This is a genomic window from Variovorax sp. MSC1_012, from assembly GCF_023667525.1.
Classification (GTDB): domain Bacteria; phylum Pseudomonadota; class Gammaproteobacteria; order Burkholderiales; family Burkholderiaceae_C; genus Variovorax; species Variovorax beijingensis_B.
In genome coordinates this window covers 2416041-2472233 of sequence record NZ_CM174443.1, presented here as the reverse complement: position 1 = coordinate 2472233, position 56193 = coordinate 2416041, and the positions used below count along the sequence as shown (strand labels likewise).

Sequence of the window (56193 nt, the reverse complement as noted above, 5' to 3'; positions counted from 1 at the left end):
GTGCGTGCATTCGAGCGCCTGGCGCATCACCTTGGTGTTGCCGATGCACTCGAAGCTGTAGTCGGCGCCGCCGTCGGTCAGCTGCACGATCGCATCGACGATGTTCTCGTGCTCCTTCGGGTTGAGGAAGTGCGTCATGCCGAACTTGCGCGCCATCGCCTCGCGCTCGGGGTTCAGGTCGACGCCGATGATCTTGTCGGCGCCCACCATCTTCGCGCCCTGGATCACGTTCAGGCCGATGCCGCCGAGGCCGAACACCACCACGTTGGCGCCGGCTTCCACCTTGGCCGTGAAGATCACCGCGCCGATGCCGGTGGTCACGCCGCAGCCGATGTAGCAGACCTTGTCGAAGGGCGCGTCCTCGCGGATCTTGGCCAGCGAGATCTCGGGGGCGACGGTGTAGTTGCTGAAGGTGCTCGTGCCCATGTAGTGGAAGATGGGCTTGCCGTCGAGGCTGAAGCGCGAGGTGGCATCGGGCATCAGGCCCTTGCCCTGCGTGCCGCGGATCAGCTGGCAGAGGTTGGTCTTGCGCGACAGGCAGAACTTGCACTGGCGGCATTCGGGCGTGTAGAGCGGAATGACGTGGTCGCCCTTCTTCAGCGTGGTGACGCCGGGGCCCACGTCGACCACGATGCCCGCGCCTTCATGGCCGAGGATGGCCGGGAAGATGCCTTCGGGGTCGGCGCCCGAGAGGGTGTAGTAGTCGGTGTGGCAGATGCCGGTGGCCTTGATCTCGACCAGCACCTCGCCGAATTTTGGCCCTTCGAGGTCCACGGTTTCGATGGTGAGCGGGGCTCCGGATTTCCAGGCGACGGCAGCTTTGGTTTTCATGGCGCTTCAGGGCAAAGGGACAAGGATAGCGAGGCCGGCGTTCAGGCCGCCCCGGCGGCAAAGATACCCGACATTCCGATGAAGCCGGGCAGGTGGCGGAAGTTCCAGATCCAGTGTCGCAGGGCGGGGTATTCGTCCAGCGAAATGCCGCCTTCGCCGGCCAGCGCCGCATAGGGAAAGCAGGCCAGGTCGGCCACGGTCGCATGCGGGCCGGCCAGCCACTGCCGGCCTTCGCTGGCGCGCTCGGCCAGGTGGTCGTCCAGCAGGCGGAAGGCTGCGTGCGCACCGCGACGGCAGGCCTCGACGTCGATGTCCTCGTAGCCGAAGGCATCGTGCAGCCGCGCGGCCGAGGCGGTGCGGGTGAGTTCGTCGGCAATGGCAAGCCACATTGCGACTTGGCCGCGCAGCTGCGGATCGGCGGGGTACCAGCGGCCCTCGGCGTCATGCTTGCTCGCGAGATAGACGAGGATGGCCTGCGCGTCGCGCAGCAGGAAGCCGTCGTCATCGATCACCGGGAGCTGGCCCAGCGGATTGACCTCTGCCAGGAACGCGGCCGACTTGTGCTCGCGGCCCGGATGAAAGTCGACCGGCACGCGCTGGTAGTCGAGGCCTAGCCAGGCGAGCATCTGCCGCACCTTGAAGCAGTTGCCCGACAGCGCGTAGTCGTAGAGCCGGATCATGCCGCCTGCCTCACGCCAAAGCGCATGCCGCGCTCGCGCAGCCAGCGCCGGTAGGTGACGGAGGAGGTGTCGCCCCGCGTCGGCGTTTCGGCGCGGCCTTCGAGCGGCATGCGCTTGAAGGCGTGGTTCTCCAGGATCGGCTTGTCCTGCCCGAAGATCGTCTGCTGGAACGCGATGAGCTCGGCATCGGTAGAGGTGTCGTCGTAGCAGGCCAGCAGCGTATGGGCGATCACGTGCTCGTCGTCCAGCGGCTGCAGGAACAGGCCGATGGCGTCGAGCTCGCCGGCGCGCGAGCTCGACTTGTAGAGCATGGCCGAGAGCGGCTGCATCACCCGGTACTTGTAGAGCACTTCGCTGCCGCTGCCGTGGGCGGCCGAGGCGCGGGGCTGCCAGAAGCGGCAATCGGTGGCCCAGATCTCCTGCGTGGCGGGATCGACCTGCACCTGGTACCTGGCCACCTCGGTGTGCGGCACCTGGCCCAGGAAGCCGGCGTGCACGAACGGGAAGTGCGCCATGTCGAGGAAGTTCTCGATCACGCGCAGCCCCGATACCGCCACGCCAACGCCGCCGCAATCGACGATGCGGCGACCCGGTTCACCGTATTCGGGAAAGTCGAACAGCGGACGTGCGGGCCGGCCGCTCGGGCAGACCCAGACATAGCCGTGGCGCGCCTGGACCGAGAGCGCCTGCGCGCCGAGCCGGCATTGCGGCATGCCGGCGGCATCGGTCCACAACTGCAGCGTTTCTCCGAGCAGGCGAACCGAGCGGGGCTGTGTTTCGGAGGTGCCGGCGAGCGCGGCCGCGGGCCCGGCGACCAGCCAGTCGTCGAGCATGTTGGGGTCATCGGTGATGAAGGGCATGGGGTTCTTCCGGTCAGGCCGCCTGCTGCCGCGCTTCGATTTCGCCGCGCAGTGCGCGCGCGGCGATGTGCAGGGTCTTCATGGCGGCGCTGCCGGGTGCGGCAGGGGTCCAGAGGTGAATGAAGGCCAGCCGTGGCTGGGCATCGAGCACCAGCGCGGTGGCGGCGACGTGGTCGAGCGCGCCGCGCATGGCGAGCGCCGGCGCCTCTGTCGCGAACCCGCGCGCCGCGAGCGCATCGCGCACGCGGGCCGCATCGGCACGCACGCAGAGCGTGCGGCAGAACGACCAGCCGGCAGGCACGGCGTCGTCCGGGGGCGGAGAGGGCGGCGCCGCGGGCGCGAGGTTCACCCACAGCATGCCGGAAGCCTCGGCTGCGGGAAAAACCTTCGCGCACACGTTGCGCGGCGCCGGCATGCCCGGGTGGGCGGGAATGCTCGCGCACTGGCCGCTTCCGGCGTCGTACTGCCAGCCGTGGTACGCGCATGAAAGCCGGTCCTGCACCACCTGCCCCAGCGTGAAGCGCACGCTGCGGTGCGGGCAGCGGTTTTCCCAGGCCTGCGCAGCGCCGGCGGCCGAACGCCAGAGCGCCAGCTCCTGGCCCTCGGCAAAACCCGCGACGATGTTGGCGCCGGGGCGCAGTTCGGCCGAGGGGGCCACCGGGTGCCAGGTTGGAATGCTGTCTGTGCTCATGATGCGCGCCACCTTAGCGCAACCATAATGGCGGCATCGCACGCAGCCATTCACCATGAAGAAAATACTCGTCCTCAACGGCCCCAATCTCAACCTGCTCGGCACCCGCGAGCCCGAGCAATACGGACGCGACACGCTGGCCGACGTCGAGCGCCTGTGCCAGGAGGCCGGCGCGAAGCATGGCGTGGAGATCGAATGCCGCCAGTCGAACCACGAGGGCGTGCTGATCGACTGGATCCACGAGGCCGGCCGCGAGGTGGCCGCGGGCCACATGCTGGGCGTGGTGATGAACCCGGGCGCCTACACCCACACCTCGATCGCGCTGCACGACGCCATCAAGGGCGCGAGCGTCCCGCTGATCGAACTGCACATCTCGAACGTGCACGCGCGCGAGGAGTTTCGCCATCGCTCCTACATTTCGCCCGCGGCGCGCGGCATCATCGTGGGTCTTGGCGTGAAGGGCTACGCGCTGGCCATTGCGGCCCTGGTGCCCTGACGAGCCTGGCGGCGCGCTGCCGGTCAGTCGGTTTGCCGCGGCGCGACGGCCTTCCAGCTGCGGCTGATGTGGCCTTGGGCGTCGACGCTTTCCAGGTGCACGTCGAAGCCCCACAGACGCGCGACGTGCTTCAGCACTTCTTCGGCATCGTCGTGCAGCGGCAGGTTGTTGCGCTGCGTGTGGCGCAGCGTCAGCGCGCGGTCGCCGCGCATGTTGACGTTCCACACCTGGATGTCGGGCTCCCTGCTGCTGATGTCGTACTGGCGTGACAGCGATTCGCGCAGCGCGTGGTAGCCGCTGTCGTCGTGGATGGCGGACACCTCGAGTTCGGGCTCGCTCTGGTGGTCGCGGATCGCGAACAGCCTGAAATCGCGCATCGTCTTGGGGCTCAGGAACTGGCCGACAAAGCTCTCGTCCTTGAAGTTGCGCATGGCGTAGTCGAGCGTCTTGACCCAGTCGGTGCCCGCAAAGTCGGGGAACCAGCGGCGGTCTTCCTCGGTGGGCTTTTCGCAGATGCGCCGCAGCTCGGTGAACATCGAGAAACCCAGTGCATAGGGGTTGATGCCGCTGTAGGCGCGATGCCCGACGGGCGGCTGGAAGATCACGCCGGTGTGCGAGCTGAGCCACTCCATCATGAAGCCGTCGGCGAGCTGGCCGCGGTCGTACATGGTGTTCAGCAGGGTGTAGTGCCAGAACGTCGCCCAGCCCTCGTTCATGACCTGGGTCTGGCGCTGCGGATAGAAATATTGCGCGATCTTGCGCACGATGCGCACCACCTCGCGCTGCCAGGGCTCGAGCAGCGCGGCGTTCTTCTCGATGAAATAGAGCAGGTTCTCCTGCGGCTCCGAGGGGAAGCGGCGCGACGAGTCGGACTCGGTGGTGTGCTCGCTCTTGCGCGGCAGGGTGCGCCAGAGGTCGTTGACCTGCTGCTGCATGTGGCGCTCGCGTTCGGCGCGCTGCGTACTCTCCTGCGCCAGCGAGCGCTTCTGCGGACGGCGATAGCGGTCGACGCCGTAGTTCATCAGCGCGTGGCAGGAGTCGAGCAGTTGCTCCACCGCATCGAGGCCGTGCCGTTCCTCGCACTCGGCGATGTAGTGCCGCGCGTAGACAAGGTAGTCGATGATCGAGGACGCATCGGTCCACATCCGGAACAGGTAGTTGCCCTTGAAGAAGCTGTTGTGGCCATAGGCCGCATGCGCGATCACCAGGGCCTGCATGGCCATGGTGTTTTCTTCCATCAGGTAGGCAATGCACGGGTCCGAGTTGATGACGATCTCGTAGGCCAGCCCCATGTGGCCGCGGCGGTAGTTCTTCTCGGTGGCGATGAACTGCTTGCCGTAGGACCAGTGGCGATAGATCATGGGCATGCCGACGCTGGCATAGGCATCCATCATCTGCTCGGCGGTGATCACCTCGAGCTGGTTCGGGTAAACGTCCAGGCCGAAGCTCCTGGCCGTCTTCGCGATCTCGGTGTGATAGGTCTCGATGAGATCGAAGGTCCAGTCCGACGGGCTGGGCAGGCGCTCCAGGCGCTCGGTGCCGCGCTCGAGGGGAGGGTGGTCGGAGGTCATGCGGGCACTCCCTCCTTCTTGAAGAGGTCGCGGAAGACGGGATAGATGTCCCGCGCGTCCGATACCTTGCGCATCGCAAAATTGGTCTCGATGCCTTCGAGCTGCGCGTATTCCTGCCACAGGTTCTGCTCGGTTTCGGCCACCTGCACATAGGCGTAGTAGCGCACCACCGGCAGGATGTGGTCGACCAGCAGCTCGCGGCAGCGCCCGCTGTCCTGGTGCCAGTTGTCGCCGTCGCTCGCCTGCGCACCGTAGACGTTCCATTCGCCGCTCGGGTAGCGCGCCTTGATGATCTCGTCCATCAGCACCAGCGCGCTCGACACCACGGTGCCGCCTGTTTCGGTGGCGTGGAAGAACTCTTCCTCGGTGACTTCCTGCGCCTGCGTGTGATGGCGCAGGAACACGAGGTCGATGGTCTCGTAATGGCGCGTGAGGAACATGTAGAGCAGCATGAAGAAGCGCTTGGCCATGTCCTTGCGTGCCTCGTCCATCGATCCCGACACGTCCATGAGGCAGAACATCACGGCCTTGGCGCTGGGCACGGGCGTCTTCACGCGATTGCGGTAGCGCAGGTCGATCGGATCGATGTAGGGCACGTGGCGCGAAGTTCGGCGCAGTTCGGCGATCCGCTCCTCGGTCTCGAGGATTTCCTTCTGGATCAAGGGCTGCTCGGCCTGCGGATGCTGCCGCAGGTGCAGCAGGTGCGTCTCCAGGCGGCGCAGCTCTTTGCGCGGCTCGCCGCCCAGCGCAATGCGCCGCGCCAGGGCGCCGCGCATCGAGCGCACCACGTGCAGGTTGTTGGGCGAGCCGTCGCTCGTGAAGCCGGCCCGGTGGCTCTTCCATTCGGGCACCTCGGCGATCTGGGTGCGAATGAGGTGCGGCAACGCCAAGTCGTCGAAGAACACGCGCATGAACTCCTCGCGCGTGAGGCGGAAGACGAAGTCGTCCTCGCCCTCTCCGCCATCTCCGGCCTCGCCGCTTCCCGAGCCGCCGCCGGCCTGCCCTTCCGGACGCGCAATGCGGTCGCCCTTCAGGTATTCCTGGTTGCCCGGATGCACGTACTCGCGGTCGCCGCCGCGCGCATGGCCGAAGACGGGTTCGGACACATCGTGGCGCGGCAGGGTGACATCTTCGCCTTGCTCCAGTTCGCGGATGTTGCGCCCGCTGACCGCGCGCCGCACAGCCTCCTGGATCTGCCCTCGGTAGCGCCTGAGGAAGCGCTCGCGGTTGCCAATGGACTTGTTCTTGCCCGAAAGCCGGCGGTCGATGATCTGCTGCAGGATGGCCACGATGTTGTCAAAGCTCCTTGCAAAAAGGGGGCGAAGCCCTTGGGGCCCCGCCGCTGTGAACTGCCGCTATGAACTCTTGCGCACGCGCAGGTACCACTCGCAGAGCAGGCGAACCTGCTTGGCCGTATAGCCTTTCTCGACCATGCGAGTCACGAAGTCCTCGTGCTTCTTCTGCTCGTCGGCGCTGCTCTTGGTGTTGAAGCTGATCACCGGCAGGAGTTCCTCGGTGTTGGAGAACATCTTCTTCTCGATCACCGCGCGCAGCTTCTCGTAGCTGGTCCATGCCGGATTGCGACCGGCGTTGCCGGCGCGCGCGCGCAGCACGAAGTTGACGATCTCGTTGCGGAAGTCCTTCGGATTGCCGATGCCCGCGGGCCGCTCGATCTTCTCGAGCTCGGCGTTGAGCGAGGCGCGATCGAACACTTCGCCGGTGTCCACGTCGCGGAACTCCTGGTCCTGGATCCAGTAGTCGGCATAGGTGACGTAGCGGTCGAAGATGTTCTGGCCGTACTCGCTGTAGCTCTCCAGGTAGGCGGTCTGGATTTCCTTGCCGATGAACTCGGCATAGCGCGGCGCCAGCAGCTCCTTGATGTAGCTGATGTACTTCTGCTCGGTTTCCGGCGGAAACTGCTCGCGCTCGATCTGCTGCTCGAGCACGTACATCAGGTGCACCGGGTTGGCCGCCACCTCGGAACTGTCGAAGTTGAACACCTTCGAGATGATCTTGAACGCGAAGCGCGTCGAGACGCCGCTCATGCCTTCGTCGACGCCGGCGTAGTCGCGGTATTCCTGGATCGACTTCGCCTTGGGATCGGTGTCCTTGAGGTTCTCGCCGTCGTAGACCTGCATCTTGCTGTAGATGCTGGAGTTCTCGGGTTCCTTCAGCCGCGTGAGCACCGAGAGCTGGGCCATCATGCGCAGCGTGCCCGGGGCGCAGGGCGCCTTGGCGAGCGACGAGTTGCGCACCAGCTTCTCGTAGATCTTGATTTCTTCGGAGGCGCGCAAACAGTAGGGCACCTTTACGATGTAGATGCGGTCGAGGAAAGCCTCGTTGTTCTTGTTGTTGCGGAAGGCCTTCCATTCGCTCTCGTTGCTGTGCGCCAGCACGATGCCGTCGAACGGAATGGCGCCGAAGCCCTCGGTGCCCTTGAAGTTGCTTTCCTGGGTGGCCGTGAGCAGCGGGTGCAGCACCTTGATGGGCGCCTTGAACATTTCCACGAACTCCAGCAGACCCTGGTTGGCCAGGCACAGGCCGCCCGAATACGCGTAGGCGTCGGGGTCGTCCTGGGCATAGGTCTCGAGCTTGCGGATGTCGATCTTGCCCACCAGCGAGGAAATGTCCTGGTTGTTCTCGTCGCCCGGCTCGGTCTTGGCTACGGCAATCTGCCGCAGCACCGACGGGTAGCGCTTGACCACCTTGAACTGGCGGATGTCGCCGCCGTACTCCTCGAGCCGCTTCACGGCCCAGGGCGAGAGGATGCGGTTCAGGTAGCGCCGCGGGATGCCGTATTCCTTTTCGAGGATCTCGCCGTCTTCGGCGGCGTCGAAGAGGCCGAGCGGCGTCTCGTTGACCGGCGAACCCTGGATGGCGTAGAAGGGCACATGCTCCATGAGCTGCTTCAGGCGCTCGGCGATCGAGCTCTTGCCGCCACCGACCGGGCCGAGCAGATAGAGGATCTGCTTCTTTTCCTCGAGGCCCTGGGCGGCATGCCTGAAGTACGACACCACCTGCTCGATGGCGTCCTCCATGCCGTAGAACTCCTTGAACGCCGGGTAGATCTTGATGACCTTGTTCGCGAAGATCCGCGAAAGCCGGGAATCGTTGCGCGTGTCGACCAGCTCGGGTTCGCCGATGGCCTTGAGCATCCGCTCGGACGCGGTGGCATACGCGGTGGGGTCGCGTTTGCAGATATCCAGGAAGTCCTGCAGCGAGAGAACTTCCTCGCGGGTGCGCTCGTAACGGGCGGCAAAGTTGCTGATCACATCCATGGTCACGCCTCCATCAGGTCTGCGGGTTTATTGACCCCAAGCCAGCAGCCGCAACGCGTAGCAACTTTTTAAAGGTGTACCGCCCATGGCTGCAAGCCATCGAAACTCCCTTAATCTCCATCTGCACAAACAGCATAAAGCAAAGAGTGCACCCGGAAAATTCTTTGTTAAATCAGAACCACAGTGCCGAGTAAAGTTCCTGAGAAAAACCCGCAGCATTTGGCAATTCCAGCTAAATTTCAGGGTTCGGGCTACCGAACTCAGCGCCACCCTGCCGCCCAGTGAAAATACCTATGGCGATCGGCATATGCAGTCATTGCATCTTTTCCCGCGATAGCACCTCCTAATGAGCCCCCGGCGGCTCAAAACGGTTACACACCAATAACGCGCCAGGTCGTGTTTAGGTTTATTGCTCAATCGCAAAATATATAAAAGCAATCCTTGCGCCATCTTTTGATGGGCACCTCGCGCATGTGGGCGTGGGAAAGCGCGCCAAGGCGTGGTCGGCGAGGTTCCGGGGTGGTGTCGTCATGGTGCGCGGCACCGAACGAGGTCGGCAGGCACCGTTCGCGTGCGCGAAGCAGGGGCGGCATCGAAGCAAGTGCGTGCCGCGCTTTCTAACTACTTGAAAAGACAGGGGAATCGGCAGCGCCGGACCTCTGCCTTTTCTTCAGCTGAAGAATTCCTTGGCCTTGTCGAACCAGCCCTTGTCGGTCGGGCTGTGCTTGTCGCCGCCTTTCTTGAGCGATTCGTCGAGCTCCTTGAGCAGCTTGCGCTGGTGCTCGGTGAGCTTGACCGGCGTTTCGACGCGCACGTGGCAGTACAGGTCGCCCGGATAGCTGGAGCGCACGCCCTTGATGCCCTTGCCGCGCAGGCGGAACTGCTTGCCGCTCTGGGTGCCATCGGGAATATCGATGGCGGCGGCGCCCTTGAGCGTGGGCACGCTGATCTCGCCGCCCAGCGCCGCGGTGGTCATGCTGACGGGCACCACGCAGTGCAGGTCGTCGCCGTCGCGCTCGAACAGCTCGTGCTTCTTGAGGCGGATCTCGATGTAGAGATCGCCGGGCGGCCCGCCGTTGGTGCCCGGTTCGCCGTTGCCGGTGCTGCGGATGCGCATGCCGTCGTCGATGCCGGCCGGGATCTTGACCTCGAGCGTCTTGTTGTTCTTGATCTTGCCCTGGCCATGGCACACGGTGCAGGGCTCGGGAATGATCTTGCCGCTGCCGTGGCAGGTCGGGCAGGTCTGCTGCACGCTGAAGAAGCCTTGGCGCATCTGCACGGCGCCGGCGCCGTGGCAGGTGGTGCAGGTGATGGGCTTGGTGCCGGGCTTGGCGCCGGTGCCCTTGCAGGTGCCGCAATCGTCCCAGCTCGGGATGCGGATCTGCGCGTCCTTGCCTTCGGCCGCTTCTTCCAGCGTGACTTCCATCGCATAGCTCAGGTCGCTGCCGCGAAACACCTGGCGCCCGCCGCTGGTGCGCCCGCGCGCGCCGCCGAACACGTCGCCGAAGATGTCGCCAAAGGCCTCCGCAAAGCCGCCGAAGCCTTCGGCACCTGGGCCGCCACGCATGTTGGGGTCAACGCCGGCGTGGCCGTACTGGTCGTAGGCCGCACGCTTCTGCGCGTCGGACAGCATTTCGTAGGCTTCCTTGACCTCCTTGAACTTGGTCTCGGCGTCCTTGGTGGTGTCGCCGTGGTTGCGGTCCGGGTGGTGCTTCATCGCAAGCTTGCGATAAGCCTTCTTGATTTCCTCCTCGCTCGCGTTCTTGGGAACGCCGAGGGTTTCGTAGTAGTCGCGTTTTGTGGCCATGGCTGGTTCGGTCGGGGCGGGCGGGAAGCCGTTACTTGAAGCGAGAAAGGCTGGAACACCCGGTCAGGTGGTCCAGCCTCGTTCGAAGGACTGAAGATCAGTCCTTCTTGACTTCCTTGACCTCGGCGTCGACCACGTTGTCGTCGGCCGGTGCGCTTGCAGCCTCCGGGCCAGCAGCAGCGGCACCCGGACCGCCCGCGGCGCCTGCCGCGGCCTGCGCATCGGCGTACATCTTTTCGCCGAGCTTCTGGCTGGCGCTCATCAGCGTGTTGGTCTTTTCCTCGATCGCGGCCTTGTCCTCGCCCTTGAGGGTTTCTTCCAGGTCCTTGATCGCGGCTTCGATCTTTTCCTTCTCGCCGGCGTCCAGGCTCGCGCCGTGCTCGCCGAGCGACTTCTTCACGCTGTGCACCATGGCTTCGCCCTGGTTGCGGGCCTGCACGAGCTCGACCTTCTTCTTGTCCTCGGCCGCGTTGAGCTCGGCGTCCTTCACCATCTTCTGGATCTCGTCTTCCGACAGGCCCGAGTTCGCCTTGATGGTGATCTTGTTTTCCTTGCCGGTGCCCTTGTCCTTGGCGCCCACGTGCAGGATACCGTTGGCGTCGATGTCGAAGCTCACCTCGATCTGCGGCGTGCCGCGCGAGGCCGGCGGAATGCCCTCGAGGTTGAATTCGCCGAGCAGCTTGTTGCCCGAGGCGATCTCGCGCTCGCCCTGGAACACCTTGATGGTCACGGCCGGCTGGTTGTCCTCGGCGGTGGAGAAGGTCTGCGCGAACTTCGTCGGGATCGTGGTGTTCTTCGTGATCATCTTGGTCATCACGCCACCCATGGTCTCGATGCCCAGCGACAGCGGGGTCACGTCCAGCAGCAGCACGTCCTTGCGGTCGCCCGAGAGCACCTGGCCCTGGATGGCGGCGCCGACGGCCACGGCTTCATCGGGGTTCACGTCCTTGCGCGGCTCCTTGCCGAAGAAGGCCTTCACCTTTTCCTGCACCTTGGGCATGCGGGTCATGCCGCCGACCAGGATCACGTCGTTGATGTCCGACACGCTGATGCCGGCGTCCTTGATGGCCAGGCGGCAGGGCGCGATGGTGCGCTCGACCAGCTCGTCGACCAGGCTTTCGAGCTTGGCGCGCGTGAGCTTGATGTTCAGGTGCTTCGGACCCGAGGCGTCGGCCGTGATGTAGGGCAGGTTGATGTCGGTCTGCGCGCTGTTCGACAGCTCGATCTTGGCCTTTTCCGCCGCTTCCTTCAGGCGCTGCAGCGCGAGCACGTCCTTGCCCAGGTCCACGCCTTGCTCTTTCTTGAACTCGGCAATGATGTAGTCGATGATGCGCTGGTCGAAGTCTTCGCCGCCCAGGAAGGTGTCGCCGTTGGTCGACAGCACTTCGAACTGCTTCTCGCCGTCGACGTCCGCGATTTCGATGATCGACACGTCGAAGGTGCCGCCGCCGAGGTCATACACGGCGATCTTGCGGTCGGCCTTGTCCTGCTTGTCCAGGCCGAAGGCCAGGGCCGCGGCGGTGGGCTCGTTGATGATGCGCTTGACGTCCAGGCCCGCGATGCGGCCGGCGTCCTTGGTGGCCTGGCGCTGGGCGTCGTTGAAGTAGGCCGGCACCGTGATCACGGCTTCGGTCACGGCTTCGCCGAGATAGTCTTCGGCGGTCTTCTTCATCTTGCGCAGGATGTCGGCGCTGACCTGCTGGGGGGCGATCTTCTTGCCGCGCACTTCCACCCACGCGTCGCCGTTGTCGGCCTTCGCGATGGTGTAGGGCATGAGGTCGATGTCCTTCTGGACTTCTTTCTCCTCGAACTTGCGGCCGATCAGGCGCTTGATCGCGTACAGCGTGTTCTTGGGATTGGTCACGGCCTGGCGCTTGGCCGAGGCACCGACCAGCACTTCGCCGTCTTCCTGGTAGGCCACGATCGACGGCGTGGTGCGCGCACCTTCCGAGTTCTCGATCACACGCGTGGTGTTGCCTTCCATGATCGACACGCACGAGTTGGTGGTGCCGAGGTCGATGCCGATGATCTTTGCCATGTTCTTACTCCTGAAAGCCTGAAAAATATGTTGTTATGAACTTGTGGATAACCCGGCGCGATTCAAGGTATGAAGCGGGGATTTCCTGTGGGAATCGTGTGTACGGCGCCGCTTACTTGGGGGCGCTGACGGTGACCAGCGCGGGGCGCAGCACGCGGTCGTTGATGGTGTAGCCCTTCTGCAGCACGCTCACCACGGTGTTGGGTTCCTGCTCGGGAGCGGGCACCACCGAGATGGCCTGGTGCTGGTGCGGGTCGAACCTGGCGCCGGGGGCGGGGGCCACCTCGATCACCTTGTTGCGTTCGAGCGCGCTCTTGAGCTGGCGCAGCGTGGCTTCGGCGCCTTCGCGGATCTGTTCGGGCGTGGCATCCTTGATGGCCAGGCCGGCTTCGAGGCTGTCGGTCACCGGCAGCAGGCTCTCGGCAAAGGCTTCGACCGCGAACTTGCGCGCCTTGGTGATCTCGTCGTCGGCGCGGCGGCGGGCGTTCTGCACGTCGGCCTGGGCGCGCAGGTACTGGTCGGACAGTTCGGCGTTCTTGGCCTGCAAGGCAGCGAGTTCGCCCTGGACTGCGGCCAGCGCATCCTGCGCCTCCGCTTCGTTGGCAGCCTGTGCGGCTTCCAGTTCTTCGGGGCTTGGCTCGCCTTGCAGCATTTGCGAATTCTGTGCGGATTGTTGCGGGTCAGACATTTTTCAAAGAACCGGCGGGAGGCCGGGAAACAAACGATAGCCAGCCACTTGGGGCTGGTCAGGGGCTTTTCAAGCGAAAAAATGCGGCCTAAGGGGCCGCTACACGGGTTTTGAGGATGGATTCCTCGTGGAACACCGCGGAACCGGCTTTGCCGGGCCGCTGGTGTTGCCCCCGGTAGGGGGAGGGCGCAGCGACACGAAGTGCGCGCAGCCTGGGGGCGAGCCTGGGTTGATCAGTGCGCGTCGAGCAGCTCGACGTCGAACTTCAGCGTGGCGTTCGGCGGGATCACGCCGCCCGCGCCGCGTGCGCCGTAGCCCAGCGAAGCGGGAATGATCAGTGTGCGCTTGCCGCCGATCTTCATGCCGGCAACGCCTTCGTCCCAGCCCTTGATGACCTGGCCTGCACCCAGCGAGAACGCGAACGGGTCGTTGCGGTCGCGGCTCGAGTCGAACTTGGCGCCTTGCACGCCGTCGTTGTAGAGCCAGCCGGTGTAATGCACATGCACGTGCTGGCCGGCCTTGGCTTCTGCGCCGTCGCCCACGGTGGTGTCTTCGTATTGCAGGCCGGAGGGAGTGGTAGGCATGTTGAACGCTCCTTGCGTCAAGGGGATGGAAGTGGATGGATAAACGAATCGAAGGCGCGGAGTTTACCGACGCCCGGCAGCGGCCCGGCCGGCCTGCTCAATTGCCAGTGTCAAGAGGCGGGACGGAGGAAGGCGGCGACGGCGCCGCAGGCGGGGAAGGGGGCGGTGCGCCCGGGGAAGAGGACGAAGGAGGCGCCGGTGGCGAAGACGATGAGGGCGCTACAGGCGTGGGCGCCGCCGGTGCCGCGGCCTTCTTGACCTGGCCCAGCTGCCATTTGCCCGCAAAGGCCTGCAGGTCCGAGAGCCGCTTCAAAAGGTCCTGCCCGCTCACCGTGAGGCTGTAGCCGTCGCCGCCGTGGCTCACGAGGCCGGCCTCGCGCAGTTCCTTGATGCGGGTGTTGAGCGTGTTGGGGGTGATGCTGCCGACGCTGTCCTGCAGCAGCCGAAAGGTCTGGGCATGGCCGTCGCGCAGCGCCCAGAGCACGCGAAGTGCGTAGCGGGCCTCGAGAAGCGCAAGCAGCTGGCTGACGGCTGCGTTTTCCTTGGTACTCATCGACATCATCTCCTCGGGGCTGGGCGGGCCATCGGTCCTGGGCAGGGCCGGTGCCTCGCGTTCTTGTTGGCTCGCTACAGGGACCGCGCGTTGCGTCGGCGACTATAGCGCAAGGATCACGATGCTACTAGTTTTATAGCTACGGGTGCATGCTGCATGCGGGCCGTGAGACAAAGCTTCACAAATTAGCGAAATTGGCCATGGCTTCGCCCAGCCGGACCGGGCGGGTGGGCGCCCAGTCGGGGTTGAAGGCCAGCGGGGGTGGCGGGAACAGCATGACGACGGTGGAGCCGAGCAGGAAGCGGCCCATCTCCTCGCCCTGCCTGAGCACGATCTGCTGATCGGCGTAGTGCCATTCGCGCAGCTCGCCGCCGCGCGGCGGATTGACCACGCCGTGCCACACGGTGGCCATGCTGCCGACGATGGTGGCACCCACCAGCACCAGCACGAAGGGGCCATGCCCCGATTCGAAGACGCACACCACGCGCTCGTTGCGCGCGAACAGCCCGGGCACGCCGCGCGCCGTGACCGGGTTGACCGAGAACAGGTCGCCGGGCACGTGGATCATGCGCACCAGGCGCCCGTCGCAGGGCATGTGGATGCGGTGGTAGTCCTTCGGGCTCAGGTACAGCGTGGCGAAGCTGCCGTGCGCGAAGCGTGCCGCGAGCACCGCGTCGCCACCGACCAGCGCGGTGGTGCTGTAGTTGTGGCCCTTGGCCTGGAAGATCTGGTCTCCCTCGATGGCGCCGAACTGGCTGATCGCGCCGTCCACCGGGCACACGAGGTCGGCCTGTGCAAGAGGTCGCACGCCGGGCTTGAGCGCGCGCGTGAAGAACTGGTTGAAGCTCTTGTAGTGGTTGATGTCGGATTCGAGCGCCTCGCCCATGTCGACGCCGTACTTGGCAACGAAGCGCCGGATGATCCATGTGGTGACGGCGCCGCGTTCCTTGCCCGCGACCCAGCCGGCGAAGTTCGTCAGGGCCTGCTTGGGGAACAGGTATTGGGGCAGTACGGCAGAGCGGTCGGACACGTGTGGGAGGCCTGGAATGCCTGGAGTGCGAATCGGAGGGGCATTCTATAAAGCGCCCGACGGCCCGGACGTAGGAGGCTTCCCTTGTATCCGGCGCGCCGTTTCCCGTGTCCGGGACGCGCCTTGCGGGGCGTCCCGGCCGGCGTCAGTCTGCCTTGATGCCCGCGGCCTTGATCACCTGCGCCCACTTCTCGACCTCGGCCTTCTGGAAGGCCGCGATCTTTGCCGTGGTGAGGTCGGCGGGTTCCATGCCGAAGCCCTTGAGCTTTTCCTGCATCTCGGGCGTTGCAAGGATCTTGCGGATCTCGGTGTGCAGCCGGTCGACGACGGGCGCCGGCGTGCCCGCGGGCACGAAGATCGCCTGCCATGACAGCACCTCGAAGTCCTGCAGGCCCGCAATGCCGGACTCCGCAACCGTCGGCACGTCGGGCATCGAGGCAAGGCGCTTGGCCGAGGTCACGGCAATGGCGCGCAGCTTGCCGCTCTGCACGTGCGGGCCCGCCACCACCGTGGTGTCGAACATCATGTCGACCTGGCCGCCGATCACGTCCTGGATGGCCGGGCCGCTGCCCTTGTACGGAATGTGCGTGAACTTCACGCCCGACTTGAATGCCAGCAGTTCGAGCGACAGGTGCTGCGAGGTGCCCGTGCCGGCCGAGGCCGACGAGAGCCCGCCCGACTTGGTCTTGCTGGCTTCCAGCACGTCCTTCAGTGTCTTGTAGGGGCTGGCCTGGTTCACCACCAGCACCAGCGGGTTGGTGCCGATCAGCGTCACCGGGGCGAACGACTTCTGCGGGTCGTAGCCGAGCTTCGGATACAGGCTCACGTTGATCGCGTGCGAGCTGATCGTGCCGCCCACCATCGTGAAGCCGTCGGGCGCTGCGCGCGAGCCGATTTCCGAGCCCACGCTGCCACCGGCGCCGCCCTTGTTGTCGATGATCACGCTCGTGCCCAGCGCCGTGCCGAGCTTCTGGCCGATCAGGCGGGCCAGCACGTCGGTGGTGCCGCCCGCGGGAAAGGGCACGAGGTAGGTGATGGCCTTGCCCGTGGGCCAGTTGCCGGGGCCCTGCGCGAACGCGGGCAGGCCCGCGGCGAGCGAAGAGGCGAGGGCGGTGCGAATCAGTGTGCGGCGTTGCATTGCGATATCTCCTTTGATGATGTTGCGGGTCGTCGTCACGGTGCGTCGACGATTTCGATCCAGTTCGGGTTCTTGCCCACACTGATGCGCGAGGGCTTGCCCAGGGCGCCGGTGGCCGAGTCGATGGCGTACAGCGCAACGCTGTGCGACTCCTGCCCGGCGGCAATCAGATAGCGGCCGCTCGAATCGATTGCGAAGCCGCGCGGCGTTTTCTCGGTCGGCGTCTGGCCGAGCGGCTTCAGCTGTCCGGTGGACGCGTCCACCCGGAAGGCCGAAAGCGTGCTCGACGTGCGCTCCGAGGCGTACAGGAAGCGCCCATCGGGCGTCAGGTGCAGATCGGCCGCCCACGGCTTGCCCGTGAAGCCCGGCGGCAGCGTGGTGGTGCTCTGTTCCAGCTTGAGCGTTCCGCGCGCCGCGTTCCATGCGTACACATGCAGGCTCGCGTCGAGCTCGTTCAGCAGGTAGACGTGCCGCTGCGCCTTGTCCCAGACGAAGTGGCGCGGCCCCGATTTGGCGGTGCTCATGGTCAGCGGCGGATCATTGGCCGACAGCAGCCCTTTGTCCGCGTCGAAGCGCCAGCTCGACACGTTGTCGCCGCCCAGGCTGGTGGCGAGCACGAAGCGGTTGCTCGCATCCGCGTGGACCGCATGCGCATTCGGTCCGGTCTGCACCAACTGCTGGATGGCGCCTGCCGCGCCGTCCTTGCCGATGGCGTTGACCGAGATCTTGCCGCCCTGGTAGGAAGCCGCGAAGAGCCACTTGCCGCTCGCGTCGAGGCCGATGTTGGCCATGCTGTCGGCCAGCGGGGCCTCGCCGAGTTTCTGCAGCTTGCCTGTGGCCGCGTCGATCGACATGCTGACCACGCGGAACGGCTGCGAGCGCAGCGCGGCATACAGCACGCGCTTGTCGGGGCTCACCGCCATCGGCATGACCGTGCCGCCGACGCTGAGCGCTTGCACGGGCTTCAGCACGCCTTGCGCGCGGTCCAGCTCGAGCACCGAGATCTCCTGGCTGTCGGCGTTGGAAACGTAGACCCAGGTGGCCGCGCAGACTTGGCCCATGATCGCAACGGACAGCAGCGCAACCGCGCCCCGGAGCATGCGAAGGGCAGGAGTGGGGCGGCTCATGGCTTGATGTTCAGTTTGGCGATCAGCGCCTTGAAGTAGGCGTTGTCCTTGGCCAGCGTTTCCTTGAACACCGCACCGTCGGTATAGACATAGCCGAGGTTCTGCTTGTCCATCACTTCGTGCATCAGCGGCTCGGCCGCGGTCTTGGCCGTGATCTCGCGCAGCTTTGCCATCACTTCGGGCGGCGTGTTCTTGGGCGCGCCGAGGCCGCGCCAGGTGCCGATCGAAAGATCGATGCCGCGCTCCTTGGCGGTAGGCACTTTGTCGAAGCCCTTCACGCGCTTGTCGGCCATGACCATCAGCACCTTGAGCTTGCCGGACTGAACATGGGTCGTGACCTCGGCCGGGCTTACCGCCACCGCCTCGATGTGTCCACCCAGCAGCGCCAGCACCGCGGGCGCCGCGCCCTGGAACGGAATGTGGCCGAACCTGGTGCCCGTCTTGTCTTCGAGCGCCGCCGCGGCCAGGTGCCAGATCGAGCCGTTGCCCGAATTGCCGACGCGCACGCTCTCGGGCGCCTTCTTCGCCGCCGCCAGGAATTCTTCGATCGTGTTCCACGGCGCATCGGCCTTGACGGTGATAGCGGCCGGGTCGGCATTGAGCTGCGCAATCGGCTGGAAGTCGTCGTAGTTGAACTTGGCCAGGCCCAGGTGCGGCAGCGTGAGCAGTTCCACCGTCAGTACTGCGAGCTTGTAGCCGTCGGGCCGGGCGTTGATCACCTCGGTCCAGCCGATGGCGCCGCCGGCGCCCGGGCGGTTGACGATCACGATGCTATGCGAAGTGTGCTTGCGGCTCGCTTCGGAAAACGCGCGCGCCAGGCCGTCGGTGCCGCCCCCCGGCTGGTAAGGCACCAGCAGTTCGATGGCGTGATTCGGAAAATTGTTGCCGTTGCCCTGGGCCGCGGCCATTGCCGCGTATCCGAACGCGAAGCTCGCCGTTGCCGAAAGGGCGGCCAGGCCGCGAAGGAATCTGTTTCTTCTCATTGGTTGTTGTCTCCGTTATTGATCTTGATTCGGCAAGCCTCCAGAAAAGGCTGAAAAGGCGGTTTCCGTCAGGGCATGTACTGCCCGCCGTTCACTTCGATCACCTGGCCCGTCACGTAGCCCGAGAGCTGTTCCGAAGCCAGGTAAAGAAAGGCGCCCACGCATTCGTCGGGCGAGCCGATGCGGCCCATGGGAATGGCGGTGCGGAACGATTCGAGCATTGCGGGCGTCGAGAAGCGGTCCTGGAACGGTGTCTGGATGACGCCGGGCGCCACCGCGTTGACGCGAATCTTGTCGCCGACGAGCTCGCGGGCGAGCCCGTGCGTGGCCGTGCTCACGAAGCCCTTGGAGCCCGCATACAGGTAGGCGCCGGGCCCGCCGCCGGTGCGCGCCGCGACCGAGGTCACGTTGATGATGTTGCCGCCGCCGTGGGTGCGCATCAGCGGCACCACCTCGCGCGCAAACGCGAGCACGGAGCGTGCGTTGATGTGCATCACTTCGTCGAACAGCGCATCGTCGAATTCGGCGATGGGCACGCGCTTGACCAGGCTGCCTGCGTTGTTCACCAGCACGTCAATGCGGCCGAAGCGCGATGCCGTCTGCTTGACGCATTCACGGATGGCGGCGGTGTCAAGCACGTCGGCCTGCAGCGCAAAGGTGTCGCCGCCGGCGTTGCGGATGGTCTCGACGACCTGGTTGGCGGCGTCAGCCGAGCTGTTGTAGTGCACCGCCACGCGCATGCCGCGCGCAGCGAATGCAATGGCCACGGCGGCACCGATGCCGGTGCTGGCGCCGGTGACGAGTGCGGTCTTGCCCTTGAGGTCTTCCATGGATGTTCCTTTCGAGGTCGGTGGTTCAGGTCACGGGGGCCGGGTTGAACAGCACCAGCGCGTTGTGCAGCTTCCACTGTTCGGCCCAGGTCTTCTTGCGGCCGCTGGCCACGTCGAGCATCAGGCGGAACATCTCCCAGCCGATGTCCTCGATGGTGGCGTCGCCGTCGGCGATGCGGCCCGCGTTCACGTCCATCAGGTCGTGCCAGCGGCGCGCCAGGTCGCTGCGCGTGGCCACCTTGATCACCGGCACCTCGGCCAGGCCGTAGGGCGTGCCGCGGCCGGTGGTGAACACGTGCAGGTTCATGCCGGCGGCCAGCTGCAGCGTGCCGCAGATGAAGTCGCTGGCGGGCGTGGCGGCATAGAGCAGGCCCTTCTGCCTGGCTTTCTCGCCCGGCGCGACCACGCCCGAGATCGGCGCGCTGCCGCTCTTGACGATCGAGCCCATGGCCTTTTCGACGATGTTCGAGAGCCCGCCCTTCTTGTTGCCCGGCGTGGTGTTGGCGCTGCGGTCGACGCGCCCGCGGTCCAGGTAGGCGTCGTACCAGGCCATCTCTCGGATCATCGCCTCGGCGACGGCCGGGGTGGTCGCGCGCGAGGTGAGCTGGTCGATGCCGTCGCGCACCTCGGTCACTTCCGAGAACATCACGGTGGCGCCGGCGCGCACCAGCAGGTCGGTGCAGAAGCCCACGGCCGGGTTGGCCGTGACGCCGGAGAAGGCATCGCTGCCGCCGCACTGTACGCCCACCACCAGCTCGCTGGCCGGCACGGTCTCGCGCCGGCGGGCGTTGAGGCGCTCCAGGTGTTCCTCGGCCTGCCGCATGATCGAGTCGATCATCGACATGAAGCCCACGTGCGCGTCGTCCTGCAGGCACACCACGTCGAGCTTTTCGTCGGCCGTGGTGCCGACGTCGGCCACGTTGCGCTCGTCCACCAGCGCGATGCTGCCCGGCGGCAGCAGGCGCTCGGGCTGCAGCTTCTCGCAGCCCAGGCTGATGACCATCACCTCGCCGCCGAAGTTCGGATTGAGGCTGATGTTGCGCAGCGTTCGGATCGGGATGACGGCATCGGGCGCATCGATGGCCACGCCGCAGCCGTAGCTGTGCGACAGGCCCACGACGTCGTCGACATTGGGGTATTTGGACAGCAGCTCGGCCTTGATGCGCTGCACCGCGAAGTCGACCACGCCCGCCACGCATTGCACGGTCTGGGTGATGGCAAGGATGTTGCGCGTGCCCACCGAGCCGTCGAGGTTGCGGTAGCCCTCGAAGGTGTAGCCCTCGAGCGGCGGCTGCGCGGGCGGCTTGACGGTGGCGATCGGCAGGCCTTCGAGCTCGCGCGCGGCGGGCATCTTCAGCAGGCGCTCGTGCACCCAGCTGCCGCGCGCAATGGCTTTCAGCGCGTAGCCGATCACCACGTTGTAGCGGACGACGGCGTCGCCCTCGGCCAGGTCGGTGAGCGCGACCTTGTGGCCCTGCGGCACGTTGTCCACCAGCACCAGGCCGTCGGCAAAGGTGGCGCCTGCCTTCAGGCCGCCGTCGTTGGCCACGATGGCGACGTTGTCTGCCGCATGCATGTGGATGCGATGCGGCGGACGCACCGCGGGGGAAGAGGATGAGTCGGCCATGGGAACGAAGAACTCCGCGTTGCTGGTCTTTGCCGTCACTTGACCGCGTTGACGAGGTCAGGCAGCCACATCGAGAACGCCGGCACGTAGGTGACGAGCATCAGGCAGATCAGGAGGGCGCCGTAGAACGGCCAGATCGACCGCATCACCTGCCCGACCGACACGCCTCCGATCGCACAGCCTATGAACTGCGTGGTGCCCACCGGCGGCGTGTTGAGGCCAAGCGCGCAGTTGATCAGCATGACGATGCCGAACTGCACCGGGCTCATGCCGAACTGCATGGCAATGGGCAGGAAGATGGGGGTGCAGATCAGGATCGTCGCGGCCATGTCCAGGAAGGTGCCGAGGACGAACAGCAGCACGTTGATCATCAGGAAGATGACCCACGGATCGCTCGAGACGCTGGTCATGAGCTCGCCGGTCTTCTGCGGCACTTCGTACAGGGCCATGAAGTAGCCGAAGGCCGAAGAAATGCCGATCAGCAGCAGCACCACGCCGGTCGTCTTGCAGGCCTTGGCGCAGGCCTTGAAAAAGTCCTTGCGGCTCAGGGACCGGTAGACGAGCACCGTGACGCCCAGTGCCCACAGCACCGCAGTCGCTGCCGACTCGGTGGCGGTGAATACGCCCGACAGGATGCCCACCAGGATGATCGCGACGATCATCAGGCCCGGCAGCGCGCCGATGAATGCGGCAAGCACTTCACCCCAGCCCGGAAACGCGCCGCGGATCGGATAGCCGCGGCGGATGGCCACGTAGTAGGCGGCCCCCAGGTTGCACAGCGTGAGCAGCAGCGCGGGAATCAGGCCCGCGAGGATCAGGCTCAGCACGCTCACCGATGCGATGCCGGTGGTTGCGAGCGTGAAGATGATCAGGTTGTGCGAGGTAGGCATCAGGGCACCCACCAGGGCGGCGTGCGTCGTGACGTTGACCGCGTAGTCGGCGTCGTAGCCTTCCTTCTTCATCAGCGGGATCATCACCGAGCCCATGGCCGAGACGTCGGCCACCGGCGAGCCGGCCACACCGCCGAACAGCGTGCAGCCGATCACGTTGCTCATGCCCAGGCCGCCGCGCACGTGGCCCACCAGGCTGTTGGCAAAGCGCACGATGCGCTGCGCGATGCCGCCGTAGAGCATCAGCTCGCCGGCGAACACGAAGAACGGGATCGCGAGGAACGAGAAGATCTGCATGCCGCCGACCATCTTCTGGAACACCACGGCCACCGGCAGGCCCGCATAGAGCACCGTCGCGACGGAAGCCAGGCCGATCGAGAACGCGACCGGCACGCCCAGCACCAGCAGCACCAGGAAAACGAGAGAGAGGACTGTCAGTTCCACGCGGGCACCACTTCTTCATCGCGCAGCAGGGCGACGATATGTTCAATCGAGAAAAGCACGATCAGGAGGCCCGCGATCACGAGCGCCAGGTAGTCCAGGCCCACCGGGACGCCCATCATGGGCTTGATGTCGGTCCACTTGAGCGTGGTCCAGGTCCAGCCGCTCCAGGCCATGATGGCGCCGAACAGCGCGACCAGCGCATGGATCAGTATTTCGATCTTCAGGCGCAGGGATTCGGGAAGCAGCACCACCAGCGAGTCGAGCCCGATGTGGCCGGCATCGCGCACGCCAACGGCCACGCCGAGCGCAGTGACATACAGCACGAGCTGCAGCGCGAGGCCTTCGGCCCACGTCGGCGTGTCGTTGAACACGTAGCGTCCGACCACCTGGTACTGGACGCAGACGATGATGGTGATGAGCATGGCGACGGCCAGCATGAGGCTGGCCTTCGACAGGAACGCGCAGAAGCGCGAATAGGCGTGATTGGACGGAGGCCGGCCATTCGGGTTGACCAGGTCTTCGAGCTCGATGGGCGCTCCGGTCGCAATCGTGTCTGCCGCGGGGACGGTCAGTGTCATGGGCAATTCCCTGAATGTGGGTGGATCCCTCCCCGGAAGCGGGGAGGGCGGGCGCGCTACTTGTTGTCCTGGACGGCCTTCACGAGGCGCTGCAGGTCGGGCGTCGAGATGAACTTCGCGTAGACCGGGGTCATTGCCGCGCGGAACGAGGCCTTGTCCACATCGGCAATGATCTGCGCGCCGCCCTTGGTCACGACTTCGAGCGACTTGGCTTCCTGCTCGTCCCACTTCTTGCGCTGGAAGGCGACCGATTCCTTGGCGGTGGAGCGGAACAGCTCCTGGTCGGCCTTGGAGAGCTTGTCGTAGATCGCCTTCGACATCACGAGCATTTCAGGTGCCATGGAATGTTCGGTGCGCGAATAGAACTTCACTGCCTCGTAGTGCTTGAAGCCGTCGTAGGAGGGAATGTTGTTTTCCGCCGCATCGATGAGCCCGGTCTTGAGCGCGGTGAACACTTCGCCGGCCGGCATGGGCGTGGCGTTGGCGCCCATGGCGCTCACCAGTGCAACCCACAGGTCGGATTGCTGCACGCGGATCTTCAGGCCCTTTGCGTCGGCCAGCGTCTTCACCGGCTTCTTGGCGTAGATCGAACGTGCGCCGCTGTCGTAGAAGGCCAGGCCGACCAGGCCTTCCTTCTCGCAGCCCTGCAGGATCTCGTCGCCGATGGGGCCGTCGAGCGACTTGCGCATGTGCGCGATCGAGTCGAACAGGAAAGGCATCGTCGGCACCAGCGTCTTCGGGCAGATCGAATTCAGCGCGCTGATGTTGACGCGGTTCATTTCGAGCGCGCCGATCTTGACCTGGTCGAGCGTTTCCTTCTCGCTGCCGAGCGCGCTCTTGTTGAACACCTTGATCTTGTACTTGCCGTTGCTGCGCTTTTCGAGCAGTTCGCTCATGTGCTTGACGGCTGCAACGGTGGGATACTCGTCGCTGTTGTGCACGTCGGCCGAGCGGAACTCGACGGCATTCGCTGCCATGGCGCACGCACTGGCGGCCAGCGCGATCAGGTGGCGGGTGTATTTCATTTGTCTTCCTCTTCGGGTGGGTGGATAAAAAGCAGTCAGAAACGGCATTCGGGTTCCGGCAGACCCTTGATGCCGGGACGCAGTGCAAAAACGCCGCCCGCCAGCGGTTGGTCGGACAGATCGCCGCCGGGGCGGATCGATGTCACATAGAGCGTGTCGAACTGCGCGCCGCCAAAGGCGCACATCGCGGGTTTCTTCACCGGCACGGCAAGGGAGCGGTCGAGCCGGCCTTCGGGCGTGAAGCGATGGACGAGCCCGGCGTCGTTGCCGCAGATCCAGTAGCAGCCGTCGGCGTCGACGGCGGCGCCGTCGGGCCGTCCGGGCAGCGGCTTCATGTCGACGAACAGCCGGCGCCCGTGCGGCGTGCCGGTCGCAATGTCGTAGTCGAAGGCCCAGATGGCCTGCACATTCGGATGCGAATCCGACAGGTACATGGTCTTGCCGTCGGGGCTGAAGCCCAGGCCGTTCGGAACGATCAGGTGGTCGAACTGCAGGCGCAGCGCGACTTCCGCATTCACGTCGCCCTGGTAGCGGTAGACGCGGCCGACATCTCGGCCCGCGGCCATGTCCATCTGCATGGTGCCGGCCCAGAAGCGGCCCTGGCGGTCGCAGCGGCCGTCGTTGAAGCGCATGCCGCGTTCCGCATGGACCGCACTGGCAATGGGGCTCGCGGCCAGCGTGCCGTCGGCGCGCGCCGCAATGGCGAACAGCCCGCTTTCCATGCCGGCGATCCACTCGCCCGGATGGCCGGCGCGCGCGGCGATGCAGGCCAGCATCTCGTCGCCGGTCCAGCAGTCGTGCTTGCTGGTTTCGGCGCTCCAGCGGTGCAGTTGCTTGGCGGGAATGTCGACCCAGTAGAGCGCCTGTTCATCGGCGCGCCAGACCGGGCTTTCGCCGGTCGCGCACTGTGCGTCGAGGACGAGTTCGGCCTGCATGCCGGGCCTCATTGGTCGCCGAACGGGCCCTGTGCCGTGAAGGCGCCGCCCTGGTAGATGGCATTGGGATCGGTCGGCGCCACGGGCGGCTGCGCCTCGACCTTGTCGCGGAACACCTCGGAGCTGTCCTGCGGCACGAAGCCCAGGTGGGCGGCGGCGCTGTTGTCCCACCAGACCTCGCGGTTGTTGGACATGCCGTAGACCACCGTGTGCTTCACGTCGGGCGTGAAGAGCGACTTCTCGATCAGCGTGGTCAGGTCGCGATAGCTGAGCCAGGTGCTCATCATGCGGCGGTTGAGCGGCTCGGGGAAGGACGAGCCGATGCGGATGCTCACCGTCTCGATGCCCCAGCGGTCGAAATAGAACTGCGCCATGTCCTCGCCGAAGGACTTCGACAGGCCGTAGTAGCCGTCGGGCCGGCGCTGGGCATGGGCGTCGATGTGCTCGGTCTGCTTGTAGAAGCCGATCACGTGGTTGGAGCTGGCGAACACCACGCGCTTCACGCCGTGGCGGCGCGCGGCTTCGTAGACGTTGAAGACGCCCTTGATGTTGGCCTCGAGAATTTCCTCGAAAGGGCGCTCGACCGAAACGCCGCCCAGGTGCACGATGGCGCTGCAGCCCTCGACCAGCGCGTGGACCGCGGCCTTGTCCGAAAGATCGCAGGCGACGACTTCTTCGTGCGCACCCTCGGAAGGAGGGAGGGTGGCGATGTCGGACAGGCGCAAGATCCGGGCATAGGGGCGCAGGCGTTCGCGCAGGACCTTGCCCAATCCGCCGGCGGCGCCGGTCAGCAGAATGCGGTGGAGCTGGGTGTGGGAGGCTTGATGGGACGTCGACATTTTTGCTGGCCTGAGAAGTTATCTGTTGTCGTACAACTAATGCGGGATTATTATCTTGACCATGGTCCAGACGACTGCGGGTAATCCCTCAATTTCCGACGCGGCAACAGAAGTCGCCGCCGGCACGCCCTTCGTGGGGCGCCCGCGGCCGCGCGCACGCGGGCTCGCCCACGGGCTGGTCGAGGATCTGGGCGAGAAGATCCGCAGCCAGCAACTGCGTCCGGGCGACAAGCTGCCGACCGAGTCGGCCATCATGCAATCCTTCGGTGTCAGCCGCACCGTGGTGCGCGAGGCGCTGTCCAAGCTGCAGGCCGCGGGGCTGGTGGAAACGCACCATGGCGTCGGCACCTTCGTGCTGCAGCCGCGCGCGGCCGGCATGTTCCGGCTCGATTCCGCCGACATCGCCACCTCGGTGGACGTACTGGCGGTGCTCGAACTGCGCATCAGCCTCGAAACCGAATCCGCGGGGCTGGCCGCCACGCGCCGCACCGAGGAGCAACTGCTCGCGATGCGCCAGGCGCTCGACGATTTCGAGCGCAACGTGGCGGTGGCGGGGGACACCGTGGCGCCCGACTTCCGCTTCCACCTGCAGATCGCCCAGGCCACCGGCAACCCGTACTTTGCGGACATCATGAGCCACCTGGGCACCACGATCATCCCGCGCACGCGCATCACCGCCATCCGCAACTACGACCGGCGCGGCGAGTACCTGAGCCGCGTGAACCGCGAGCACGAAGAGATCTACGCGGCCATCGCGCGCCGCGATCCCGAATCGGCCCGCGCGGCCATGCGCATCCACCTGACCAACAGCCGCGAGCGGCTGCGCGTGGCGCAGGAAGCGGCCCAGCAGGCCGCGGCCAAGACGCCGCCAGCGGCTTCCTGAGAAGAAATTTCGGTCAGACGCTGGACAAGCGTCATTCCTAGTTGTACGATGACTGACAACACAACCCAGCAGGAGACTCAGAATGAGCTTGAAACGACGTGATCTGATGCTTGGCGCCCTCGGCGGCGGGGTGCTTGCGGCCGGTGGCGTGCATGCCGCCGACAACTGGCCGTCCAAGCCCGTGCGCATCGTGGTGCCGTACCCGCCGGGCGGTTCGTCCGACATCATTGCCCGCTCCATCAGCCAGCAGTTGTCGGAAGCGCTCGGCCAGCCGGTCATCGTCGAGAACAAGCCGGGCGCCAACGGCAACCTCGGTGCCGATTACGTTGCCAAGTCCAGGCCCGACGGCTACACGCTTCTGCTGTGCGACGTGGGCGCGCTCGCGATCAGCCCCTCTGTCTATACGAAGCTGCCTTTCGATCCTTCGAAAGACCTGCGCGGCGTGACCATGCTGGCCTATTCGCCGCACCTGCTGGTGGTGCATCCGTCGGTCCAGGCCAGCAACCTGAAGGAACTGATCGCGCTGTCGAAGAAGTCGGACATCAATTTTGCCGTGACCGCCACCGGCAGCGCGCCGCACCTGGCCGGCGTGGCGCTCGAGCGCGCGAGCGGGGCGCGCTGGCAGTACGTGCCCTACAAGGGCGGCGTGCAGGCGGTGCAGGATACGGTCGCCGGCCAGACGCAGATCCTGATGAACGGCATGCTCGCCACCCTGCCGCATGTGCAGAGCGGCAAGCTCAAGGTGCTCGGCGTGTCGAAATCGACGCGCATGCCGCTGATCGGCGAAGTGCCCACCATCGCGGAGCAGGGCGTGGCGGGCTTCGAGTCCGGTACCTGGCAAGGCGTGCGGGTTGCCAAGGGCACGCCCGACGCCATCGTGCAGCGCCTCAACAAGGAACTGATCACCGTCATCCGCTCGGCCGACATCCGCTCGCGCTTGGCAGGCCAGGGCGCCGAGGTCGTGACCATGGCGCCGGCCGAGGAAGAGCAGTTCTTCGGCAAGGAGCGCGCGCGCTGGGCCAAGGTCGTCGCCGACGCCGGCATCAAGCTGGACTGAACGCCCTCAGCATCCATTTTTTAACTCACTCATTGGTGTCTCGATGAACCCTCAAGAACTCAAATCCATCATGGGCTCCGGCCTGCTCTCGTTCCCGTTGACCGACTTCGACGCGAACGGGGACTTCAACAAGAAGGGCTACGAGCAGCGTCTCGAATGGCTCGCCCCCTACGGCGCGAGCGCGCTGTTCGCGGCCGGCGGCACCGGTGAGTTCTTCTCGCTCACGGGCGACGAGTACCCCGGCATCATCCAGACCGCGGTCGACACCTGCCGCGGCGTGGTGCCCATCATCGCGGGCGCCGGCGGCCCCACGCGCTTTGCCATCCAGTGCGCGCAGGCGGCCGAGAAGGCCGGCGCGCACGGCATCTTGCTGCTGCCGCACTACCTGACCGAAGCCGGCCAGGAAGGCCTGGCCGCGCACGTCGAAGCCGTGTGCAAGAGCGTGAAGTTCGGCGTCATCGTCTACAACCGCGCCACCAGCCGCCTCAAGCCCGACACCCTGGCCGCCCTGGCCGAGCGCAACCCGAACCTCGTCGGTTTCAAGGACGGCGTGGGCGACATCGAGGCCATGGTCGCCATCTACCAGAAGATGGGCGACCGCTTCGCCTACCTGGGCGGCCTGCCCACGGCCGAGGTCTATGCCGCGGCCTACAAGGCGCTCGGCACGCCGGTGTATTCGTCGGCCGTCTTCAACTTCATCCCCAAGACCGCGATGGATTTCTACCAGGCCGTTGCCGCCGACGACCTGCCCACGCAGCATCGCCTGCTGAAGAACTTCTTCATGCCCTACCTGGAGCTGCGCAACCGCGTGCCGGGCTATGCGGTGAGCATCGTCAAGGCCGGCGCCAGGATCGTCGGCCACGACGCAGGCCCGGTGCGCGCACCGCTCACGGACCTCAAGCCCGCCGAGATGGAACAGCTCAAGGCGCTGATCGACGCGCTCGGCCCGCAGTAAGCGGCCGAGCCGGGAACGACAACGACCAACAACAACGGAGACAAGGCATGTCCATCAAGAAGTTCTTTCTGATTGCCGCATCGGCTGTTTTGTTCACGGGCTGCGCGATGGCGCCCGCCGGCGGCGGTGCTTCGGCCGAGCAGGCCGTGGCCGCGGCGGCCGAGCGGCTGCGCCTTGCGATGATCGACCCCACCCCCGCCGCCCTTGGCGCGCTGGTGGTCGACGACCTGAGCTACGGCCACTCGAGCGGCAAGGTCGACACCAAGGCCAGCTTCATCGGCGACCTGGTCGAGCGCAAGTCGGACTTCGTGAGCATCACGATCACCGACCAGGCCATCAAGGTGGTCGATGGCCGGACGGCCATCGTGCGCCACACGCTCGCAGCCGACACCAACGATTCGGGCAAGCCCGGCAAGGTGGCGCTCAAGATCCTCGGCATCTGGCAGAAACAGGGCGGCGAGTGGAAGATGCTGGCCCGCCAGGCCGTGCGGATCTAGCAGCACTTTTTTTCCAGGGTTCGCGCAAAAAAATGACACTTCCAGACTCCGCTTCCCTCATCTCCGGCGCGCCCGTCGTCACCGCCATGCGCGTGGTGCCCGTCGCAGGCCACGACAGCATGCTCATGAACCTGAGCGGCGCGCACGGTCCGTTCTTCACGCGCAACCTGCTGATCCTGACCGACAGCGCCGGCCACACCGGCGTCGGCGAAGTGCCCGGCGGCGAGAAGATCCGCCAGACCCTCGAGGATGCGCGCGGCCTCATCGTGGGCCAGCCCATCGGCCGCCACAACGCCGTGCTCAACAGCCTGCGCAGCGCTTTTGCCAACCGCGACAGCGCAGGTCGCGGCCAGCAGACCTTCGACCTGCGCGTGACCATCCATGCGGTCACGGCGGTGGAGGCGGCCTTGCTCGACCTGCTGGGCCAGCATCTCGAAGTGCCGGTGGCCGCACTGCTCGGCGAAGGCCAGCAGCGCGATGCCGTGCAGATGCTCGGCTACCTGTTCTACGTGGGCGACCGCACCAGGACCGACCTGCCCTACGAGAGCGACCCCGGCGCCGACGACGACTGGTTCCGCCTGCGCCATGAAGAAGCCATGACGCCCGAAGCCATCGTGCGCCTGGCCGAGGCCACGCATGCGCGCTACGGTTTTACCGACTTCAAGCTCAAGGGCGGCGTGCTGCGCGGCGAGGAAGAGGTGGAGGCCATCCGCGCGCTGCACGAGCGCTTTCCCAAGGCGCGCGTCACGCTCGACCCCAACGGCGGCTGGCTGCTGGCCGATGCGATCCGCCTGTGCCGCGACCTGCACGGCGTCATGGCCTATGCCGAAGACCCCTGCGGCGCCGAAGGCGTGTTCTCCGGCCGCGAGGTGATGGCCGAGTTCCGCCGCGCCACGGGTCTGCCGACCGCCACCAACATGGTCGCCACCGATTGGCGCGAGATGGTGCACAGCCTCTCGCTGCAGTCGGTCGACATTCCGCTGGCCGACCCGCACTTCTGGACGATGCAGGGCTCGGTGCGCGTGGCGCAGCTGTGCCAGGCCTGGGGCCTGACCTGGGGCTCGCATTCGAACAACCACTTCGACGTGTCGCTGGCCATGTTCACGCATGTGGCGGCCGCGGCACCGGGCAAGGTCACGGCCATCGACACGCACTGGATCTGGCAGGACGGGCAGCGCCTGACCAAGGCGCCGCTGCAGATCGAGGGCGGCTGCGTGAAGGTGCCCACGCGCGGCGGCCTGGGCGTGGAGCTCGACATGGACGAGGTCGAGAAGGCGCACCAGCTGTACCTGAAGCACGGCCTGGGCGCGCGCAACGATGCGCAGGCCATGCAATACCTGATCCCGGGATGGACTTTCGACAACAAAAAACCCTGCATGGTGCGTTGAGGGTTTAGTCTCCCGTTTCCATTTCCGCAGCCGGACACGCAGTGCTCCGGCTTCTTTCTTTCCATCGAGCAGCACAAGGAATCCTCATGCAAAACTTCGACAACCTGATCGCAGGCGAATGGCGTGCCGGCGCAAGCTACAGCCCCAACCTCAACCCCAGCAACCTGGCCGACGTGCTGGGCCAATACGCGCAGGGCACGGCCGCCGATGTCGAGGCCGCCGTGGCCGCCGCCACCGCCGCCTTCCCGGCCTGGGCCACCGGCAGCATCCAGGCGCGCTCCGACGCCCTGGACAAGATCGGCACCGAGATCCTCGCGCGCAAGGAAGAACTGGGCACCCTGCTCGCCCGCGAGGAAGGCAAGACGAAGGCCGAAGGCATCGGCGAAACCACCCGCGCCGGCCAGATCTTCAAGTTCTTCGCCGGCGAATGCCTGCGCCTGTCAGGCGAGCTGCTGCCCTCGGTGCGCCCCAACATCGGCGTGGAAATCACGCGCGAGCCGGTCGGCGTGGTCGGCCTCATCACGCCCTGGAACTTCCCCATCGCCATTCCGGCCTGGAAGATCGCGCCTGCGCTGGCCTTTGGCAATTGCGTGGTCCTCAAGCCCGCCGACCTCGTGCCCGGCTGCGCCTGGGCGCTGTCCGAAATCATCAGCCGCTCGGGCATCCCGGCGGGCGTGTTCAACCTCGTGATGGGCCGCGGCAGCGTGATCGGCGAGGCGCTGGTCAGCCACCCCGGCATCCATGCCATCAGCTTCACCGGCTCGGTCGGCGTGGGCCGCAACATCGCCATCCAGTGCGTCACCAACCACAAGAAGGTGCAGCTCGAAATGGGCGGCAAGAACCCGCAGGTGGTGCTGGACGACGCCGACCTGGCCCAGGCCGTGGAGCTCAGCGTGCAGAGCGCCTTCTACTCCACCGGCCAGCGCTGCACAGCCTCCAGCCGGCTGATCGTGACCGAAGGCATCTACCCCAAGTTCATCGAGGCGATGAAGGCGCGCATGGCGAAGATCAAGGTGGGCGACGCGCTGGCGCAGGGCACCGACATCGGCCCGGTGTCGTCGAAGTCGCAGCTGGACCAGGACATGGAATACATCGCCATCGGCAAGGGCGAGGGCGCCACGCTGGCCGCGGGCGGCGAGCTCTTGAAGCTGGAGACCGACGGCTACTACATGTCGCCGGCGCTGTTCAGCGAATCGGCGGCGGCCATGCGCATCAACAAGGAGGAGATCTTCGGGCCGGTGGCGAGCGTGATCCGCGTGAAGAACTACGAAGAGGCGCTGGCCACGGCCAACGACACGGAGTTCGGTCTCTCGGCGGGCATTGCGACCACGAGCCTGAAGTACGCCACGCACTTCAAGCGCCACAGCCAGGCCGGCATGGTGATGGTGAACCTGCCCACGGCGGGGGTGGACTACCACGTGCCGTTCGGCGGCCGCAAGGGCTCCAGCTACGGCCCGCGCGAGCAGGGCAAGTATGCGCAGGAGTTCTTCACCACGGTGAAGACGGCGTACACGCTGGCTTGATCGTCAGACGGGCGGTAGCGAGCTTGGCGCGGTGCGGCGGCGACGGCGCATCGCTGATTCGACCAGCTCGAAGACCCCTTCGCTCAGCAGCGCCAGCGCCGCGGCCGGCAACGCGCCGGCCAGCAGCAGCTCGCGGTCGTTGAGCGCCAGCCCCGTGACGATGCGCTCGCCGAATCCGCCCGCGCCGATGAAGGCCGCGATGGTCGCGGTGCCAATGGCAATCGCGGTGGCCGTTCGCACACCGGCCAGCAGCGTGGGCAGTGCGAGCGGCAGCAGCACCAGCCGCAGGCTTTGCGGCGGCGTCATGCCCAGCGCGGTGCCGGCCAGGCGCAGGCCGTTCGGCACTTCGGCCAGGCCCGTCACGGTGTTGCGCATGATCGGCAGCAGCGAATAGAGCGTGAGCGCGATCAGCGCGGGCAGCGCGCCAATCGCACCGAGCATGGAGATCAGCACGGCCAGCAGCGCGAGCGAAGGCACGGTTTGCAGCAGGCTCGCGAAGCCGAGCACCAGCGCACGCAGCCGCACATGCGGAAACACCAGGATCGCGAGCGGCACGCCAATCAGGATCGCCACGCCCACCGATACCGCCACCAGCACCAGGTGCTGCCGCGCGAGCTGCCAGAGATCGGGGCCGAACAGCTTGGCGGTGAAGCCGCGCCGGGTCTCCTGGGTCTTTGCGCCCTGGCCCACGCCGGCCAGGAAGTCGCGCGCAATGGCATCGAAGGGCACGCTCTGGAGTTCGGCACGCGCATTCATCGCGATCATCGCGTGCTCGTCGATGCGGCCTTCGAGCGTCTGCAGGGCGGCCCATGCCTTGGGCAGCCGCGCCGGCAGGTCGAGCCTGTAGAGCACCACGGCGTCATAGCGCGGAAAGTATTTCTTGTCGTCTGCGAGCACGCGCAAGCCGAGGTGCTCGATCTTGGCGTCGGTGGTGTAGATGTCGATGGCGTCGATCTGCTTTGCGGCCACGGCTTCGTAGGCCAGGCCGTGGTCGAGGCCGGTGGGCACCTGCTTGAAGCCGTAGCGCGCGGCCAGGCCCTTCCAGCCGTCGGCGCGGCCGAGGAATTCGTTCGACAGGCCGAGCTTGAGTTCAGGGTGCTTCGCAAGATCGCTCAGCGTGCGCAGCCCGAGCCGCTCGGCATCGGCCGCCCGCACGGCCAGCGCATAGCCGTCATTGAAGCCCAGCGGAATGGCCACGCCGAGGCCCATCGGCACCAGCGCCGCATTCATGGCCTCGCGCGTCTCGGCCGGCGAGCCCTTGAGGATCTCGAGCGCGATGGTGCCGGTGTATTCGGCATAGAGATCGATGGCGCCCGAGCGCAGCGCCTCGTACACGATGGCCGTGTTGCCGAGCCCCTGGCGCACCACCGGCGGCGATGCGGTGTGCGGCGCCGCGGTCTGCGCCAGCAGTTCGGCCAGGATGTACGACTCGGTGAAGCGCTTGGAACCGACGCGCAGCGTGCCCTCGCCGGGCTGCGCCGATGCAGCGGCACCGAGCCATGCCATGGCAAAGAACAACAAGGCGGCGCGCAGCATGCGGTGGTGGAGCAGGTGCATCGCAGGCCAGTGTATAGACATCGGACCGGCCGGCGTACCCGCCAATCTCCTACAAACCCTGGTGCGGGCTACCGATGCGTCGTCGACGCCGTCGCACCCATAGTGGCTGCCATGAAGAAGAGACCTCCACTGCTGCCCGGCCCCGACGTCCACGGCCTGCGCGAGCTTCCGGGCCTCAGGGTCGAGGGCTACAGCCTGCAGCTGCGCGACAAGGACGGCTTCGTCGGCGACCAGGCCAGCCAGACGGCCTTCAGGGAACTGCTCGAGCGCTGGCGCAAGCGCCGCCGCAAGGCCGGCACCGATCCACTGGGCAAGGAACACTCGCGCGACCTCAGCAAGAAGCAGCTCGACCGCGTGCTGCTGAAGACCTCGGCGGCCGGCGACCTGATGCACGGCGCCATCGAGGAATTCGCCGAAGAGCTGGCCTTCGTGATCCAGCGCTTCACGCGCCAGCCCTCATGGAAGAAGGTGGAGCGCATCGTGGTGGGTGGCGGCTTCACCGAAAGCGATGTGGGCGAGCGCGCCATCCTGCAGACCGCTGCCATCCTCGAAGAGCTGGGCGTTCACGTCCAGCTCGGGCGCCTGTCGCATGAGGTCGACGACGGCGGCCTGATCGGCTGGGTGCACCTGGCGCCGCCGGCCATGCTGAAGAAGCACGACGCCATCCTGGCGGTGGACATCGGCGGCACCAACGTGCGCTGCGGCATCGTGAAGACGCGGCGGCGCAAGGCGCGCGACCTGTCGCTTGCCAAGGTGGTACGGCGCGAAAAATGGCGGCATGCGGACGACGATCCGAACCGCACCGACATGGTCGAGCGCATCGCGGCCATGCTCGAGGACATGGTGCGCTACTGCGAGCGCAAGCACATCCGCCTGGCGCCCTTCATCGGCATTGCCTGCCCGGGGCTGATCCGCAAGGACGGCTCGATCGAGCGCGGCACGCAGAACCTGCCGGGCGATTGGGAAAGCCGCGCGTTCCATCTGCCGAGCGCGCTGTGGCGCCGCATGCCGATGATCGGCTCCGGCCCCACGCTGATCCTGATGCACAACGACGCGGTGGTGCAGGGGCTGAGCGAACTGCCCTTCATGCGCGACGTGTCCCACTGGGGCGTGCTGACGATCGGCACGGGGCTTGGCAATGCGAGCTTCACCAATACCTTCTAACCCGGTGCCGCCGCGACAGCGGGCGGCACGCCGCCGAGCGCCTTGTAGACCGCCACCATGCCCACGGCCATGCGGCTCGTGCTCTGCACCTGGTCGCGCCGCGCCTGCAGCAGTGCGCGACGGGCGTCGAGTTCGACGCCGAAATCCGTGAGCCCGTTCGCATAGCGCGCATGCGCGAGCGTGAGCGCGTCGCGGCTGCTGCGCTCGCGCTCGGCCAGCTCGGCATGCCGCTGGCGTTCGGCGGCGTAGGCACTCAGCGCCGAATCGATCTCGTGCCAGGCCTTGAGCACGGTCTGCTGGAAGGCTACCGCGGCTTCCTGCTGCTGCAGTTCGCGCAGGTTCACCGTGCTGCGGCGCCGGCCGTTGTCGAAGATCGGCAGGCTGATGGAAGGGCCGACATGCCATTGACGGCTGCCCCATTCGCCAAAACGCTCGCTGTCGGCCGACTCGTAGCCGAAGCCCGCACCGAGCGTGACGCGCGGATAGAGGTCGGCCACCGCCACGCCGATGCGCGCGGTGGCGGCATGCAGCTGGGCTTCGGCCGCGGCAATGTCGGGACGACGGCGCACCACGTCGCCGGGCAAGCCCAGCGCAAGCTCGGGCAGCGGCGGTGCCTGCAGCGCTTCGAGCGGATTGCCCGCGTCCCCGGAAGACGGAGCGAGTTCGGCGTTCAGCGTGCCGGGCGATGCGCCGGTCAGCAGCGTGATCTGGTTCATCGCCTGCGCCTCCTGCTGCAGCAGCATCGGAATGCGCGCCTTGAGTTCGGCCAGCTGCGTGCGCTGGCGCGTCGGGTCCAGGTCGGTGACCAGGCCGCCGTCGGCACGCGCCTGCACCAGCTCGAGCGATTCGGCCGCGGCCGCGATGTCGGCGTTCGCCACGCGCAATTCACGCTGCGCGCCGCGCAGTTCGAAGTAGCTGCGCGCCACCTCGGCCTGCACGCTGAGTTGCGCCTGCCGCAGCAGCGCGGCCGATGCGCCGGTATCCGCATCGGCGGCCTCGATGCTGCGCCGTACGCGGCCCCAGAGATCGATTTCCCAGGAGGCATCGAAACCGGCCTGGTAGAGGTTGTAGGGCTCGCTGAGCGTGCGGATCAGCTGGTCGCGGTTGGCGACCGACGAGCCCAGCGCATCGATCATCCGCGTGGCGGCGCCGCTCTCGCTCTGGCGCTGCCGGGCGACGCTGCCGCTGGCATTGAGCTGCGGTGCCTGCTGCGCCGCGGTCGCGGTGCGCTGCACGCGGCTTTGCGCGAAGCGCAGAGCGACGGTCTGCAGGTCGTGGTTGGCGGCCAGCGCGAGCGCCTGCAAACGGTCGAGCAGCGGATCGCCGAAGGCCTTCCAGTCGCCGGACGAGGCGGCTGTGGGCGCGGCCTTGCGCTCGGCGCCGAGCAGCGCCGCCGAGCCGCCGTGCCATGCGGACCAGTCGGCGGGCGCCTGCACCTGTGCGGGCCGGTGGTCGGGCCCCACGGCGCAACCGCCAACAAGAAGCACAAGCGTGGAATATGCAAAGAGGATGCGCGATGCGGGCATGGGGTGCTCCCTAGACCAGACGATGGCGAAACAGCCAGGCCGCCAGCGGCAGCGTGACGATGGCGATGATCGACAGTGGAATCAGGTTGTGCCACACCGTGGCCAGGCCCACGCCTTCGAGGTAGACGCGCTGCACCAGGTCGATCGCGAAGCGCAGCGGGTTGGCCATGGTGATCAGCTGCAGCACCTGCGGCATGTTGCGCACCGGAGTGGTCAGGCCGGAGAGCAGCATCATCGGCATCAGCAGCACGAAGGTGTAGAGCATGGCCTGCTGCATGTTGGCGGACACCGCCGAGATCGACAGGCCGATGCCCACGCTGGCCACCGTGAAGAAGGCCAGCCCGGTGTAGAGCGTGACCAGCGAGCCCGCCATCGGAATGCCGAACCAGAACAGGGCGACCAGCAGGATCAGCGTCGACTGCGCAAGGCCCACCAGCACCGGCGGCAGCGCCTTGCCGATCATGATTTCGAGCGGCGACATCGGCGTGACCAGCAGCTGGTCGAAGGTGCCTTGCTCGCGCTCCCGCGCCACGGAAAGCGCGGTGAGCAGCAGCGTCTGCAGCATGCTGAGCGCGGCGATCAGGCCGGGCAGCAGGTTCCACCGCGTTTCGAGGTTGGGGTTGAACCAGGCGCGCGATTCGATGGTGAGCGGAGCCGGAGGCGCGCCGGCGCGCGTGCGCAGCTCGGCGTTGTAGCGCTCCACCACCGCGCCCACATAGCCGGCCGCGGAGCCCGCAGTGTTGGAGTTGCGCGCGTCGAGCACCAGCTGGATGGCCGCTGACTGGCCCGTGCTGAGCTGCTGCTCGAAGTTCGGCGCGATCTGGATCACGAGCAGCGCCTTCTCGGTATCGATCACCTCGCGGATGTCGGCCTGCGTGCGCAGCGTGGCCACGCGATGGAAGACGCCGGTGCTGTCCAGGTGTGCAATGAGCTCGGTCGATGCACCGGTGCGGCTCTGGTCGAGCAGCGCATAGGGCACGTTCGAGAGGTCGTAGGTGGCGGCATAGCCGAAGATGAGGCTCTGCATGATGGCGGGAACGAACAGGATCACGCGGCTGGCCGGGTCCTTGAAGATGGCGAGCAGCTCCTTCTTGCAGAGGTTGGCGATGCGCAGCAGGAAGTCGATCATGGAAGGCGCCCCTTCAGTCCAGGCTCTTGCGCGTGACCAATCGGGCAAGCAGCAGCAGGCCCACCGCATAGGCCACGAGGACTGCGCAGTTGCGCCAGATCAGCGGCCAGACGTCGCCCGCGAGGAACAGCGTCTTGATCAGGTCCATGAAATAGGTGGCCGGCAGCACGTGGCCGATCACGCGCACGGCGGTGGGCACGTTGCGCAGGTCGAACAAAAAGCCCGACAGCATCATCGAAGGCATGAAGGTGGCGATCAGCGCCACCTGGCTCGCAAGAAACTGGTTGCGCGTGACCGACGAGATCACCAGCCCCAGGCTCACCGCCACGATCAGGTAGAGCATCGAACTGAGCACCACCGCGAACAGCGAGCCGACCATCGGCACCGCGAACAGGAAGCGCGCGGCCAGCAGGCACAGCGCAAGGCCCAGCATGCCGACCGCGAAATACGGAATGATCTTGGCCAGCAGTATTTCCACCGGCCGCACCGGCGTGACGAACAGCGCCTCGAGCGTGCCGCGCTCCCATTCGCGCGCCATCACCAGCGCGGTGAGAAACGCGCCGATCAGCGTCATGATGAGCACGATCAGCCCCGGCACCAGGTACCAGGTGCTGGTGTTCGCGGCGTTGAACCACATGCGCTGCTCCACTGTCACGCGACCCGTCGAAGGCGCGGCCGCACCGGCGCCGCCGCCGCGATCGGCCTGGCGCACGGCCGCTTGCCCAAGCGCGCCGCTCACGTAGGCCTGGATGATGGTCGCGCGCCCCGCGTCGGCGCCATGCACGATGAGCTGCACGCGCGCATTGCCCGCGACCAGTGCGCGCGAGAAGTCGGCGGGCACGCGCACGATGCCGTCGACCTTGCGCTCGCGCATCAGGGCCTCGGCGTCGTGCATCGAGCCCAGCAGCACGGGTGCGATGGTGGGCGAGAGCTGCAGGCCGGCAATGGCCTCGTGCGCCGTCGGCGAAGAGTCTTCGAGCACCACGGCCACCGGCGCGTTCTTGACGTCGAGCGACATGCCGTAGCCGAAGATCAGGATCAGCACCATCGGCAGCAGGATGCCGATGGCCAGGTTGCTGCGGTCGCGCAGCAGCTGGCGAAACTCCTTGCGCGTGAGGGAGACGAGCCGGGTGCCGAAGCCGCTCATGGCTGCCTCCTTTCTTGCTGCCGCGCCTTCTCGACGATGCCGATGAAGGCCTGCTCCATGTCGATGCGCCTGTCGCGGTCTTCACCGTCGAGCGCCTGCGTGCGCACCTCGCGCGGCGTGCCGATGGCCAGCACCTTGCCGGCATCCTGGATCACGATGCGGTCGCAGTACTCGGCCTCTTCCATGAAGTGGGTGGTGATGACCACGGTGGTGCCGCCTTCGGCCAGCGCCGTGATGCGGCGCCAGAACTCGCGCCGTGCGAGCGGATCGGCGCCGCTGGTGGGCTCGTCGAGAAACAGGATCTCGGGCTCGTGCAGCAGGCCCGTGGCCATGGCCAGGCGCTGCCGGTAGCCGCCGGGCAGCTGTCCGCTGGGCGCGTCGAGTTCGCGCTCGAGGTCGAACTGCCGCAGCACCGTGTCCATGCGCCCCTGCAGCTTCTGCCCGCGCAGGCCGTAGGCGCCGCCGAAGAACGAGAGGTTCTCGCGCACCGTGAGGTTGCCGTAGAGCGCGAACTTCTGCGAAACATAGCCGATGCGCTGGCGGGCCTGTGCGCGCGCATGGCGCAGGTCGACGCCGGCCACGCGCAGCTGCCCGCCGCTCGCGGGCAGGAGGCCGCAGAGCATGCGGAAGGTGGTGGTCTTGCCCGCGCCGTTGGGCCCGAGCAGACCGAAGATCTCGCCGCGCCGCACCGAGAAGCTGGTGCTCGCCACGGCCACGAAGTCGCCGAAGCGGCGCACCAGGTCCTTCACCTCGATGACCACTTCGCCGGGCTCGCCCTCGGCCGGTGCAAGGCTTTCGCTCGCCGCCGATTGGGCGATGTTCGTGTCGCTGGCCTGCCGCGTGCGCAGCAGCGTCATGAAACCGTCTTCGAGCCGCGGCGGCACGGGCTCGGCGCGCGCGCCGGCCAGCAGTTTTTCGAGCGCCGCGTCGTCCGTGCCCCGATGGCGGATGAAGTGCACCTCGCCGCCCTGCGGCACGGCATCGACGATCTGCTGCCGCGCATCGAGCAGGCGCGCCTGCATCAGGCGCGGTGCCTCGCCCTCCGGCGGTGCAGCGACGAAGCAGGTGCCCTCGGCATGGCCGCGGATCTCGTCCGGCGTGCCCTGCGCAATCAGCCGGCCCTCCTGCAGCACGAACACATGGCTGCAGCGCTCGGCCTCGTCGAGGTACGCGGTGCTCACGATCACCGAGAGCTTTTCCTCGCCGACCAGCTGCTGCACGATCTGCCAGAGCTCGCGCCGCGAGAGCGGGTCGACGCCCACGGTGGGCTCGTCGAGCAGCAGCAGGTCGGGCGAGCGCACCAGCGTGCAAGCCAGGCCGAGCTTCTGCTTCATGCCGCCCGAGAGCTTGCCCGCGGGCCGATCCGTGAAACGGCCGAGGTCGGTCATTTCCATCAGCCGCGCATAGCGCTCGCGACGCTGGCCGGCGGAAACGCCGTGCAGGTCGGCGTAGAGGTCGAGGTTCTCCTGCACGCTCAGGTCGTCGTAGAGGCCGAAGCGCTGGGGCATGTAGCTGATGCGGTCCTGCACCGCCTGCGGATCGGCCGACACGTCGATGCCGAGCACGCGCAGTTCGCCTTCATCGGCGCGCATCAGGCCCGCCATGAGCCGCAGCAGCGTGGTCTTGCCGGCGCCATCGGGTCCGACCAGCGCCGTGAGCGTGCCGGAGGGCACCTCGAGCGACACGTCGTCGAGCGCGCGCACCACCTGCTTCGAGCCCTTGGCCACGAAGCGCTTGTGCAGGGAGCGTGCGGCCACGGCGGGCCCGGTATCGCGCATCAGGATTTGCCGCTGGCGGTTGAGGAGGCGAGCTGCAGCCGCACGGTGGCCGGCATGCCGAGCCGCAGCCGGTCTTCCTTGTCGTCGACCATCACGCGGATCTCATAGACCAGGCTGCTGCGCAGCTCCTCGGTCTGCACCGTCTTGGGCGTGAACTCGGCCACCGACGAGATGTAGCCCACCTTGCCCGCGATCGGTTGGCCGGGTTGGCTGTCGGTCGTCACGCTGGCCGGCTGGCCGGGCCGCACGCGGCCGAGGTCGGGCTCGGCCACATAGGCGCGCACCCACTTGGGATCGGTGATGGCCAGCGTGAAGGCCGGGCGCTGCGGCGAAGCCATGTCGCCGGGCTCGAGCAGGCGGGCGCGCACCACGGCGTCGATGGGCGACCTGAGTTCGGCTTCGGCCAGCTGGTGGTTCATGAGCGCGAGGTCGGCGCGCGCGGATTCGAGCTGGGCCTGCGCCTGCGCGATGTCTTCCTTGCGCGGGCCGGCCACCGCGAGCTGCTGCGCCTTGCGCACGTTGTCCAGCTGTGCAAGCGCCACCTTGCGGCGGGCCTGCGCGCTGTCGAGGTCCTGCTGGCTCACGGCGCGTCCGGCCGTGGTCTGGCCGATGGCCTGCAGGCGTGCGAGCTGCTGCTGCGCAAGATCGGCATCGGCCCGTGCCGCGGCCACCTGGGCACCGGCCTGTGCCAGTTCCTCGGGGCGGCTGCCGGTCTTCAGGCGCAGCAGCGCCTGCTCCTGCACGCCGATGCGCGCCTGCGACTGCGCCACGCGCAGCACGAGAGAGCGCGTGTCGAGCCGGCCCAGCAGTTGCCCGGCTCGCACATGGTCGCCTTCGCGCACCGCGAGTTCGGCCACGCGCTCGGTGGCATTGAAGGCGAGCGAGACTTGGCGCACGTCGACGTTGCCATACAGCACGAGCTGATCGGACGGTGCGGCCGAGCGGCTGAAGTACCACCAGCCGCCGGCTGCGGCGGCCAGCGCCACGGCGGCAGCGGCAATGAGGGGTTTCTTGTTCATGGGCGGGCTCCTGCCGGTTTCCAGATCGGATGACGGCCGCATGTTATCAAATTGAAATTTGAATTTGAAGTATTTTTTCAATTCGATTAACCTTGGCGCATGGCGACACGCTCTTCCACCACCCGTTCCCCCGCTGCACGCGAGGGCGCGGCGCGCGTCCAGCGCACCGACGGCAGCACCACGCGGCTGCACATCCTCGAAACCGCGGGTCAGCTGTTCGCCGAGCGCGGCTTCGCCGAGAGCACCAGCAAGGAAATCTGCACCCGCGCCGGCACCAACATGGCGGCGGTCAACTACCACTTCGGCAGCCGGGACGGGCTCTACGAGGCCGTGCTGATCGAGGCGCACCGCCAGCTCGTGAGCATGGACGAACTGATCAGCCTGGCCAGCGAGGCTGGCGATCCGCGGCTCAAGTTGCGTGCCTTCCTCACCCACCTGGTCGAGATGGGCAGCCAGCCCAAGGCGCCCTGGGGGTTCCGCGTGGTGCTGCGCGAAGCGCTGTCGCCATCGCCGGCGCTGCCTGCGCTCATCCGCCAGGCGGTGCTGCCCAAGGCCCGGCTGATCCGCGGCCTGATCGGCGGCATCATGGGCCTGCCCGAGGACCATCCCTCGGTGCAGCGTGGCCTGCTGTTCGCGGTGCTGCCCTGCATCGTGATGACGGTGGCCCCCAAGAACCTGCGCAACGAAGTGCTGCCGGCGCTGAAGGATGCCGAAGGCCTCGCGGACGACCTGATGCGCTACGTCTTCGCCGGGCTCGATGCCATCGCGAAGGAGGCGGCCACGGCCGCGGCGCCCGCTAGAGCTGGAAAGCGACGGTGAGCAGCAGCCCCTCGGCCACGTCGCGCACCAAGCCCGGCCGCCGCGCGCGGTAGGGCTCGCCGGCGGAGGCGATGGTGTCGATCCATTCGGCCAGCCAGTCGATCTCGCGCGGGCCATAGAACACCACGGCCGCCTCGTGGTTGAGCAGCAGGCTGCGCAGGTCGAGGTTGATGGAGCCGCACATGGCCAACTCGTCGTCGACCACCACGGCCTTGGCATGGGCCATGAAGGGCAGCATGCGAAAGCTCACGCCCGCACGCGCCAGGTCGCGCATGGCGCGTGCCCGCACGAAGTCGGCGAGGCGGTGGTTCGACCGCGCGGGCATGGCGATGGTCACCTGCACGCCGCGCCGGGCGGCCAGCCGCAGCGCATCGCGCAGCCCATCGCCGGGCACGAAGTAGGGCGTGACGGCGAGCACGCGGTGCTCGGCGCGAAAGCAGGCGTCGATCAAGAGCGCATGGGCGGTGTCCTCGGTCTGGTCGGGGCCGCTCGGCAGGAACTGCGCCATGGCGCTGTCCACGCCTTCATCAACGTCGTCGGCCGTGATGGCGCGCGCCTTGCGCCCGCGCACCGAGCTCCAGTCGTGGTCGAACTGGCGAGCCGCCGCGGCGGCCACGCTGCCGCGCAGGTCGAACGAAAGATCGCGCCAGGCTTCGGGGTATTTGTCGCTGCCGGTGAAGTATTCGCCCGCAAGGTTGCGCCCGCCCGACCACAGCCAGCCGTCGTCGGCAATGGTGAACTTGCGGTGGTTGCGCAGGTTGCGCGGCCCGATGCGGCGCAGGCTGAAGAAGGGGCGGAACACGGCGATTTCGCCGCCCGCCGCGCGCAGCAGCCGGATGTGGCGGCGCGGCAGGGTCAGCGCGCCGAAGCCGTCGAGCAGCACGCGCACCTTGATGCCTTCGCGCGCGCGCAGCGCCAACCGTTCGATCACCGCGCGGCCCAGCGCGTCGTCGCCGATGATGAAGGTGCACACGTCGATGCGTTCGCGCGCGCCGTCGATCACCTGCCACAGCGCCTCGCGCGCGGCATCGCCGTCGGCATGCAGCCGGATCTCGCAGCGTCCCGGCGGCGCAAGGCCGAAGCTCTCGATGAGGTCGGCGGCCCAGTGCCCCGGCACCGCCGCGCGCGCGGGCCGCGGCGAGCCCGCGGGGCGCAGCTTGCGCTGGCCGAACAGCAGGTACATCGGCAGGATGAAGTAGGGCATCAGCACCAGCCCCATGACCCAGGCAATGGCCGTGGTGGGGGCGCGCTGCTCGCGGCGCGCGCGCGTGGTCAGCACATAGACCAGCAGCGCAAAGGTGACGACGAGAAAATGCTGGGATGGGGAGGGGAGCCAGTCGAATGCGGAATTCGGCATGTGGCAATGATGCCCGAGGACGGGTCCGCGCCGTTCAGCGTTGCAGGAAGGCGGGCACGCCGCGCCCCTCGGAGGCCAGGAAGCGCATCATGGGATCGACCGCCGCGCGCACCGCGGGCCGCTCGCCCACGCGGCCGCGCCAGGCCACGAGCCGCGGCGTGGCATCGGTCATGCCGGCGCCCTTGCGGTCGGCGAACACGTGCGCCATGTAGAAGGCGATGTCGGCGAAGGAGTAGGGGCCCGCCAGGTATTCGCGCGTGGCCAGCAGGCCTTCCATTTCGTCGTAGTAGTGCGCGCAGGCGGCGCAGGCCGCCACGGCGGGCGCGCTCTGCATGTCGTGCTGCAGGCCGAAGAGCCGGATCACGTTGGGGAAGAACACTTCATCGGACTTCTGCTCGAGCTGCCGTGCGCGGGCCCGCTCGGCAATGCCCCGGGGCCACAGCGCAGGACTCGGGTACCGGTCTTCGAGGTACTCGAAGATCTGCGTCGAGTCGAACAGCTCGACATCGCCGTCGATCAGGATCGGCACCTGCTGCTTGACGGGATTGACGCGCAGCACCTCGGGGTGCTTGGGCTCGTAGGTGTCGTCCTTGGTGAACGGCACCATCAACAGTTCGAAATCGACGCCTTTTTCGAGCGCGGCGATCTGCACCTTGGCGCCGAACATGCTGAGGGGGGCGGAATAGATCTGAGTCTTCATGCCCCCGACTTCACCATGAAAGGCGCCTCAGGTCGAGCCCCAGACCTCCTGAGCGGTCTCGACCACGAGGCGCAGCTTGGCGCGCTGCGCTTCCACCGCGATGTTGTTGCCATGCACCGTGCTCGAGAAGCCGCACTGCGGCGACAGCGCGAGCTGCTCGAGCGGGGCGTACTTGGCGGCGTCCTCGATGCGGCGCTTGAGCTCGTCCTTGTCTTCCATCTCGCCGAACTTGGTGGTCACGAGGCCCAGCACCACCGTCTTGCCCTTGGGCAGGTAGCGCAGCGGCTTGAAGTCGCCCGAGCGGGCGTCGTCGTATTCCATGAAGTAGGCGTCGAGGTCCATTTCCTTCAGCAGCGCCTCGGCCACCGGTTCGTAGTTGCCGGCCGCGGCATGGGTGCTCTTGAAGTTGCCGCGGCACAGGTGCATGGCCAGCAGCATGCCCGGCGGCTTCTGCGCCACCACCTTGTTGATGAAGGCGGCGTAGCGGTGCGGCAGCTCGTTGGGATCGTCGCCGCGCTTGCGGGCGGCTTCGCGCATGTGCTCGTCGCACAGGTAGGCGAGGTTGGTGTCGTCCATCTGCACATAGGTGCAGCCGGCGGCCGCGAGCGAGCGCAGCTCGTCGCCGTAGGCCTTGGCGACATCGTCGTAGAACACGGGGTCGAGCTCGGGGTAGGCCTCCTTGCTGATGCCGGCGCGGCCGCCGCGGAAGTGCAGCATGGTCGGCGAGGGAATCGTCACCTTGGGCGTGCGGCCGGCCGAGACCTGGCTCTTGAGGTACTGGAAATCGGCGAGCTGGATGTCCTTGATGTGGCGCACCTTGTCGAGCACGCGCATCGCGGGGGGCGCGAGTTCCTCGGTGCCGTCGGGCTTGCGGATGGTGACCGGAATGTCGGTCTTCACGCCGCCGAGCTGGTCGAGGAAATCGATGTGGAAGTAGGTGCGGCGGAATTCGCCGTCGGTGATGCTCTTGAGTCCGATGTCTTCCTGGAACCGGACGATCTCGGTGATGGCCTTGTCTTCGACCTTGCGCAGCTGCTCGGGCGTGATCTCGCCCTTGGCGTTCTGCGCGCGCGCTTCGAGCAGGTATTTGGGGCGCAGGAAACTGCCCACGTGGTCGTAGCGGGCGGGCAGGGCGGCGTGCTGGGACATGGTGATCTCCGTCGTGGCTGAAAAACGATGGACATCGTATCGCCTCAGGAACGGACATTGGTGTGTACAACCGGCTTGGTGTTTACCCTCAATTTGACGCTTCATCGGCGAAAGTCTCGTGAGCTTTGTATACATTCAGTATTCATGAGAACGCCCGCAACCGCATGAAAGCCGCAGATGCATCACCCGTCGAGCCCGCGGACGGCGGCGGCTCGCAGGCCGTGAAGGCACAGCTGCGTCTGCGCGAGATGATCCTGGCCGGCGAACTGCCCGGCGGTGCGCGCATTGCCGAGGTGGCCATCTCCGAGCAGCTCGGCGTCTCGCGCACGCCGGTGCGCAGCGCGCTCATGCGGCTCGAGCAGGAAGGCCTGCTCGAGGCGCTGCCCAACGGCGGCTATGCGGTGCGCACTTTTTCCGAGCGCGACGTGGCCGATGCCATCGAGCTGCGCGGCACGCTCGAAGGCTTGGTGGCACGGCTCGCGGCCGAACGCGGCGCGGCGCCGGTCGTGCTGCGCGAGGCGCGCGCCTGCCTGGCGCGCATCGACGAACTGCTGCGCGAGCCCGCGCTCGACGACGCGGCCTTCTCGCGCTACGTCACGCACAACGAGAAGTTCCATTCGCTGCTGTGCGAAATGGCGGCCAGCCCGGTCATTGCGCAGCAGCTCGAGCGCGTGGTCAACCTGCCGTTCGCGTCGCCCTCGGGCTTTGTCATCGTGCAGGCCAATTCGCCCGCGGCGCGCGACATGCTCGTGATCGCGCAGGACCAGCACCTGCAGGTGCTCGATGCCATCGAGGCCGGCGAAGGCTCGCGCGCCGAGGCGCTGATGCGCGAGCACAGCCGCATCGCGCGGCGCAACCTGCGCGAGGCGCTGCATGGCGCGCCCACCGCCGAACAGCGCCCGCTGCCGGGCGTGCAACTGATCCGCCGGCGCGGCTGAGCGGGCCCTCGATGAAAAAGCGAGCGCCAATGGATGCACGCGCCCAGTTCGCCGCGCTGCGCGATCATCGCGCAGTTCATTTGTTCATCGCGCAACAAAGGCGAGCTCCACCCCCGGAGTAGGTGATTGCCTGCTCTGTCGCATCTTGCAAAGTATTGAAAAATAGCCCCGGTTCGCATTCCGTCCCTCCAAGGAAAACCTCATGCAAAGACGCCCTCTCATCCAGACCGCATGCCTCACGGCGCTTGCGCTTTCCATGTCGCTTGCCACTGCGCAGGACAGCAACAAGTTCAAGATCGGCCTGATCCTGCCGATGACGGGGCAGCAGGCCTCCACCGGCCGGCAGATCGAAGCGGCGGCCCGGCTGTACATGGCGCAGAACGGCGACACCGTGGCGGGCAAGAAGATCGAGCTGATCGTCAAGGACGACGTGGCCACGCCCGACGTCACCAAGCGCCTCGCGCAGGAACTCATCGTCAACGACAAGGTGAACGTGATCGCGGGCTTCGGCGTCACGCCCGCCGCGCTGGCGGCCGCGCCGCTGGCCACGCAGTCGAAGACGCCGCAGGTGGTGATGGCCGCGGCCACGTCGAGCATCACCGAGGCCTCGCCCTACATCGTGCGTTCGAGCTTCACGCTGCCGCAGGTGTCGGTGGCCATGGGCGACTGGGCACCCAAGAACGGCGTGAAGACGGTCGTCACTTTGGTGGCCGACTACGGCCCGGGCAACGACGCCGAGAAGTTCTTCAGCGAGCGCTTCCAGCTCAACGGTGGCAAGGTGATCGAGAAGCTGCGCGTGCCGCTGCGCAACCCCGACTTCGCGCCGTTCCTGCAGAAGGTGCGCGACGCCAAGCCCGATGCGCTGTTCGTCTTCGTGCCCTCGGGCGCCGGCGCGGCGGTGATGAAGCAGTTCCTCGAGCGCGGCATGGACAAGGCCGGCATCCGCATGATCGCCACCGGCGACGTGACCGACGACGACCAGCTCAACGACATGGGCGACGGCGCGCTGGGCGTGGTCACCTCGCACCACTACTCGGCCGCGCATCCGTCGCCGGCCAACAAGAAGTTCGTCGAGGCTTTCCAGAAGGCCAACCCGAAGATGCGCCCCAACTTCATGGCCGTGGGCGGCTATGACGGCATGCGTGTGATCTACGAAGCGCTCAAGGCCACCAAGGGGCAGGGCGGCGGCGACGCGCTGCTGGCCACCATGAAGGGCCAGATCTTCGAGAGCCCGCGTGGCCCGGTGTACATCGACGCGCAGACGCGCGACATCGTGCAGGACGTGTACCTGCGCAAGGTCGAGAAGAAGGACGGGCAGCTCTACAACGTCGAGTTCGACGTGATCAAGGGTGTGAAGGATCCGGGCAAGGCGAAGTAATTGAGTTGAGTGCTTGGGATGCGCGACTTGCTTTCAGGGCGCGCTCCCGCCGACGGGGTACCTTGCTCCGCGAATTTCCTCCGGCCTTCGGCCTCCCCCTTGATTTCGCTGCGCAAGGCACCCCATCGGCGGGAGCGTGTTCAGAGCACTGGTTGATCAGCGGTCGCCCAGAGCGTGTCCAGGTGCACAGGGCATCGGGTGCTCCCCGCAGCGAAATCAAGGAGGACGCCGCAGGCCGGGGGACATTCGCGGAGGGGAGTACCCGGTGGCCTGTGCACGCGCCCTGAAAAAACGCCCCGAACAAGAACCGACATAACTCGCGAGTCAAAGCAAACGCCGTAGCGGAACAATGACATGTTGACCATCCTTTTCGACGGCATCGCCTACGGCATGCTGCTCTTCGTGCTCGCCGTGGGGCTGGCCGTGACGCTCGGGCTGATGAACTTCATCAACCTCGCGCACGGCGCCTTTGCCATGGCGGGCGGGTACCTCACGGTGTTTGCGATGCAGAAGCTCGGCGTGCCGTTCCTGGCCTGCCTGCCGCTCGCGTTCATCGTCGTCGCACTGGCCGGGGCGCTGCTCGAACGCACGCTCTACCGGCCGATGTACGGCAAGCCGCACCTCGACCAGGTGCTGTTTTCCATCGGCCTCGCATTCATGGCGGTGGCGGCCGTCGACTACTTCGTCGGCTCGTCGCAGCAGAACGTGCAACTGCCCGAATGGCTGCGCGGCCGCACCGAAGTCGGCGACGGCGCGCTGCTGCTTGGCATGGGGCACTACCGGCTTTTCATCATTGCCGTGTGCGCCGTGCTCACGGTGGTGCTGCAGCTCATTTTGTCGAAGACGCGCTTCGGCAGCCGGCTGCGCGCCGCGGTCGACGATCCGCGCGTGGCCGCGGGGCTTGGCATCAACGTCAACATCGTGTTCCTGCTGACCTTCGCGGTCGGCTCCGGGCTCGCGGGGCTGGGCGGCGCGCTGGGCGCCGAGATCCTCGGGCTCGATCCGACCTTTCCGCTCAAGTACATGATCTATTTCCTGATCGTGGTGTCGGTCGGCGGCACCTCGTCGATCACCGGGCCGCTCGCAGCCGCGCTGCTGCTCGGCATTGCCGACGTGGCGGGCAAGTACTTCATCCCGAAGATGGGTGCGTTCACCGTCTACCTGCTCATGATCCTGATCCTGATGTGGCGGCCGCAGGGGCTGTTCACGCGCAAGGGAGGCCGTTGAAATGAGCGCGCCTTCTTCTACAACGACGACCTACGAATCGGCCCTGCTGCGCAAGGCGCGCTGGCGCCCGCTCGAGTTCGTGGCCTGGGCCGTGGCCTTTGCGCTGCCGTTCGCCATGCCCTCGCATTCGCTGCTGGTCAACGAGATCGCTATCGTCGCGCTGTTCGCGATGTCGCTCGACCTGATCCTCGGCTACACCGGCATCGTCTCGCTCGGCCATGCCGCCTTCTTCGGCTTCGGCGCCTACACCGCGGCGCTGTTCGCCAAGCTCGTGATGCCCGATCCGACAGTGGGGCTGGTGGTGGCCACCGTGCTCTCGGCCGTGCTCGGCCTGGTGGCCAGCGTCACGATCCTGCGCGGCAGCGACCTCACGCGGCTGATGGTCACGCTGGGCACCGCGCTGCTGCTGCTCGAACTCGCCAACAAGCTCGACTGGCTCACCGGCGGCGCCGACGGCCTGCAGGGCGTGGTGATGGGGCCGGTGCTCGGCCTGTTCGAGTTCGACCTCTACGGCCGCACGGCGGCCTGGTATTCGCTGGCCGTGATGCTGCTGCTGTTCCTGGTGATGCGCCGCATCGTGCATTCGCCCTTCGGATCCACGCTCAAGGCCATCCGCGACAACCGGCTGCGCGCCATGGCCATCGGCATTCCGGTGGTGTCGCGGCTGGTGGTCATCTATACCGTGGCGGCCGGCATTGCCGGTGCCGCGGGCGCGCTGCTGGCACAGACCACGGGCTTTGCCTCGCTCGACGTGCTGGCCTTCGACCGCTCGGCCGACGTGCTGCTGATGCTGGTGATCGGCGGCGTGGGCTGGCTCTATGGCGGCGTCGCGGGCGCCATCGTCTTCAAGCTGCTGCAGAACTGGCTCTCGGCCGTGACGCCGCAGTACTGGATGTTCTGGATCGGCCTCTTGCTGGTGCTGCTGGTGCTCGTGGGACGCGACCGCGTGCTCAAGCCATGGACCTGGCTGGGCAAAAAGAAGAGGGGCGGTGCCGCATGACCGAGACTGTGCTTTCGACGCAGGGCCTGGTGATGCGCTTCGGCGGCATCACGGCCACCAACAACGTCACCATGGAACTCAAGCGCGGTGCGCGCCATGCGCTGATCGGGCCCAACGGTGCTGGCAAGACCACGCTCATCAACCTGTTGACGGGCGTGCTCGTACCGACCGAAGGCCGCATCTCGCTGCTCGGCGAAGACATCACCACGCTCGCGCCGCACAAGCGCGTGGCGCGTGGCCTGGTGCGCACCTTCCAGATCAACCAGTTGTTCGACTCGATGACGCCGCTCGAAACGCTGTCGCTGGTGGTCTCGCAGCACCAGGGCATCGCCTCGCAATGGTGGCGCCCGCTGGGGTCCAGCAAGGCCGTGACGGAGCGCGCGGCGCAGCTGCTCGAGCAGTTCCACCTCGGCGACGTGGCGCAGCAGCAGACGAAGTTCATGGCCTACGGCAAGCGCCGCCTGCTGGAGATTGCGATTGCACTGGCCTGCGAGCCGCGCGTGCTGCTGCTCGACGAGCCGGTGGCGGGCGTGCCCGCCGGCGAGCGCGAGGAGCTGCTGCAGACGGTGGCCGCATTGCCGGCCGATGTGTCGGTGCTCTTGATCGAGCACGACATGGACCTGGTGTTCAGCTTTGCCGACTGCATGACGGTGCTGGTCAACGGCACGCTGCTGACCGAAGGCGATCCCGAAACCATCGCCAACGATCCGAAGGTGAAAGAGGTCTATCTGGGCCATGGAGAAGCCGTTCATGTCTGAGCTGCTGCGCATCGAGAACCTGAGCGCCGGCTACGGCGAGGCCGTGGTGCTGCACGACGTGGCGTTCGCGCTCGGCGAGGGCCAGACGCTGGCGCTGCTGGGCCGCAACGGCACGGGCAAGACCACGCTGATCAACACGCTGGCGGGCGCGACGCGGCAGCATGGCGGGACCATCGCGCTCGGCGGCCTGGCGCTGCACAAGCTCGCCCCGCACCAGCGCGCGGCGGCCGGCATCGGCTGGGTGCCGCAGGAGCGCAACATCTTCAAGTCGCTCACGGTGCACGAGAACCTCACGGCGGTGGAGCGGCCAGGAAAGTGGAACCCGCAGCGCGTCTACGAGATGTTCCCGCGCCTGGCCGAGCGCAAGACCAACCTGGGCACGCAGCTCTCGGGCGGCGAGCAGCAGATGCTGGCCGTGGGCCGCGCACTGGTGCTGAACCCGAAGCTGCTGCTGCTCGACGAACCGCTCGAAGGGCTGGCGCCGATCATTGTGGAAGAGCTGCTGCGCGCCATCCGCCGCATCACGCAGGACGAGGGCTTGGCCGCGATCATCGTGGAGCAGCATCCGCAGGCGATCCTCGCGATTTCCGATCAGGCGGTGGTGCTCGACCACGGCACCATCGTCCACACCGACAGCGCAGCCGCGTTGCGCAGCCAGCCGCAGGTGCTTGAAAGATTGCTGGGCGTGGCCCGGTAGCTGTCCCGGCAAACAACAAGGAGACACACAGATGGCGATCCCGAAGACAGTGTTTTGCGGGGGCGCCATGCTGGCCTCCGCCGTATGGCTGGCGGGCTGCGGCACCACCGCAGGGCCGCAGAACCTCACGCTCGGCGGCAATCCTGCGACATCCTGTGCCGCGCTCGTTGCACCAGTGGCGCCCGCGGTCATCGGCCTGCCGAGCGGCGCGGCAACGATCGATTCGGCCACGCTCGTTCCTGCCGCCGCGCTCGCTGTCGCCGAGCGCGGTGGCAGCCCCGCCGCGCGCATCACACCGGCAACGCCCGCGCACTGCAAGGTGCTCGGCCGCATCGCGCCGCTTGACGCCGCGGCACCGCCCATCTTGTTCCAGGTCAACCTGCCGCTTGCGTGGAACGGGCGCAGCGTGCAGTACGGCGGCGGCGGTTTCAACGGTGTGCTGATCACCGGCCTTGCACTGGTGCCCGGCGCGCGCTTCGACCAGCCCGCGCCGCTGGCGCAGGGCTACGTGACCTACGGCACCGACTCCGGCCACCAGAACGTGCAGGGCCAGCCGCCGCAGGCCTTTGCGCTCAACGACGAGGCGCTGGTGAATTTTGCGCACGCCTCGTACAAGAAGGTGCGCGACGTGGCGGTGGCGCTGATGCAGCGGGCCTACGGGCAGGCGCCGCAGAAGCTGTACTTCGTGGGCAGCTCCGAAGGCGGGCGCGAAGCGCTCACCATGGCGCAGCGCTATCCGCAGGATTTCGACGGCATCTTCAGCCGCGTGCCGGTCATCAACTGGACGGGGCTTCAGCACGCCGGCACGCGCAACGGCATTGCCACCTTCGGCGAGGGGTGGCTGCGGCCCGCGCAGGTGCAGCTGGTGCACAACGCCGTGCTCGCATCGTGCGACGCCGCGGATGGCGCGGCGGACCGCGTCGTATCGAACCCGGTGGCCTGCCTGCAGCGCTTCGATCCGGCGAGCCTGCGCTGCGCCGCGGGCACGAGCGGCGACAACTGCCTGAACGATGCACAGGTGCAGGCAGTGCGCACACTGCGTTCGCCATGGCGCTCGCCCGTGCCGCTGGCCCATGGCGTCACCGAGTATCCGGGCTGGGGCATCGGTGGCGAGGCGACGCCGGCTTTCGCGTCGACGGGCGGATGGAATGCGTGGTGGACGGGCACCAGCGCGCCGACCGTGCCGCCGCAGCCGAGCAACGGCATCGCATGGTTCTACGGCAGCGGCGCGCTGCAGTATTTCTATGCGCGCAATCCGTCCATCGACGTGCGCGGCTACCGCGCGGAAGACTTTGCCGCGCGCATCGCCGCCGTGTCGCAGTTGATGGATTCGACCAACCCCGATCTCAGCGCCTTCAGCGCACGCGGCGGCAAGCTGCTCGTGCTGGAGCACATGGCCGACTACGCGCAGAGCCCGTTCGCCGGCATCCGCTATTACGAATCGGTGGTGGCGCGCATGGGCCGCGACAACGTGGACCGCTTCATGCGCCTCTATACCGCACCCGGTGTCGACCATGTGGGCAGCGGCGCCCCGGCCAATGTCGACATGCTCGGTGCGCTGGCTGATTGGGTCGAGCGCGGCCGTGCGCCGAGCGGGCTGCAGCTGGCCGAACAGGAAATGCAGCCGCCGTTCAAGATCGTTCGGGCCCGCCCGCTGTGCGAGTGGCCGCTGTGGCCGCGCTATGGGGGCGGGGATGTAGCGCAGGCGGCGAGCTTCCAATGCAGCCGGTAGCATCGCCGTCCTGAAGGCCAAGGCCGGCGAGGCACCACGGCCTCAGAACTGGTACTTCGCGCTCGCGACCACCGTGCGGTTGCTGCCGGGGTAGCGGTTGCCATATGCGCGCGATGCGGCGTACTTGCATCGTGCACAACGCTGCGCTGTTGCGCGCGCTCTGACGGGCGGCGCGAGGCAAGCCAAGCTGCTCGCAGGCCCCCGCGTTGCGCGGGGGGCGTGGCAGATCAGAACTTGTAGCGGGCGGTCAAGGCGGCCGCGCGGTCCATGCCTTGGTAGCACTCGCCGTGGTAGCAGATCGAGTTGTACTTCTTGTTTGCCAGGTTGGTGACGTTGAGCGCGAAGCGCCATGGGCCGCGTTCGTAATAGGCGGCTGCATCGAAGAGCGTCACGCCGCGTTCGGCCGAGCTGTTGATTTCGTCGTTCTGGCGCTTGCCGATGTAGCGCACGCCGCCGCCGAATCCCAGGCCGTTGCCCATCGTGTAGTCGAGCCAGACCGAGGCGGACTGCTTGGGCACGAGCGGCGGGATCTTGCCGACTTCGTCCGGATCGGCGCTGGCGAGCACCTTCATGTCCAGCCAGGTGTAGGAGGCCGCGATGTTCAGGCCCGGTGCGAGCTCGCCCTTGGCCTCCAGCTCGATGCCGCGTGAGCGCTGTTTGCCGACCGCGCGTTGCTCGAAGCTCGCTGGGTCGATGGTGACCACGTTGATCTTGCGCAGGTCGAAGGCTGCGGCGGTGAACAAGGTGCGCGAGCCCTCGGGCTGGAACTTGACGCCGACCTCGACCTGCTTGCCGCGGCTGGGCTCGAAAGGTTGGTTGTTCACGTCGACGCCGCTGTTGGGCAGGAAGGACGTCGCATAGCTCACGTAGGGCGCCCAGCCGTTGCCCAGCAGGTAGGTCAGGCCCGCCCGGCCACTGAACGCGGAGTCCGATTGCCGGGTGTGGCTGGGATCCAGGTAGTTGTCGGTGATCTGGCGCACGTGGTCGTGGCGGCCACCGAGGGTGACGACCCAGCTGTCGCCGAACTTGATCTGGTCCTGGGCGTAGAAGCCGGTCTGGCGCGTCGACTGCGCCAGATTCGACAGCGCCTCGGTGGGCATCGGCACGAACTGGCCGTAGACCGGCATGAACAGGTCGAGGTCCGGAGCGGGGCCGACGAAGCGCCGCCGCTTGCCTTCCTGGTCGGCGTAGTCCACACCCAGCAGCACGGTGTGCTGAACGGAGCCGTACTGAAGCTTGCCTTGCACGCTGGTGTCGAGCGTCGCGAGGTTCATCGGATCGTTCCAGGTTCTGGCAACGCGGGAAAGCGTGCGCAGGTCTTCGCCGAGCGAGTCGGCCCAGACGGCTCGCCTGTCCAGCGCGACCTGGCTGTAGCTGAAGTTCTGGCGCAGCGTCCAGGCGTCGTTCAGGGCCGTTTCGAAGCGGTAGCCGATGGCCCCCTGTTTCTGCTTGAGCCGGCCGAAGCTGTAGTCGCCCACCTTCACGGAGGAGAGAACGTAGTTCTGCGTGAGGTAGTAGGGGTCTTCGTTCGTGTTGTTCTTGAGGAACTCGGCGAAGACCGTCAGCGAGGTCTTCGCGTTGGGCTGCCAGCGCACGGAAGGCGCGAGGTAGGTGCGCGTGTGGTTCAGCTTGCGGCCGTCGGGATACTGGTCCTGGTCGTTGCTGTCGAGGCCGACGCCGATGAGGCGATAGCTCAGGTCGGTGTCGCCGATCCGGTCGCCGAGGTCGAACGCCAGTTGCTTGCGTTGATGGCTGCCGTACTGGACTTCGATTTCGCGCACCCGCTCGCCGGGCTGCTTGCTCACGCGGTTGACCACACCGCCCGCATCGCCCTTGCCGAAAATCATCGACGACGGGCCGCGCAGCACTTCCACGCGCTCGAGCGCGTAGGGCTCGGTCAGGTAGTACGTGGGGACGAATGCGGGCTGGGAGAGCCCGTCCCGGTAGATGCCCGTGACACCGGCGTCGAAGCCGCGCAGCAGGATGTATTCCCAGCCGCGGTTGTCGGGGCCGTAGGTGTTGGTGGTGACGCCGGGCGTGTAGCGAACGGCATCCATGACGTCCTGCGCGCCGCGCGTGTCCATTTCCTTGCGGCCGATGACGGAGATCGACTGCGGTATTTCCAGGATCGGCGTGTCGGTCTTGGTCGCGGTCTGGCTGCGCCGAGCGACATAGCCCGGCACCGGACCCAAGCTGGTTTCGTGCTCGGCGGTGGCACTCACGGTAACGGCCGGCAGGGTGGCGCCGGCATCGCGCTGCGCTTTCTCGATCACCAGCGTGGTGCCCGCCACGCGGCCGACCAACCCGCTGCCCTGCAGCAGTTGCGCGGTGGCGGCCTGGACGCTGAGACTGGCCTGAACCGGGCGGCCCTGCAGGCCTTGCAGCAGGCCCGGCGCCGCCAGCAATTGCAGGCCGGCCTGGCGTGCGAGCTGGTCCAGCGCCTGATCCAGCGGCTGGGCGGGGATCGAGAAGGCGATGGCAGCGCCGGCCGCGGGTGGTGTCGCGTTCTGGGCCCAGGCGGTCTGGCTGGCCTGGGCCACCAGGAACAGCACGGCTGCCGCGATCAAGTGGCGCTGGCCGGCGGGAAGAAGAAGGTGAGGGGAGGGCATGCGGTTCTCTCGGTTCGGGTCGGGGTCATGAAAATTCCGGGACGTCCGCATGGCGGTTGTTCCGGGCTCCATGGACTGATACGACCGAGCGGCCGCAATCCCTCACCCGCATCGCCAGAAAAACGAGGCGCAAGACGAGACGGGAGGCCGGATGCCGTTCTCAGAAGACTGGGCGGCGTTCGATGACCAGGGCCCGTTCCGCCCCGTCGTCTTCGCGCACCCGCACCGGCAGGCTGCCCGGCAGCAAGCGCAGCCAGGTGCCCGCCTCGGCGATGCGCACGCGCCCGAACACCGGGAGTTGCGCGGCTCCAGGCGCCACGCGCAGGGGGCGCGGGCTGTAGCGTGCAAGGCGCTCCACGACCTCGCCGAGTGGCCGGTGATGGAAGTCGAGCCAGCCGTCGCGCCACGGGGCGACCGCGGCGGGCCCGGCCGGCTGGGCGGCGGACAGCTGCTGCGCCGTGTCGATGAAGGCGCGGTCGCCCGCGCCGAGCACGCGTTCGTCGCCGCTCGCGCTGCGCACACGCACGTGGCCTGATTCCACCGCGACGCGCACGCCGCCGTCCTGCAGCGCGACCTCGAAGCGCGTGCCGAGCACCGTGATCTCGTGGCCCAGCGCGTTGACGATGAAGGGGCGCGCCTCGTCGCGCGCCACGTCGAAGAAGGCGCTGCCGGCCAGCAGCCGC

50 protein-coding genes (2 of these 50 running past the window's edge) are annotated in these 56193 nt (G+C 67.0%); 16 read left to right on the top strand and 34 right to left on the bottom strand.

The features are described 5' to 3' along the window. The 4 genes in view from L1081_RS11695 to L1081_RS11680 are tightly spaced (at most 41 nt apart) and all read right to left on the bottom strand, a layout consistent with a single transcriptional unit that may run on beyond the window. On the bottom strand, nucleotides 1-831 hold the 5' portion of the coding sequence (locus L1081_RS11695; protein WP_021006426.1) for an S-(hydroxymethyl)glutathione dehydrogenase/class III alcohol dehydrogenase. Its footprint begins 276 nt before the window's first position; the window shows 831 of its 1107 coding nt (coding positions 1-831); the start codon lies at nucleotides 829-831; its stop codon lies off the left edge, out of view. Between the two features lie 41 nt (nucleotides 832-872). Continuing rightward, on the bottom strand, nucleotides 873-1511 hold the full coding sequence (locus tag L1081_RS11690; RefSeq protein WP_489416543.1) for a glutathione S-transferase N-terminal domain-containing protein: 639 nt from the start codon (nucleotides 1509-1511) through the stop codon (nucleotides 873-875). Further along, on the bottom strand, nucleotides 1508-2371 hold the full coding sequence (locus tag L1081_RS11685) for an aromatic ring-hydroxylating dioxygenase subunit alpha (RefSeq protein ID WP_489416542.1): 864 nt from the start codon (nucleotides 2369-2371) through the stop codon (nucleotides 1508-1510). Before L1081_RS11685 ends, L1081_RS11690 begins: the two co-directional genes overlap by 4 nt. A 13-nt stretch (nucleotides 2372-2384) precedes the next feature. Continuing rightward, nucleotides 2385-3062, bottom strand: a complete 678-nt coding sequence (locus L1081_RS11680; protein ID WP_489416541.1) for a Rieske 2Fe-2S domain-containing protein — start codon at nucleotides 3060-3062, stop codon at nucleotides 2385-2387. Nucleotides 3063-3117: 55 nt separating this feature from the next. Between L1081_RS11680 and aroQ the strand changes: the two genes are divergently transcribed. Beyond that, the gene (gene aroQ, locus L1081_RS11675) at nucleotides 3118-3558 is read left to right on the top strand and encodes a type II 3-dehydroquinate dehydratase (protein WP_319441462.1); all 441 of its coding nucleotides are present in this window, start codon (nucleotides 3118-3120) and stop codon (nucleotides 3556-3558) included. Nucleotides 3559-3581: 23 nt separating this feature from the next. Here aroQ and L1081_RS11670 read toward each other — a convergent pair whose 3' ends face one another. The 19 genes from L1081_RS11670 to L1081_RS11580 all read right to left on the bottom strand — a co-directional run bounded on the left by L1081_RS11670 (nucleotide 3582) and on the right by L1081_RS11580 (nucleotide 25523). Next, nucleotides 3582-5129 carry a SpoVR family protein gene (locus L1081_RS11670; protein WP_489416540.1) on the bottom strand — a complete coding sequence of 516 codons (1548 nt, stop codon included), beginning with the start codon at nucleotides 5127-5129 and terminating at the stop codon, nucleotides 3582-3584. Beyond that, nucleotides 5126-6418 (bottom strand): DUF444 family protein, encoded by a 1293-nt coding sequence (locus tag L1081_RS11665; RefSeq protein ID WP_489416539.1) that lies wholly within the window; start codon nucleotides 6416-6418, stop codon nucleotides 5126-5128. Before L1081_RS11665 ends, L1081_RS11670 begins: the two co-directional genes overlap by 4 nt. A gap of 66 nt (nucleotides 6419-6484) precedes the next feature. Next, nucleotides 6485-8407: a PrkA family serine protein kinase gene (locus L1081_RS11660; RefSeq protein ID WP_012746852.1), complete on the bottom strand. Its 1923-nt coding sequence runs from the start codon at nucleotides 8405-8407 to the stop codon at nucleotides 6485-6487. A gap of 670 nt (nucleotides 8408-9077) precedes the next feature. Continuing rightward, nucleotides 9078-10214, bottom strand: a complete 1137-nt coding sequence (gene dnaJ / locus L1081_RS11655) for a molecular chaperone DnaJ (RefSeq protein ID WP_489416538.1) — start codon at nucleotides 10212-10214, stop codon at nucleotides 9078-9080. Nucleotides 10215-10311: 97 nt separating this feature from the next. After that, entirely contained in the window at nucleotides 10312-12252 is a 1941-nt protein-coding gene (gene dnaK / locus L1081_RS11650) for a molecular chaperone DnaK (RefSeq protein WP_489416537.1), read from the bottom strand. Nucleotides 12253-12364: 112 nt separating this feature from the next. Beyond that, on the bottom strand, nucleotides 12365-12904 hold the full coding sequence (gene grpE, locus L1081_RS11645; protein ID WP_489416536.1) for a nucleotide exchange factor GrpE: 540 nt from the start codon (nucleotides 12902-12904) through the stop codon (nucleotides 12365-12367). Between the two features lie 269 nt (nucleotides 12905-13173). Beyond that, entirely contained in the window at nucleotides 13174-13524 is a 351-nt protein-coding gene (locus L1081_RS11640; RefSeq protein WP_012746856.1) for an FKBP-type peptidyl-prolyl cis-trans isomerase, read from the bottom strand. A gap of 97 nt (nucleotides 13525-13621) precedes the next feature. Beyond that, a complete protein-coding gene (locus tag L1081_RS11635; RefSeq protein WP_489416535.1) occupies nucleotides 13622-14077 on the bottom strand; it encodes an HxlR-like winged helix-turn-helix transcriptional regulator in 456 nt (151 codons plus the stop codon). Nucleotides 14078-14255: 178 nt separating this feature from the next. Continuing rightward, a complete protein-coding gene (gene asd / locus L1081_RS11630) occupies nucleotides 14256-15107 on the bottom strand; it encodes an archaetidylserine decarboxylase (protein WP_489416534.1) in 852 nt (283 codons plus the stop codon). 145 nt (nucleotides 15108-15252) lie between these two features. Beyond that, nucleotides 15253-16245: a tripartite tricarboxylate transporter substrate-binding protein gene (locus tag L1081_RS11625; protein ID WP_489416533.1), complete on the bottom strand. Its 993-nt coding sequence runs from the start codon at nucleotides 16243-16245 to the stop codon at nucleotides 15253-15255. Between the two features lie 35 nt (nucleotides 16246-16280). Continuing rightward, complete coding sequence (locus L1081_RS11620) at nucleotides 16281-17372, bottom strand: beta-propeller fold lactonase family protein (protein WP_489416532.1); 1092 nt, start codon at nucleotides 17370-17372, stop codon at nucleotides 16281-16283. After that, nucleotides 17369-18355, bottom strand: a complete 987-nt coding sequence (locus L1081_RS11615) for a tripartite tricarboxylate transporter substrate-binding protein (RefSeq protein ID WP_489416531.1) — start codon at nucleotides 18353-18355, stop codon at nucleotides 17369-17371. The genes L1081_RS11620 and L1081_RS11615 overlap by 4 nt, the downstream gene beginning before the upstream one ends. Before the next feature lie 68 nt (nucleotides 18356-18423). Beyond that, nucleotides 18424-19185, bottom strand: coding sequence for a glucose 1-dehydrogenase (locus L1081_RS11610; protein ID WP_489416530.1), 762 nt, complete (start codon nucleotides 19183-19185; stop codon nucleotides 18424-18426). Nucleotides 19186-19210: 25 nt separating this feature from the next. Continuing rightward, complete coding sequence (garD, locus tag L1081_RS11605; RefSeq protein WP_489416529.1) at nucleotides 19211-20812, bottom strand: galactarate dehydratase; 1602 nt, start codon at nucleotides 20810-20812, stop codon at nucleotides 19211-19213. A 35-nt stretch (nucleotides 20813-20847) separates the two neighbouring features. Beyond that, nucleotides 20848-22146, bottom strand: a complete 1299-nt coding sequence (locus L1081_RS11600; RefSeq protein WP_489416528.1) for a TRAP transporter large permease — start codon at nucleotides 22144-22146, stop codon at nucleotides 20848-20850. Beyond that, nucleotides 22137-22583 (bottom strand): TRAP transporter small permease, encoded by a 447-nt coding sequence (locus L1081_RS11595; RefSeq protein WP_319432935.1) that lies wholly within the window; start codon nucleotides 22581-22583, stop codon nucleotides 22137-22139. The genes L1081_RS11600 and L1081_RS11595 overlap by 10 nt, the downstream gene beginning before the upstream one ends. 197 nt (nucleotides 22584-22780) lie before the next feature. Next, nucleotides 22781-23749, bottom strand: a complete 969-nt coding sequence (locus L1081_RS11590) for a TRAP transporter substrate-binding protein DctP (protein WP_489416527.1) — start codon at nucleotides 23747-23749, stop codon at nucleotides 22781-22783. A gap of 35 nt (nucleotides 23750-23784) precedes the next feature. After that, entirely contained in the window at nucleotides 23785-24684 is a 900-nt protein-coding gene (locus L1081_RS11585) for an SMP-30/gluconolactonase/LRE family protein (protein ID WP_489416526.1), read from the bottom strand. An 8-nt stretch (nucleotides 24685-24692) separates the two neighbouring features. Further along, the gene (locus tag L1081_RS11580; RefSeq protein WP_489416525.1) at nucleotides 24693-25523 is read right to left on the bottom strand and encodes an NAD-dependent epimerase/dehydratase family protein; all 831 of its coding nucleotides are present in this window, start codon (nucleotides 25521-25523) and stop codon (nucleotides 24693-24695) included. A 61-nt stretch (nucleotides 25524-25584) separates the two neighbouring features. On the opposite strand from L1081_RS11580, the gene L1081_RS11575 reads away from it, so the two are divergent. The 6 genes from L1081_RS11575 (at nucleotide 25585) to L1081_RS11550 (ending at nucleotide 31826) form a co-directional block, all read left to right on the top strand. Then, nucleotides 25585-26406 carry a FadR/GntR family transcriptional regulator gene (locus L1081_RS11575; RefSeq protein ID WP_145741960.1) on the top strand — a complete coding sequence of 274 codons (822 nt, stop codon included), beginning with the start codon at nucleotides 25585-25587 and terminating at the stop codon, nucleotides 26404-26406. 82 nt (nucleotides 26407-26488) lie between these two features. Next, a complete protein-coding gene (locus L1081_RS11570) occupies nucleotides 26489-27463 on the top strand; it encodes a Bug family tripartite tricarboxylate transporter substrate binding protein (RefSeq protein WP_319431091.1) in 975 nt (324 codons plus the stop codon). A 43-nt stretch (nucleotides 27464-27506) separates the two neighbouring features. Beyond that, the gene (gene kdgD / locus L1081_RS11565; protein WP_489416524.1) at nucleotides 27507-28418 is read left to right on the top strand and encodes a 5-dehydro-4-deoxyglucarate dehydratase; all 912 of its coding nucleotides are present in this window, start codon (nucleotides 27507-27509) and stop codon (nucleotides 28416-28418) included. Between the two features lie 47 nt (nucleotides 28419-28465). Then, a complete protein-coding gene (locus L1081_RS11560) occupies nucleotides 28466-28915 on the top strand; it encodes a DUF4440 domain-containing protein (RefSeq protein WP_489416523.1) in 450 nt (149 codons plus the stop codon). Between the two features lie 32 nt (nucleotides 28916-28947). Next, nucleotides 28948-30303: a glucarate dehydratase gene (gene gudD, locus L1081_RS11555; RefSeq protein WP_489416522.1), complete on the top strand. Its 1356-nt coding sequence runs from the start codon at nucleotides 28948-28950 to the stop codon at nucleotides 30301-30303. 86 nt (nucleotides 30304-30389) lie between these two features. Next, complete coding sequence (locus L1081_RS11550) at nucleotides 30390-31826, top strand: aldehyde dehydrogenase family protein (RefSeq protein ID WP_489416521.1); 1437 nt, start codon at nucleotides 30390-30392, stop codon at nucleotides 31824-31826. Between the two features lie 3 nt (nucleotides 31827-31829). On the opposite strand, the gene L1081_RS11545 is transcribed toward L1081_RS11550, so the two are convergent. Then, on the bottom strand, nucleotides 31830-33362 hold the full coding sequence (locus L1081_RS11545; protein WP_489416768.1) for a glycine betaine ABC transporter substrate-binding protein: 1533 nt from the start codon (nucleotides 33360-33362) through the stop codon (nucleotides 31830-31832). A 132-nt stretch (nucleotides 33363-33494) separates the two neighbouring features. On the opposite strand from L1081_RS11545, the gene L1081_RS11540 reads away from it, so the two are divergent. After that, the gene (locus L1081_RS11540; protein ID WP_489416520.1) at nucleotides 33495-34547 is read left to right on the top strand and encodes an ROK family protein; all 1053 of its coding nucleotides are present in this window, start codon (nucleotides 33495-33497) and stop codon (nucleotides 34545-34547) included. Here L1081_RS11540 and L1081_RS11535 read toward each other — a convergent pair. Genes L1081_RS11535 through L1081_RS11515 form a run of 5 tightly spaced genes read right to left on the bottom strand, consistent with a single transcriptional unit; the run spans nucleotide 34544 to nucleotide 41146 of the window. After that, nucleotides 34544-36073: an efflux transporter outer membrane subunit gene (locus tag L1081_RS11535; RefSeq protein WP_489416519.1), complete on the bottom strand. Its 1530-nt coding sequence runs from the start codon at nucleotides 36071-36073 to the stop codon at nucleotides 34544-34546. The two genes, L1081_RS11540 and L1081_RS11535, sit on opposite strands and share 4 nt — an antisense overlap. Nucleotides 36074-36083: 10 nt before the next feature. Beyond that, complete coding sequence (locus L1081_RS11530; RefSeq protein WP_489416518.1) at nucleotides 36084-37202, bottom strand: ABC transporter permease; 1119 nt, start codon at nucleotides 37200-37202, stop codon at nucleotides 36084-36086. 13 nt (nucleotides 37203-37215) lie between these two features. Further along, nucleotides 37216-38349 (bottom strand): ABC transporter permease, encoded by a 1134-nt coding sequence (locus L1081_RS11525; RefSeq protein ID WP_489416517.1) that lies wholly within the window; start codon nucleotides 38347-38349, stop codon nucleotides 37216-37218. Next, entirely contained in the window at nucleotides 38346-40127 is a 1782-nt protein-coding gene (locus L1081_RS11520) for an ATP-binding cassette domain-containing protein (protein WP_489416516.1), read from the bottom strand. Before L1081_RS11520 ends, L1081_RS11525 begins: the two co-directional genes overlap by 4 nt. Next, complete coding sequence (locus L1081_RS11515) at nucleotides 40127-41146, bottom strand: HlyD family secretion protein (RefSeq protein ID WP_489416515.1); 1020 nt, start codon at nucleotides 41144-41146, stop codon at nucleotides 40127-40129. Before L1081_RS11515 ends, L1081_RS11520 begins: the two co-directional genes overlap by 1 nt. A 99-nt stretch (nucleotides 41147-41245) precedes the next feature. On the opposite strand from L1081_RS11515, the gene L1081_RS11510 reads away from it, so the two are divergent. Then, nucleotides 41246-41965: a CerR family C-terminal domain-containing protein gene (locus L1081_RS11510; protein ID WP_489416514.1), complete on the top strand. Its 720-nt coding sequence runs from the start codon at nucleotides 41246-41248 to the stop codon at nucleotides 41963-41965. Here the strand turns inward: L1081_RS11510 and L1081_RS11505 are convergent. From L1081_RS11505 to L1081_RS11495, 3 genes are read right to left on the bottom strand one after another with little or no spacing between them, the layout of a single operon-like run. Further along, entirely contained in the window at nucleotides 41943-43322 is a 1380-nt protein-coding gene (locus L1081_RS11505) for a phospholipase D-like domain-containing protein (RefSeq protein WP_489416513.1), read from the bottom strand. The two genes, L1081_RS11510 and L1081_RS11505, sit on opposite strands and share 23 nt — an antisense overlap. Before the next feature lie 34 nt (nucleotides 43323-43356). Then, nucleotides 43357-44022, bottom strand: a complete 666-nt coding sequence (locus tag L1081_RS11500; RefSeq protein ID WP_489416512.1) for a glutathione S-transferase N-terminal domain-containing protein — start codon at nucleotides 44020-44022, stop codon at nucleotides 43357-43359. Nucleotides 44023-44049: 27 nt separating this feature from the next. After that, nucleotides 44050-45171, bottom strand: a complete 1122-nt coding sequence (locus tag L1081_RS11495) for a 5-methyltetrahydropteroyltriglutamate--homocysteine S-methyltransferase (RefSeq protein ID WP_489416511.1) — start codon at nucleotides 45169-45171, stop codon at nucleotides 44050-44052. A gap of 164 nt (nucleotides 45172-45335) precedes the next feature. On the opposite strand from L1081_RS11495, the gene L1081_RS11490 reads away from it, so the two are divergent. From L1081_RS11490 to L1081_RS11460, 7 genes are all read left to right on the top strand, one after another. Continuing rightward, the gene (locus tag L1081_RS11490) at nucleotides 45336-46109 is read left to right on the top strand and encodes an FCD domain-containing protein (protein WP_489416510.1); all 774 of its coding nucleotides are present in this window, start codon (nucleotides 45336-45338) and stop codon (nucleotides 46107-46109) included. Between the two features lie 202 nt (nucleotides 46110-46311). Beyond that, nucleotides 46312-47487: an ABC transporter substrate-binding protein gene (locus L1081_RS11485; RefSeq protein ID WP_489416509.1), complete on the top strand. Its 1176-nt coding sequence runs from the start codon at nucleotides 46312-46314 to the stop codon at nucleotides 47485-47487. 354 nt (nucleotides 47488-47841) lie between these two features. After that, nucleotides 47842-48714, top strand: a complete 873-nt coding sequence (locus tag L1081_RS11480) for a branched-chain amino acid ABC transporter permease (protein ID WP_319431128.1) — start codon at nucleotides 47842-47844, stop codon at nucleotides 48712-48714. A 1-nt stretch (nucleotide 48715) separates the two neighbouring features. Next, the gene (locus L1081_RS11475) at nucleotides 48716-49714 is read left to right on the top strand and encodes an ABC transporter permease subunit (RefSeq protein ID WP_489416508.1); all 999 of its coding nucleotides are present in this window, start codon (nucleotides 48716-48718) and stop codon (nucleotides 49712-49714) included. Beyond that, complete coding sequence (locus tag L1081_RS11470; RefSeq protein ID WP_489416507.1) at nucleotides 49711-50472, top strand: ATP-binding cassette domain-containing protein; 762 nt, start codon at nucleotides 49711-49713, stop codon at nucleotides 50470-50472. The genes L1081_RS11475 and L1081_RS11470 overlap by 4 nt, the downstream gene beginning before the upstream one ends. After that, nucleotides 50465-51169: an ATP-binding cassette domain-containing protein gene (locus tag L1081_RS11465; RefSeq protein WP_489416506.1), complete on the top strand. Its 705-nt coding sequence runs from the start codon at nucleotides 50465-50467 to the stop codon at nucleotides 51167-51169. Before L1081_RS11470 ends, L1081_RS11465 begins: the two co-directional genes overlap by 8 nt. A 31-nt stretch (nucleotides 51170-51200) precedes the next feature. Next, complete coding sequence (locus L1081_RS11460; protein ID WP_489416505.1) at nucleotides 51201-52901, top strand: tannase/feruloyl esterase family alpha/beta hydrolase; 1701 nt, start codon at nucleotides 51201-51203, stop codon at nucleotides 52899-52901. Between the two features lie 227 nt (nucleotides 52902-53128). Here L1081_RS11460 and L1081_RS11455 read toward each other — a convergent pair whose 3' ends face one another. Together L1081_RS11455 and L1081_RS11450 are read right to left on the bottom strand one after the other, a co-directional pair. Then, nucleotides 53129-55510 (bottom strand): TonB-dependent siderophore receptor, encoded by a 2382-nt coding sequence (locus L1081_RS11455; RefSeq protein ID WP_489416504.1) that lies wholly within the window; start codon nucleotides 55508-55510, stop codon nucleotides 53129-53131. Between the two features lie 160 nt (nucleotides 55511-55670). Beyond that, on the bottom strand, nucleotides 55671-56193 hold the 3' end of the coding sequence (locus tag L1081_RS11450) for a sigma-70 family RNA polymerase sigma factor (protein WP_489416503.1). 803 nt of this gene lie beyond the right edge of the window; the window shows 523 of its 1326 coding nt (coding positions 804-1326); its start codon lies off the right edge, out of view; the stop codon is at nucleotides 55671-55673.

What these genes read in the sequence shown, in the direction of transcription:
- L1081_RS11690 (WP_489416543.1), bottom strand. Translation starts at nt 1,511, where the DNA reads ATGATCCGGCTCTACGACTACGCGCTGTCGGGCAACTGCTTCAAGGTG.
- L1081_RS11685 (WP_489416542.1), bottom strand. Translation starts at nt 2,371, where the DNA reads ATGCCCTTCATCACCGATGACCCCAACATGCTCGACGACTGGCTGGTC.
- L1081_RS11680 (WP_489416541.1), bottom strand. Translation starts at nt 3,062, where the DNA reads ATGAGCACAGACAGCATTCCAACCTGGCACCCGGTGGCCCCCTCGGCC.
- aroQ (WP_319441462.1), top strand. Translation starts at nt 3,118, where the DNA reads ATGAAGAAAATACTCGTCCTCAACGGCCCCAATCTCAACCTGCTCGGC.
- L1081_RS11670 (WP_489416540.1), bottom strand. Translation starts at nt 5,129, where the DNA reads ATGACCTCCGACCACCCTCCCCTCGAGCGCGGCACCGAGCGCCTGGAG.
- L1081_RS11660 (WP_012746852.1), bottom strand. Translation starts at nt 8,407, where the DNA reads ATGGATGTGATCAGCAACTTTGCCGCCCGTTACGAGCGCACCCGCGAG.
- dnaJ (WP_489416538.1), bottom strand. Translation starts at nt 10,214, where the DNA reads ATGGCCACAAAACGCGACTACTACGAAACCCTCGGCGTTCCCAAGAAC.
- dnaK (WP_489416537.1), bottom strand. Translation starts at nt 12,252, where the DNA reads ATGGCAAAGATCATCGGCATCGACCTCGGCACCACCAACTCGTGCGTG.
- grpE (WP_489416536.1), bottom strand. Translation starts at nt 12,904, where the DNA reads ATGCTGCAAGGCGAGCCAAGCCCCGAAGAACTGGAAGCCGCACAGGCT.
- L1081_RS11640 (WP_012746856.1), bottom strand. Translation starts at nt 13,524, where the DNA reads ATGCCTACCACTCCCTCCGGCCTGCAATACGAAGACACCACCGTGGGC.
- L1081_RS11635 (WP_489416535.1), bottom strand. Translation starts at nt 14,077, where the DNA reads ATGAGTACCAAGGAAAACGCAGCCGTCAGCCAGCTGCTTGCGCTTCTC.
- L1081_RS11625 (WP_489416533.1), bottom strand. Translation starts at nt 16,245, where the DNA reads ATGCAACGCCGCACACTGATTCGCACCGCCCTCGCCTCTTCGCTCGCC.
- L1081_RS11620 (WP_489416532.1), bottom strand. Translation starts at nt 17,372, where the DNA reads ATGAGCCGCCCCACTCCTGCCCTTCGCATGCTCCGGGGCGCGGTTGCG.
- L1081_RS11615 (WP_489416531.1), bottom strand. Translation starts at nt 18,355, where the DNA reads ATGAGAAGAAACAGATTCCTTCGCGGCCTGGCCGCCCTTTCGGCAACG.
- L1081_RS11610 (WP_489416530.1), bottom strand. Translation starts at nt 19,185, where the DNA reads ATGGAAGACCTCAAGGGCAAGACCGCACTCGTCACCGGCGCCAGCACC.
- garD (WP_489416529.1), bottom strand. Translation starts at nt 20,812, where the DNA reads ATGGCCGACTCATCCTCTTCCCCCGCGGTGCGTCCGCCGCATCGCATC.
- L1081_RS11595 (WP_319432935.1), bottom strand. Translation starts at nt 22,583, where the DNA reads ATGCTGGCCGTCGCCATGCTCATCACCATCATCGTCTGCGTCCAGTAC.
- L1081_RS11590 (WP_489416527.1), bottom strand. Translation starts at nt 23,749, where the DNA reads ATGAAATACACCCGCCACCTGATCGCGCTGGCCGCCAGTGCGTGCGCC.
- L1081_RS11585 (WP_489416526.1), bottom strand. Translation starts at nt 24,684, where the DNA reads ATGCAGGCCGAACTCGTCCTCGACGCACAGTGCGCGACCGGCGAAAGC.
- L1081_RS11580 (WP_489416525.1), bottom strand. Translation starts at nt 25,523, where the DNA reads ATGTCGACGTCCCATCAAGCCTCCCACACCCAGCTCCACCGCATTCTG.
- L1081_RS11575 (WP_145741960.1), top strand. Translation starts at nt 25,585, where the DNA reads ATGGTCCAGACGACTGCGGGTAATCCCTCAATTTCCGACGCGGCAACA.
- L1081_RS11570 (WP_319431091.1), top strand. Translation starts at nt 26,489, where the DNA reads ATGAGCTTGAAACGACGTGATCTGATGCTTGGCGCCCTCGGCGGCGGG.
- kdgD (WP_489416524.1), top strand. Translation starts at nt 27,507, where the DNA reads ATGAACCCTCAAGAACTCAAATCCATCATGGGCTCCGGCCTGCTCTCG.
- L1081_RS11560 (WP_489416523.1), top strand. Translation starts at nt 28,466, where the DNA reads ATGTCCATCAAGAAGTTCTTTCTGATTGCCGCATCGGCTGTTTTGTTC.
- gudD (WP_489416522.1), top strand. Translation starts at nt 28,948, where the DNA reads ATGACACTTCCAGACTCCGCTTCCCTCATCTCCGGCGCGCCCGTCGTC.
- L1081_RS11550 (WP_489416521.1), top strand. Translation starts at nt 30,390, where the DNA reads ATGCAAAACTTCGACAACCTGATCGCAGGCGAATGGCGTGCCGGCGCA.
- L1081_RS11545 (WP_489416768.1), bottom strand. Translation starts at nt 33,362, where the DNA reads ATGCTGCGCGCCGCCTTGTTGTTCTTTGCCATGGCATGGCTCGGTGCC.
- L1081_RS11540 (WP_489416520.1), top strand. Translation starts at nt 33,495, where the DNA reads ATGAAGAAGAGACCTCCACTGCTGCCCGGCCCCGACGTCCACGGCCTG.
- L1081_RS11535 (WP_489416519.1), bottom strand. Translation starts at nt 36,073, where the DNA reads ATGCCCGCATCGCGCATCCTCTTTGCATATTCCACGCTTGTGCTTCTT.
- L1081_RS11530 (WP_489416518.1), bottom strand. Translation starts at nt 37,202, where the DNA reads ATGATCGACTTCCTGCTGCGCATCGCCAACCTCTGCAAGAAGGAGCTG.
- L1081_RS11525 (WP_489416517.1), bottom strand. Translation starts at nt 38,349, where the DNA reads ATGAGCGGCTTCGGCACCCGGCTCGTCTCCCTCACGCGCAAGGAGTTT.
- L1081_RS11520 (WP_489416516.1), bottom strand. Translation starts at nt 40,127, where the DNA reads ATGCGCGATACCGGGCCCGCCGTGGCCGCACGCTCCCTGCACAAGCGC.
- L1081_RS11515 (WP_489416515.1), bottom strand. Translation starts at nt 41,146, where the DNA reads ATGAACAAGAAACCCCTCATTGCCGCTGCCGCCGTGGCGCTGGCCGCC.
- L1081_RS11510 (WP_489416514.1), top strand. Translation starts at nt 41,246, where the DNA reads ATGGCGACACGCTCTTCCACCACCCGTTCCCCCGCTGCACGCGAGGGC.
- L1081_RS11505 (WP_489416513.1), bottom strand. Translation starts at nt 43,322, where the DNA reads ATGCCGAATTCCGCATTCGACTGGCTCCCCTCCCCATCCCAGCATTTT.
- L1081_RS11500 (WP_489416512.1), bottom strand. Translation starts at nt 44,022, where the DNA reads ATGAAGACTCAGATCTATTCCGCCCCCCTCAGCATGTTCGGCGCCAAG.
- L1081_RS11495 (WP_489416511.1), bottom strand. Translation starts at nt 45,171, where the DNA reads ATGTCCCAGCACGCCGCCCTGCCCGCCCGCTACGACCACGTGGGCAGT.
- L1081_RS11490 (WP_489416510.1), top strand. Translation starts at nt 45,336, where the DNA reads ATGAAAGCCGCAGATGCATCACCCGTCGAGCCCGCGGACGGCGGCGGC.
- L1081_RS11485 (WP_489416509.1), top strand. Translation starts at nt 46,312, where the DNA reads ATGCAAAGACGCCCTCTCATCCAGACCGCATGCCTCACGGCGCTTGCG.
- L1081_RS11480 (WP_319431128.1), top strand. Translation starts at nt 47,842, where the DNA reads ATGTTGACCATCCTTTTCGACGGCATCGCCTACGGCATGCTGCTCTTC.
- L1081_RS11475 (WP_489416508.1), top strand. Translation starts at nt 48,716, where the DNA reads ATGAGCGCGCCTTCTTCTACAACGACGACCTACGAATCGGCCCTGCTG.
- L1081_RS11470 (WP_489416507.1), top strand. Translation starts at nt 49,711, where the DNA reads ATGACCGAGACTGTGCTTTCGACGCAGGGCCTGGTGATGCGCTTCGGC.
- L1081_RS11465 (WP_489416506.1), top strand. Translation starts at nt 50,465, where the DNA reads ATGTCTGAGCTGCTGCGCATCGAGAACCTGAGCGCCGGCTACGGCGAG.
- L1081_RS11460 (WP_489416505.1), top strand. Translation starts at nt 51,201, where the DNA reads ATGGCGATCCCGAAGACAGTGTTTTGCGGGGGCGCCATGCTGGCCTCC.
- L1081_RS11455 (WP_489416504.1), bottom strand. Translation starts at nt 55,510, where the DNA reads ATGCCCTCCCCTCACCTTCTTCTTCCCGCCGGCCAGCGCCACTTGATC.